This window comes from Microbacterium sp. UMB0228 (assembly GCF_002871415.1).
Lineage (GTDB): Bacteria > Actinomycetota > Actinomycetes > Actinomycetales > Microbacteriaceae > Microbacterium.
The window spans coordinates 64,259-120,062 of record NZ_PNFU01000005.1 but is presented as its reverse complement, the minus strand read 5'-3'; the positions used below and the strand labels follow the sequence as shown (position 1 = coordinate 120,062).

Here is a 55,804-nt window from a genome sequence, read left to right as displayed (position 1 = left end):
GAAGACGGTGCGGATCTCCGAGCCCATCGTCCAGCCGGTGACCGACCGGACCCGACGGGCGTCGTCGGGTCCGGTGGCCTCGGCCTCGAGCACCTCCGTGTTGAGGAACAGCGTGAGGTTGGGCTCGCGGCGCACGATGTCGAGCACCACGTCATCCCAGTACACGGGGTTGCCCTCGGGGTTGCGGAACTGGTTCTCCCGGTACATCTCGCCGATGATCCCGGTCTCCCGCGCCCACCGCTGGTTGCCGTGGGCGGTCGCTCCGCACACCCAGACCCTCACCTCCGAGGAGGAGTTGCCGCCGAGCACCGGCCGGTTGTTGATCAGCACGGTACGTCGGCCGAGGCGGGCGGCCGCGACGGCGGCGCTCACTCCGGCGAGGCCGCCGCCGACGACGATGATGTCGGCTTCGACGGTCTGGGTGCGCATGGGGATGGGTTCCTTTCGGGAGGGGGGATGATGCCGCTCAGCGCGCGGCGATCGCTTCGATCTCGTAGACGCGGGCGACGTCGGTGGCGGAGTCGGACGGGTCGGTGATGACGAGGCGCACGGCATCGGCCGTCCGCCCCTGGGCGTCGACCACGACCGTCGTCTGTGTGTTGCCGGTGACGGTGCCGACCGTGACCCAGCCGCTCGCGGTGCGCAGCTGGACGGTGAAGTCCCGCAGCACGGAGGTCTGCGGCGGGCCGACCGTGTATCCGCTGCGGACCCGGACGACGTCCAGCGGCGCGGCCTGGTCCCACTCGACCGTGATGGTTGGCTGGGTGTCGGAGGCCGCCGAGATCCACCGGCTCGCATCCGTGCAGCCGCCGTCGATCGCCTTCTCCGGGCCGGTGTCGGCGCGGAGCTGGGACGAGGCGGTCGCGGTGCCGCCGAGCGCCAGGTTCTCGCCGCCGGCGTCGCCCCGGAGGGAGGCGACGATGGCGGGGAGGGTGGTCGCCCCCGGCTGCCCGTCGCGCGGGATCTCGGCGTGCCGCAGCGTGCCGCCGCTGGGAACGGCGGGGGCGCTGAGGTAGACGATGTCGGTGCCGTCCGTGCGGGTCGCCGCGCGGAGGCGCTGCTGGCCCACGACCGGATCGCCCACGGTGTCGGCGGTCCATCCGGAGGCCCCGGCGGTCAGCAGCACCGTCTGGCTGCGGGTGATGCCGCAGTCCTGCACCGACACCACGGCGTAGACGCGGGTCTCCCCGCCGGCGGTGGTGGTGTCGAGCGCCGCGATGGTCTGCACGCCGCCACCGAGGGCGTCCGTGTCCACGAGGGTCTCGCTCGTCCAGGCGGAGCCGGTCCAGGTCGCCCACCGCACGTCGAAGGCGTTCTCGGTCTCGTCCGCGTACCGGTAGGTCACGCCCACGAGCTCGCCGTCGGCGAGGGCCATCTTCGCGGTCTGCACCGCGGGCACGGCGTCGCCGATGGCCTCGCCGGGCTCGTAGCCGCGCCACACGACGGCGCCGGGGGTGTCCGGGCGGATCGGGGTCGGCAGCGCCTGCCCGGCGACATCGCGGAAGCCGCCCGCGGCAGGGTCGTACACCGCGTAGGAGCCGAGGTGGCGGTAGGGATCGGCGGGCCACGGGCCCCACTCCCACAGCACGTGCACCTTGCCGCTGGCATCGACCTCGAGGTCGTCCGGGTAGAAGGAGTGGTTCACGGCGGCGGCGATCGTCGTCTCGCGGCTCCACGTCCCGGCCACGGGGTCGTAGTGGTACAGCACCCCGTCGCGGCGAGCCTGCGGGTCGGCGCCGATGCGCACCATGAGCCAGATGTCGCCGTCGGCTCCCTGCGCCGTGACCGGGTAGGAGACCGCGGCCCCGGCGTCGGGCATCTCCGCGCTCACGTCGACGAGCGAGGTCGCGTCGTAGGGCGCGGTGGAGCGGAAGTACTTCCACGGCTCGTGGTGCATCGAGACGAACGCGTGGATGTATCCGTCGCCGTCGATCGCGATCGACGGCTGGTTGTGGCCGTTGTCGTCCGCGTACTCGGCGCAGGCCCCGGTCGCCAGCCGCAGGCAGCCCGAGGTCCACGTGCCGTCGGCGGCGCGGACGGCGAGGTTCACCTGGTGCTTCGCGGCCACCGAGCCGGGCACGTTGTACGCGAAGTACGTCTCGTCGCCGTCGACGACGAGCGGGTTCCACCAGCCGGACTGGTTGGAGCTGTCGACCGTGACCGGGACGGTCTCGACGTCGGGGGTCGCGGCGGCGGCCGGAGCGGGCACGGCGAGGACGAGTGCGGCGAGGGCGGCGGCAGCGGTGGCGCCGACCTTCGAGCGGAGGGTCATGGCGATGCTCCTCAGCCCAGCAGCTTCTGTGCGTCGTCGCCGGCCTGCGCCATCGCGTCCTTGGCGCTCTGCTGGCCCACGAGGACGGCCTGCACGCGGTCGGCGATCACCGTCTCGATCTGGGCGTACTGCGGGTACTGCCAGAACGGGTTGGTGGTGGCGGTCGCCGTGATCTTCTCGGCGAAGCGCGAGCCGAACGCGTCGGACGCCACCTCCTTCGAGGCCTGGGCCTCTTCGGTCACGGGCGGCAGGCCGCGCAGCTCGTAGTCGCCGAGCACCGCCTTCAGGTCGCTCGTGGCCCACTGGCCGAAGTCTGCGGCCGTGCGGGTGCTGTCGCCGGAGCCACCGCCGACGATGGCGATGGCACCGCCCCAGACGAGGGCGCGCGGGGTGTCGCCCTTCTTCAGCACCGGCCGGGACTCGGGCACGAGCTTGGAGGCGAGGTCGGGATCCGGCGAGTCCTTCGTGACGGACGCGCGACCGACGGGGGCGTCGTCGTAGATGGCGGCGCGGCCCTGGGCGAACAGCGAGCGGGCGTCGAAGCGATCGACGTCGGCGGCGATGAGCCCCTGGTCGTACAGCGACTTGTACCAGGTGACCGCCTCGATGCTGGCGTCGTCGCCGATCGTGACCTTGCCGTCCTTGACGAGGTCGCTGCCGAACGTCTGCATCCAGATGAGGACGTCCTTGAGCTGGGCGGCCTTGGTCGAAGCGGCGTAGGGGATGAGGCCGCCGCCGAGGGCCTTGAGCTTCTTCAGCGCCGCCTCGAAGTCGTCGACGGTCGTCGGGAACGTGGAGATCCCCGCCTTCGTCAGCAGCTCGGAGTTCGTGATGAGGCCGATCGCGCCGATGGTCCAGGGGAAGGCGTACTGCTTCCCGTCGAGCTGCGTGGCCTCCAGGCTCGAGGCCGTGTACCCGCGCCCCTTCGTGAGCGCCGAGACGTCCTCCAGCTTCCCGAGCGCGGCCAGCGAGGCGAGCCAGGCGACGTCGACGTGCGCGGCGCCGGTGAACTGCCCGCCGCGCACCTGCAGCATGAGCTGCTTGAAGTACTCGTTGTAGGGGAAGGAGACCTCGGTGATGCCGACGTCGTTGGTCTTCTTGTAGCCGTCGAGCAGCGCGCGGGTGGCCGGGGCGGCGGCCTCCTCGGTGAGCGACCAGCTGGAGAAGGAGAAGTCGGTGGCGGTGAAGTCGCCCGCGCCGAGCCCGGCGCCGGGGGAGGAGGACGGACTGCCGCTGCCGCCGCCGCTCGGCATGCAACCGGCGAGGAGGAGGCCGGCGGCGCCGAGCCCGGCGAACTGCAGCAGCTGGCGACGGGAGACGGTGGTGTTCTCGGACATGGGATGCTCTCTCTTCTTCGAGGGACTGCGGATGAGGGGGTGGTGCGGGTCAGCCCTTGACCGCGCCGGCGGTGAGTCCGCCGACGAGGAAGCGCTGCAGGGCGATGAACGCGATGGCCACGGGGAGCGAGACCACGAGCGAAGCCGCCATGAGCTCCGGCCAGGCGGTGGACGCCTCGCCGATGAACGTGTTGACGAGGCCGGGCGGCAGGGTCTGCTTGTCGGGACCGGCGAGGGTGAGGGCGAAGATGAAGTCGTTCCAGCCCCGGACGAACGCGAACAGTCCCGCGGCGATGAGGCCGGGCGCGGCCAGCGGCAGCACGATCGAGTGGATGATGCGGAGGCGGGAGGCACCGTCGACGCGGGCGGCCTCGATGAGCTCGTCCGGGATCGTGTCGAAGAAGCCCTTCAGCATCCACACGCACAGCGGCAGCGTGAACGTCGTGAACGACAGCACGAGCGCCGTGTAGGTGTTGAGCAGGCCGTAGGCCGAGAACACCGCGTAGAGGGTGATGAGCAGCAGCGCCTGCGGGAACATCTGCGAGGCCAGGACGAAGTACATGAGGCTGCGGCGGCCGCGGTAGCGGAACTTCGAGAACGCGTAGCCCATGTACGCCGACACCAGCACCGAGAGGATCGCGGTGATGACGGAGACCACGATGCTGTTGCGGAGGTAGCCGAACAGGGCCGGGTTGTTCGCGAGCGCGGCGTAGGCCTCGAACGTGATCTCGGTGGGGAACAGCTTCGGCGGGTAGCTGAACACCTCCGTGCGCGGGGTGAGCGACGTCGCGAGCAGCCAGTACACGGGCAGCAGGGCGAACCCGCCGAAGACGACGACGGCGATCCAGGCGCTCACGGTGGAGGCGCGGCGGTCGGCGCGGTGGCGCCGACGGCGGGGCGCGGCGGGTGGGGCGGAGACGGCGGCCACCGTCTCTTCGGTCAGCACGGCGGTCATCGCTTCTCTCCCTTCTCGGACAGGCGGACGTAGACGACGACGAGCGCCATCAGCAGGATCATCCAGAGCAGGCCGATCGCCCCGGCGTGGCCGAGGTCGAAGCCGTCGAACGCGGTCTCGTAGACGGCGGTCGCGAACGTCTGGGTGGAGCCGGCGGGACCGCCGCCGGTGAGGACGTAGATGATGTCGAAGTGCTGGAAGTTCCAGATGAACTCCAGCAGGATCACGAGGCCGATGATCCCGCTCATCTGCGGGACCGTGATGGAGAAGAAGCGGCGGATGGTGCCGGCGCCGTCGATCTCGGCGGCCTCGTGCAGCTCGATCGGCACGGTCTGCAGGCCGGCGAGGAGCATGACCATCATCCAGGGGAACGACTGCCACGTCTTCGCGACGATCACGGCGATCATGGCGGTGGTGGGGTTCGCGAGCCACGCCTGCGGGGAGTCGATGAGGCCCACGGTCTCCAGGGCCGCGTTGAGCACGCCGTAGTTGGCATTGAAGATCCACATCCAGAGGAACGACACGACCACGCCGGGGATCAGCCACGGGATGAGCATGAGGCCGCGGAGCACCTTGGCGCCGCGGATGCGCGTGTTCAGGGCGAGGGCGAGGCCGAAGCCGATCACGAACGGCGCGATGGTCGTGCCGAGGGTGAAGACGAGCGTCTGCGTGAGGAGGGGGAAGAACTCGCCCGTCAGCACGTCGACGATGTTCTGGAAGCCGACGAACTCGCGGCCGGGCTCGACGAGGCTCTGCTTGTAGAACGCGGTGATGAGGGCCGTGATCAGTGGGTACACGACGACGGCGGCGAGGAGCGCGAGGCCGGGAGCCGTGAGGAGGAGCGCGAACATCCCGTCCGAGAGGCGACGGGGCCGGCGACCTGTTCCTATCTGTGAGGAAATGGTCTGTTCTGTCATCTAGGTCATCCTTGGCCTGGGGTGATGTGTCCGCACTCTCGCGGTGCGGTCTCGGGCTTCCCCAGTATTTCCGGCACATTACGGCGACGTCAACTGGAGAGCGCAATAGTCAGAAAGTGGTGGAAAGTGGTTTGTTTTGTGAACCGATTCGCCGGGAGAAGGCTCTCGACCTTCTGGAGCTGCTAGCTCCGCCGCGGTGATCCTCGCGATCAGACACACCTCGACGGCCCCGCTCGCGGCCCGGTGTAGGCCAGAATTCTGGCCGGCAAATCGGCCAAAAGTCGGGCTAGAATCTTCCTATGCAGACGATCTCCGTGAGTGAAGCGAAGGACAGGCTGTCCCAGTTGGTGGAATCGATCGACACGACGCATGATGCCGTGACGATCACCCGTCACGGCCGTCCGGCGGTCGTCATGCTCAGTGTCGACGACCTCGAAGCGCTGCAGGAGACCCTTGTCCTGCTTCATGACCCCGAACACGCTGCCGAGGTCGAGGAAGCTGACGAGGACATCGCCGAAGGGCGCACCCTGAGCCTCGCTGAGGTGCGCGAGCAGCTGGCTCGCCGGTGAGCTCGGACGCGTACGACGTTCAGGTCACACGCCCGGCGATGCGTGCTCTGCAGCGGCTGGAGCCGAAGTTCGCTGACGCGGTGCTGCGGTTTCTCTCCGGGCCGCTGGCGGAGAACCCGCTGCGAGTGACGAAGCCGCTGGGTGCGGAGCTGGAAGGACAACGTACGGGGTACGTGGGCATCGCTTACCGGCTCGTGGTGAGGGTCGACGTCGAGGCCCGGACGGTCTACGTGCTCCGCATCGCTCATCGAGCGGATGTCTACCGGCGGCGCTGAGAGCTAGCCGCATGCCGGCCGGCCCGCCCGACGGTCGGCCGCGCCGCGACGGCGTCAAGTCTGTGGTCAGCCGAAACGATCAGTATCGATCCTTGCTAGTCGATTATCGATTGGCTACGGTCGGAGCAGCCGCTCCCGCGGCGCCGCGCGCATCGCCGTGCGGGAAGCGACAGTTCGGAGACGCGATGAAGCGTGTACTGGCAAGCCTGACCCTGGCGGCGGTGTTCGGATCCGCCCTCGCTGCGGCGGTCCCGGCTGCGGCTGCGGCCGCGGACGACGACGCCCTCTACCTCGCGCCGGGAGGTGACGACACGGCCTCCGGCACGATCGACGACCCCCTCGCGACGCTGGAAGGCGCCCGCGACCGGATCCGCGCGCTGAGGGCGGATTCCGCGCTCCCGGACGACGGCCTCACGGTGTACCTCCGGGAGGGCACGTACCCCCGCTCGGCGTCGTTCGAGATCGGCGCGCAGGACTCGGGCACTGCCGACGCCCCCATCACCTACCGCTCGTACCCGGGGGAGACCGCCACCCTCACCGGCGGTCGCGAGCTGCCGCGCGACCAGTTCGCCGCGGTCGACGACGCGGCGGTGACCGACCGCATCATCGACCCGGCTGCCCGCGACCGTGTCGTCGGGATCGACCTCGCCGACCTCGGCATCACCGACTACGGTCAGCTCAGCCGCCACGGCTACTGGAAGGCCAACGACGTCAGCACCACCCCGCCCATGGAGCTGTTCATCGACGGCCAGGGCATGACCCTCGCGCGCTGGCCCAACGCCGACGCGGCCACCCCGACCGTGCAGATGGGCGACATCATCGACGCCGGGCCGGACCGCAACGACGCCGACCTGCAGGAGCGCGGCGGCACGTTCAGCTACGGCTACGACCGTCCGAAGCACTGGACCCAGGCCGAGGACGTGTGGCTGGACGGCATCTTCGGCTACAGCTGGGAGTGGTCGTACAACAAGATCGAGAGCATAGACACCGAGGCGAAGACCATCACCCTCCGCTACGGCGAGATGTCCGGGATCATGAAGAGCTGGTTCCCCGACTTCCACTTCGCGCAGAACCTGCTGGAGGAGCTCGACGCCCCCGGCGAGTACTACATCGACCGCGACGCCGGGAAGCTGTACCTCATCCCGAACGCGGCCTTCACGTCCGGCCGCGGCGCCGTGACGGTCACGACGCTCGACGAGCCGATGCTGCGCGCCGACGGGGCCTCGTACGTGAACTTCGACGACCTCGTGATGGAGTACGGACGCGCGACGGCCGCGGTCATCCTCGGGGGCTCGCACGTGACGATCTCGCACAGCGACATCCGCAACTTCACCGACGGCGGCGTGCTCATCAACTCGCCAGGGCGCTACACCTACGACGGCATCCCGGTGAACCGGGGTGGCCGCGACCACGCCGTCACCGACAGCCGGCTCACGCACGTCGGCGGCGTCGGCGTGGTGCTCCAGGGCGGTGACAAGACGACGCTCGAACCCGGCCGCAACCGGGTCGAGAACTCCGAGATCGCCGACTTCGCGTACTACCACAAGGCCTACAACCCCGGCGTGATGTTCGACGGCGTCGGCAACATCGCCAGGGACAACGAGATCCACGACGCTCCGCACCCCGGGATCATCGTGCACGGCAACGACCACCTGTTCGAACGCAACGAGGTGTACGACGTCTGCAAGCAGTTCCACGACCTCGGTGCGATCTACATGAACTCCGGCAAGACCCCGCAGCAGCGCGGTCACGTGTTCCGGGAGAACTACTTCCACGACATCGGCGTCGGCATGGCGGGCGTCGAGGGCATCTACGCCGACAACTTCACGTGGGATCTCACGATCGAGAAGAACGTGTTCGTGAACATGGGCAACGGTGCGATCAAGAGCGGCTCGGCCGACTACATCGAGGCGCGCAACAACGTCTTCGTCGACGCCTACGCCCCGTACGACAACTACGAGCAGTGGATGGGCAACCAGGAGGGCAACGTCGTCGACCGCGACTACATGCCGGCCTGGGAGAAGGTGTTCGCCGACAACAACGACTTCGTCGGCACGCCGTACCTGACGAAGTACCCCGAGCTCGCGCACTTCTTCGAGGACGACCACTACTTCCCGAACCACAGCACGTTCGCGGAGAACGTCGTGTGGAACCCGAACCGGGCCCGGATGGCCGGCGTCAACGAGCACGGCGCGAAGGACGGGAAGAACCTCCTGAACTACGAGGACAACTGGGTGGCCGACGCCGACCCCGGCTTCGTGGACGCCGCGAACGGCGACTACACGCTGAAGGCCGATGCAGCCGTGTTCGACCAGATCCCGGGCTTCGAGGCGATCGCCTTCGGCGAGATCGGGGTCGACGGCGCGATCGGGCAGACGCAGCAGCCGCAGACCATCCCGCTCGAGGACATCGCGTTCGACAGCGACACGCTCACGATCGACGCGGGGGACGAGGTGCGGGTGCGCGCCGTGCCGCTGCCCTGGAACGCCGACGACGCCGCGGTGACCTATGCCTCGGCCGACACCGCCGTCGCCTCCGTCAACGACAAGGGCGTGGTGCTCGGCATGGGCCCCGGCACGACCACGGTGACGGCGACGGCGAAAGCCGATGCCACCAAGACCGCGACCATCGAGGTGATCGTCGAGGAGGGCGACGGCGTGCTGCACTTCACCGACTTCGAGTCGGGGGCGAACGGCTGGCCGACCGACCCGAACCGCTCCATCCAGGTGGATGCGTCGGGCGACAAGGTGTACCGCATCCTCAAGGGCGCCAACAGCATCCTGCCGCGGGACTTCACGGAGTTCGTGCTCGACTTCGACGTCACGGCGCCGGCCACGACCCCCGCCAACGCGGGACTCATCGTCTACGACCGCAACGGCAAGGGTGGCGGCTACATCCGCTTCCGCCAGGCCGCGGCCGGGCCGACCTGGACGATCTTCGACGACGCCTGGAAGGTCGTCGCCGAGAAGGTCGTGCCGGCGGCACAGGGCCTGACCCCCGGCGAGACCTCGCACGTCCGTATCGCGGTGCAGGACGGGCAGATCCGGATCTCCGTCAACGGGGCGATCGCGCTGGAAGGCGCCGACCCCGGCCCCGGCACGGCCGGCCGGGTCGGGTTCTACGTGGAGAACTACGCCTCGCTCGACTTCGATGACATCGGGTTCTCGCTCTCCGGCGTGCCGGTCACGGGCGTGAGCCTGGACGCCGATGCCGTGGGACTGACCGTGGGGGAGCGGCGGTCCGTCGCGGCCACGGTCGCCCCGGAGGACGCCAGCGACGGCCGGGTCACCTGGACGACCGACGCCCCGGAGGTCGCCACGGTCTCCGGGGGACGGATCGCGGGAGTGACGGCGGGCACGGCGACGATCACCGCGACCTCGGTCGCCGATCCGAGCCTCAGCGACACGGTCACCGTGACCGTGGACGACGCCGAGTACCCGACCACCCGCCTGGACGGCCAGCTGAAGGACGGAGCGAACTGGAGCCAGTCCGACCTGATCGCGGTGGACGACACCGGTGTCGTGATCAGCGGTCAGGGCGTGCACGGCTACGAGGCCGAGCGCTTCGGCGGCACCCTGCTGCAGTTCGAGGCGGAGTTCGGCGCCTTCGACGGCGGCTGGTACGGCTTCCAGGCGCGCTCCGACCAGACCGGCCTTCCCGCCTGGCAGAACTCCAACACCGGATACCTCGCGGTGATCAAGGAGGACGTGATCGAGTTCCAGAGCTGGACCCCGGGCCAGACCATGCTCGACAGCATCCCCAACACGGTCATCGAGCCGAACTCCACGCACCGCATCGAGTTCGGGGCCGTCGCCGAGGACGGCGGCACCCGCATCGTGCTCCGGGTCGACGACGCGACCGTGTGGAACATGGTCGACGCCAGGGAGAACCTCCGCATCGGTGCGGACGGCTTCTTCAACGTCTACCACTACGGCAAGACGAACACCCTGGCCGTGCGGCCGACACCCCCTCCCGCGACGGTGACCGGCATCTGCTGGGCGCCCGAAGCCGACCCGAAGACCCGCTACGTGCGCGGCGAGGAGCTCGACGTGACCGGCATGCTGCTGGGCGTGGACTGGAGCGACGGATCCCGCACCACCCAGCAGGTGACGGCGGACATGGTCAGCGGCTTCGACAGCAGCAAGGTGCGCCCGCACCACACGCTCACCGTGACGTACGCTGGCGCGAGCGTCGAGCTCCCGATCTCGGTGCGACCGAAGCTCAAGAACGACGAACAGGACGTGCCACGATGCGGGTGACCTTCATCGGAGACTCGATCACCGACGCGGGGCGCGATCGCTCCGACCCGGAGTCCTTCGGGGACGGCTATGTGTCACTCCTCGCCCCCGAGCTGCAGGCCGCGGGGGCCACGGTCCGCAACCTCGGGATCGCGGGGGACCGTGCCCGCGACCTGGCCGCGCGGTGGGACGCGGAGCTGCTGCCCACGGCGCCGGAGCTGCTGACCGTGTACGTCGGCGTGAACGACATGTGGCGGCGGTTCGACAGCGACGACCCGACCTCGGCCGAGGAGTTCGCCGCCACGCTCGGCGACCTCCTCGGCCGCGCGGTGGCCGCGCACGCCCCGCGGCTGATCCTGATGGAGCCGTACTTCCTCCCGGTGACGGAGGAGCAGCGCACGTGGCTTGACGACCTCGACGGGAAGCGGGCGGCGGTGCGGGCTCTCGCCGCGGAGCACGGGGCGGCGTTCGTGCCCCTGCACGAGGTGTTCACGGCGGCGGCGGAGCAGTATCCGGTCGTCGAGCTCGCGCCGGACGGGGTGCACCCGACGCCCCGCGGATCCGCCCTCATCGCGGATGCCTGGCGCACGGCCGCGTCCATTAGCGATAGTCGATAATGGACGTAGACTGATGGTCATGACGGATGCTCTCGGCACGGCCGGACTGCAGCGCGGACTGCTGTCGGATCAGATCTACGCGCTCATCAAGGCGATGATCAAGGACTCGACGCTGGCCCCCGGCGAGCAGCTCGTGGAGTCGCAGCTCGCCCGGCAGATGCAGGTGAGCCAGGCGCCCGTGCGCGACGCTCTCAAGCGGCTCGCCCACGAGGGTCTCGTGTCGCACGTGCGGCATCAGGGCAACTTCGTCGCGAGCTACTCCGCGGAGGAGGCGGCGCAGGCCAAGGTCGCCCGCGTCGAGCTGGAGGGGCTGGCGGGACGGCTGGCCTGCGGGGCGCTCGACCCTGCTCGCCGCGCCGAGCTCGTCGGCCTCATCGCGCAGATGCATGAGGCGGCGGAGGCGGAAGACCTCGCCCGGTTCCGCGAACTCGACTTCACCTTCCACCGTGCGGTGATCGAGGCCAGCGGCAACGTGTACCTCCCCCGCATGTGGGACCTCCTGGAGCCGAGCCTCCGCGTCATGCACGTGCTCGGCGACCCCACCTTCACGGGGGACTGGCACGAGGTCGCGGACTGGCACAAGGGCCTGCTCGACACCCTGGAGGCCGGCGACGAAGAGGCCGCGTCCGCCCTCTTCCGCGCCCACGCCGCCGGCACCCTCCTCGACTGACCCCCGCGCGAGGTCGCAGTTTCACACCGAGGTCGCACGCATGACCGGAGTCCCTGCGGCACGGTGAGGATGTGCGACGGGGTGCGGAAGTGTCCGGGGTGGGGAGTCCCTGCTCGAGGTCGCAGTTTCACACCGAGGTCGCACAGGTGACCGGAGTCCCTGCGGCACGGTGAGGATCTGCGACGGGGGGCTACGCGGTGAAGGGGGAGAGGCGGTCGGCGGTACCGGACCAGAATGCTCGAGCCTCGGCCGGGGACAGCGGAGGAAGAGCCTGCCGGGTCGCGGCGAGCACCTCCGCGTAGGTCGTGGTCCGCGTGGACATCGGCCAGTCGCTGCCGTACATCAGCCGTTCCGCGCCGAAGAGGGCGAACGCGGAGCGCAGCAGCTCCCGCGACTCCTCCGCCCCGCGCGCCGCGAGGTCGAGCCCGGAGACCTTCGCCGACACGCCCGGAGCCGACGCGGCCTCGGCGAGGGCGGAGAGCCATGCGCCATCGGCCGTCCGGACGCCGAGGCCGAGGTGGCAGACGACGATCGCGGTGTCGGGGTGCCGTCGGGAGAGGGCGGCCGCGGCGGGCAGCTGCTCCGGGCGGATGAGCAGTTCGAGGGTGCGGGCGGTCGCGCCGAGGTGGGCGGCGAGGGCGTCGAGGCCGTCCACATCCGAGAGATCCGCGGCGAACTGCGGCACCGCGGCGCGCACGCCGACCACGGCCGGAGAGAACGCGACCGCCGTGGCGCCGGCGGCTCGTCCCGGCGCGGGGGTGTACTGCAGCACCACGCGTCGCAGGAACGGGTCGCGGGCCGCGGTCGCGGTCAGCCACTCCGCCTCCGCCACCGAGTCCGCCGCCTGCACGGCGATGGCGGAGGAGACGCCGGCGTCGGTCAGCTCCCGTCCGAGACGAGCGGCCGCGGCCTGCCGGGGGAGCCCGAGGTCGTCGCGGAACCACGGGATCGGCACGGCGTCCGCATCCCAGACGTGCACATGGGCGTCGACGATCCGCACGTCAGCTCCCGGGCCGCGCGGTCATGCAGCCTCCGCGTCGAGGGCGTCCCACAGTGCGGCGGGCAGCGCGGCGTCGATGCCGTCCACGAACGCGTCCACCTCGGCGGGGGTGCGCGCCCCGACGACCACCGCATCCGCACCCTGCCGCAGCGGGAACTGCACCGCGGCATCCGCGAGGCGCACGCCGTACGCGGCGCACACGGCCTGCAGGCGCTGTGCCCGCTCCCGGAGCTCCGGGGGTGCCGGCTTGTACTCGAAGAACGGGGAGCCGACCGGGTCGACGAGGATGCCGGAGTTGAACACCGCGGCCGCGAGCACCCCGATGCCTCGGGCCGCCGCGGTCGGCAGCAGCCGGTCCAGGGCGGTGCGGTCGAGCAGCGTGAGCCGACCGGCCTCCATCACCACGTCGAGCGGCGCCTCGGCGACGTAGCGCTCCAGGGGGTCGAGCCGTCCCAGGCCCACGCTGATCGCGCGCACGACCCCTTCGTCGCGCAGCTCGGCGAGGGCCGGAAGCGCCGTCGCGAACGCCGCCTCCACGTCTAGGGGGTCGTGCAGGTGCAGCACGTCCACGCGATCGACACCCATCCGGGCGAGGCTGCCCGCGAGGCTCCTCCGCACGCCGTCCCTGCTGAGGTCGACGACGGAGTCGTGTCCGCTCGCGGCGCCCGCGACGGGGCGGCCGTCCGCATCGACCAGCACCCGGCCGACCTTCGTCGCGATCACGTAGTCGTCCCGCGGCACGCCGCGCAGGGCGAGGCCGAGCTTCCGCTCGCTCTCGCCCGAGCCGTACAGCGGTGCGGTGTCGAAGAAACGGACGTCGCGGGCGAGCGCCGCCTGCACGGTGGCCACCGCGTCGCCGTCGGGCACAGGGGCGAAGAGGTTGCCGATCGGCGCGCACCCGAGTCCGACGTCGTCGCGGGCGGCGACCTCGGGATTCAGCGGACGGAGCTCTGGACGGAACGCCATGCCTCGTACTCCTCGCGGCTGTCGGGGGTCAACGGGTAGTAGTCGCTCAGGCGTGCGCCCTCGTCGAGACGGCGGCGGCTGAACACCTCCCACTCCTCGTGATCGCGCGCGTCGTCCACGACCCGCGGCGCCATGGCCTGCGGCACCACGACAGGGCCGTCGTCGTCTGCCACCACGAGGTCTCCCGGCATGCACAGGGCCCCGCCCACCGCGACGGGCACGTCGTACGCCCACGGCACGAGCTCCGACTGCGAGGCGTAGTGCGGGGTCGTGCCCGTCGACCACACCGGGATCCCGAGCTCGCGGATGCGGCCGGCGTCGCGGATGCGGCCGTCCACGACGATCCCCGCCCCGCCCTTGCGCGCGAAGTAGCGCGCCAGGATGTCGCCGATGCACCCGGAGAACCGGCTGCCGTACGCCTGGATCACCAGCACGTCGCCGGGCTGCACGGCCTCGAGCACGTGCCACAGGGCGGTGTGCCGCTCGGCGTACTCCTGGCCGTCGCCCGAGGCCATGTCCTCGCGCTGCGGCATGAACTGCAGGGTCAGCGCCGAGCCGACGACGCGCTGGCCGAGGCTCAGCGGCTCCGGTCCGTCGATGTAGCTGCGGCGGATCCCGAGTCCGTGCAGCTTGGCGCACGCGGTGGCGGAGGAGATCGCGTCGAAGGAGTCGACCACCTCGCGCGAGGGCCGCTGGTAGGCCCCACCCCGCACGGGCAGGGCGAAGTCGGGTCGGATCAGATCGGCGCTCATGCGTCTCCTTCAGGGAACAGGTGGCGCGGCGATCCGGTCGCACGCGCGATGGTCAGGTCGAGGTCGGCGGTGTGCGCCGGGGGCAGGGCCACCACGAGGTCGTCGTCCACGTCGAAAGTCGTGGTGACGGTCGGGGCGTCCGGAGCGGTGTACGTGCCCGAGGCGCCGGGCCAGAAGCCGGGCTCCTCGCCGGAGGCCGTGACCCGCACGATCCGGTCGAGGCCGAAGCGCCCGCCGCGCAGCCGCACGGTGCGGGTGTGCACGGCAGAGGTGTTCACGAGCTGCACGCCGATGCCGTCGTCGTCGAGACGGTGCACGAGCGCGGCGACGTCCTCCGGGAGTCCGGGCCGCGCGCGGTCGACGTCCTCGTAGCGGAGCGCCGTGAAACCGAGCCCGCCGTTGTAGAGCACCTGCGGCGCCCCGCCGACGAGCTGGGTCAGCACCTCCGTCACCACCGGGTTCACGCGCTGCCAGAAGTGCAGGTGCGCGGCGTCGGGGTCGCGGTCGTCGGCGAGCATCATCGCGGCACGACGTGCCACCTGGCCGAGCGCCATCTCCAGCGCCCGCACCGGATAGTCGGGCAGGTCGCCAGAGAGGTACGCGAACCAGCCGGCCTCGTGACCCGCCTCCTCCTTGTCGCGGAACGGCGCGACGAGGTCGGCGGAGGAGGGGAGGCCGGCGATCGCCGTCTCCAGCCGCTCCCGGTCGGACGACCGCCGCGACCACCACCACAGCCACAGGGGGAGGTCGAGCTGCAGCGGACCGTAGTCGAACCAGCCGTCCGCGCCGTGGCGGTAGGGGACCAGCAGAGCGGGCTCGGTGGCAGCGGCGCCGAGCCGGGCCATCCACCCGCCGCGCAGGCTGTACGTGGACTCCGCGACGCTGCCCGTGCGCGCCTCGGCGAGCACGGTGTCGAGCATGGTGCGCACGAGGTCGAGGGCGCCGTCGTCGCCCGTGACGAGCGCGTGGTTCAGGGCACCGATCAGAGCGCTCATGCCGACGGAGTGCAGCCCGTGCGGCCAGGCCCAGCCGTAGTGGCCGCCCCACCAGCGGCCGTCGTGGAGGGAGCCGACGGTGCCGTCCGGGCCGACGTTGTCGGGAAGCAGCCCGCCGGCCGCGCGCGCACGCCAGCCGTCGACGTACCGGCGGATCCAGGCGGCCGCCTCCTCGTCACCGTCGTAGAGCCAGCGGTTCGCGGCGAGGGAGGTCGCGGCGAGGTTCACGGCGATATCGCCGGCTGCCCGGCGCTGCATCTCCTCCGCCATCCGCTGGGCGTGGGCGGGGTCGGCGAGGTCGTCCCAGGAGGCGATGCCGTCCAGGCCGTGCAGCGGCAGACCGTAGGGGCGCATCTCGTCGCGGTCGGCGGTGTACGGCACGATCTTCTCGTCGAGACCCTCGCGGGCACCCAGAGCGCCGTTGTGCGGCGAGCGGATCATGTTGCGCTCGGCGTCGTAGTTGCCCTGTGCGGGGTCGGTGAAGAGGGCCGCGAACCGGGCGGCGCGCGCGGCGAACGCGGGGTCGGCCGGGTCGGCGGCGCAGATGCCGGCGAGGAACAGCAGCGACTCGCCCTGATGGAACCAGTCGTAGCCGTTGTCGTACTCCTCGGTGAGCATGCCCGCCTCGGCGAGCTGCACGGTCACGCCCTCCCAGTGCCGCTTGGCGTCGGCGAGCACCTCGTCGGAGCCGCCGAGCAGGTAGAACGCGGGCCAGTTGAAGAAGGGCTCGTACAGGTCGTCGACGCCGTCGCGGTCGATGAACTCGGCGACGCCGCGGAGGCGGCCGTCCGGCAGCGTGTAGCGGTCGCGGAAGAGGCGGCGGGCCTCCTCGACCTCGGCGAAGAGCCGGCGCTGCAGCACGGCCCAGGCCGGGATCGCACGCAGCGGACGGGTGAGCGGAGTCTCCGGCACGGTCATCCCTTCGTCGCTCCGGCGACCAGGCCGCCGATGATGTGGCGCTGCATCACGATGAAGAACACCATCGCGGGCAGCACGGCCAGCAGGAGGGTCGGGAACACCTGTGTGTAGTCGGTCGAGAACTGTCCGACCGCCGCGTAGACGCCGGTGGTGAGCGTGTAGATCCCGGAGCTCGGCCCGAGGATGATCTGCGGACTCACGAAGTCGTTCCACACGCCGATCGAGTTGAGCACCACGACCGTCGCGACGACGGGCTTCATGATCGGGAAGATGCACGCCCAGAACGCGCGGATGGGCCCGGCGCCGTCCAGGGACGCCGCCTCGTCGATGTCACGCGGCACGCTGCGGAGGTAGGCCGTGAACAGGAAGATCGTCACCGGCAGGGTCGCCGCCGTCTCGAAGAGGATGAACCCGGGGATCGTGTTGATGAGCCCGAGCACCCGCAGCACGAAGACCACGGGGATCAGCGTCACCTGACCGGGGATGAAGAGCCCGGAGACGAAGAGGAGCAGCAGTCCCAGGTGCCACTTCGACCGCCCGCGGGCGATGACGTAGGCGACGGGCGCGGCGAGGGCGATGCAGCACAGGTTCACGAGCACGACGAACAGCAGTGTGATGCCGTACGCGGCGATCACGTTGAACTTGCTGCTCGTGATCGCGGCCCACAGGTAGTCGAACGTGAACATCTGCGGCGTGATCAGCAGCGGGTTCTCGATGATGTCGGCCTGCGGTTTGAACGCGTTGATCAGCATCGTGTACATCGGGATCAGCATCGTGATCGCGACGACGCCGAGGACGATCCACCGGATCGTGCTGACGGCGAGGGCCGGGCGGTTGCGGGTCTGCTTCATCAGTCGGTCGCCTTCTGCTCGGCGCGGCGTCGCACCAGCGTGACGGCGAGGCCGACGACCGCGGTGACGATGAGGAGGATCATGGACTGCGCGGCGCCGAAGCCGAGGGCCGAGTTCGCGAAGGAGTCCTTGAGGATCTGGTAGACGATGGTCTGCGTCGAGCCGGCAGGTCCGCCGTCGGTGAGCGACAGCACCACGTCGTACGCCTTGAGGAGCCCGACGAGGGTGAGCACGAGGTTCACGGTGAAGACGGGCGCGATGAGAGGCAGCGTGATGGACCGGAACTGCTGCCACCGCGAGGCGCCGTCCACGGTCGCCGCCTCGTAGTACTCCGCGGGGACGGACTTGATGCCGGCGAGGAACAGGATCATGTTGAAGCCGAAGTGCGACCACACGATCGTGAAGATCACGCTCGCCTTGGCGAAGGTCGGGTCCGTGAGGAACGGCATCGCCGGGAGGCCGAGCGTGCTGAGCAGACCGTTGACGGCGCCGGTGGGGGAGAGCATCGCCGACCAGAGGAAGCCGATGATGAGGGCGCTGATCACGTACGGGTAGAAGAAGATCGTGCGCAGGATCGTGTTCGAGCGGCCGGGCCCGGAGATGAGCGCGGCGATCGCGAGTCCGATGGCGTTGCAGAGGATCGTGCCGACCACCGCGATGACGCCCGTGAAGATCGCGGCCTGCGTCGAGCGCGGGCTGCGGAACGCCTTGATGTAGTTGTCCCAGCCGATGAAGTTGAAGTTGAGGCTGTAGCCGTTCCAGTCGGTGAAGCTGAGCACCGCCGCGAGGATCATCGGGATGACGAACATCGCGAGGAAGACCGCGACGGCCGGGCCGCCCATGAGGATGCCGGGGATCCGGTTCCGCCACTGCTGCAGCGCCGTGCGGCGGCGCGGGGCGGGGGGCGAGCTCATCGGCGTCGATGGTCCTGTCGGGGTGGCGGCGGCGGCCGGAGGCGGCGCGGTCGTGGTGGGCGGAGTCATGGCGGCACTCTCGTTCTCGGTGGCGCGTTCAGGGGGAGGCGCTGGGGCAGCGCCGGGACGGCGCCCGGGACGGATGTCGCGTCCCGGGCGCCGCGAGGGTCAACCGGCGTTGGCGGCGAACCAGTCGTCCATGGCCTGCAGCACCTGGTCGGCGGGTGCGCCGCCGAGCAGGGCCTGGGCCTGGGTGTTGATCTCGCCGGAGTAGCCGTCCGGGAGCGTGCGCTCGCCGTAGCCGCCGCCGGTGGGCGTGTAGGCCTCGGCCGGGGTGTCGGCCACGATCTGCAGCAGCTCCTCGCCGAGCGGCGTCATGTCGTACTCGTAGCCGTCGCGGAAGTTGCCGTCGACCGCGAGCTGGTCGCTCACCGCGGTCTGGTCGGTGGTAAGGAACTCGATGAGCTTCGCCGCCGCGTCCTGATTCTTGCTCGCCTTGAGGATCGAGTACGGGCTGGCGATGTTGGCGCCCATCGCTGGCTGCTCGTCGGCGCTCATGGCGGGGGCGCGGAAGACGCCGATGTCCGCGGAGTCGGCGGCCTTCGCCTGCGTGCCGGCGAACCAGCTGCCCATCGAGTACACCGCCGTCTTGCCCGAGAGGAAGGCCTGCTCGGCGTCCGGGTACTTGATGCCCAGGGCGTCGCCGGGGATGTAGCCCTCGGACACCCAGTCCGCGTAGGTCTCGACCGCATCGCCGTAGGTCTCGCTGAAGGTGACGTCGCCTGCCGAGATGTCCTGGAACCACTCCGGGTCCTCGGCGATGATGGTCGGCAGTCCGAGCGCCTGCAGGGTGTGGCTCGTCATCCAGTCGCCGCCGGTCTGGACGGGCGTCCACCCCGCGTCCTTGAGCTTGCCGAGGGCCTCGGTGAGCTCGTCGACCGTGGTCGGCACCTCCGTGATCCCCGCCTCCTCGAACGCGGTCTTGTTGTAGAAGAAGAGGCTCTGCAGCTGCACGCCGATGCCGGCCATGTAGTTCTTGCCGTCGATCGAGTACTGGTCGGCGAGCGGACCGGACGACGCCCACTCGTACTGCGAGAGGTCGACGAGCTCGGGGGCGAGCTTGGTGGTGGGGGCGATGGACTGCACGACGTCGGGAGCGTCGCCGGCGGCCAGCAGGCGCGGCACGGCGGCTTCGACGCCCTCCGCACCCGGGTTCTGGATGACGACGTCGATGTTCGGGTTGGCGTCCTCGAACGGCGCGACGAGGTCGTTCCAGAACTCCTCTGTCAGGTTCGGGGTGACGTTCACGAGCATGCGCACGGTGACGTCGCCGCCGGCGTCACCGCCGTCGTCGCCGGCGGTGGTCGAGCAGCCGGCGATGGCGAGGGCGGACACCGCCGCGATGCCGGCGAGGGGGAGGACTCGGGCCTTGATCATCGTTGATCCTTTCCTGATGCATGAGGGAGGGCCGCTCGCGACATTACACTAATCGATAATCGTTTGTGAAGAGCGGGCAGCATCGAACCCGCTCGGACCGCGGTCCGGTCTGCGGCCTCCGAGCGGGGCGCGCGGCGCGGTCAGCCGGCGGCGCGGCGGGCGCGGTACGCCGCCACGGCGTTGCGATTGGCGCAGCTCGTCGAGCAGTAGCGCTTGGAGCGGTTGCGGGAGAGGTCGAGGGCGATCGCCTGGCATGTCCCGTCCGCGCAGACGGTGAGGCGAGAGCCCTCGTCCGTGCGGATGACGTCGATCAGGGCCATCGCCGTCTCCACGAGCACCCGTTCGGCGAGCGGGCGTTCGTCGGCGAGCCCGTGCAGGTGCCAGTCCAGCTCGCCGTGGCGGACGAGGCGAGGGGTCAGGCGCACCTCGGCGAGGGCGGCGTTGACATGCGCGGCCATCTCGTCGCGCGGAGCGAGCAGCATGGCGCGGAGGCGCGGCCGCAGAGCGCGGAGGTCGTCGAGCTCCACCGTGTCCCCGTCGACCCGTCCCGTGTACGGGAACACCCGAAGGAAGGCCTTCTCGTCGTCGATGTCGACCAGGGTGTCCGGGTCCTCCGCCGAGTTCGCGAGCCAGACCGCTGCGCGCAGCGCATCCTCTGTGTCATCGGTGAAGACCATGTTGACAGCTTACTCCCGCCGGCGTAGCGTCATCCCTCATGAGCACCGTGGCTGATGACACTCCGCGCACCCGGACCGGGGTGCGCCTCGGCCTGCCGCTCGCTGTCGCCGCCGCCTTCGCGTTCGGCTCCTCCGGGGCCTGGGCGCGCGGACTCATCGATGCGGGGTGGACGCCGGGGGCCGCCGTCACGGTGCGGGTCTGGGTCGCGGCGCTCGTGCTGCTCGTCCCCACGGTCCTCGCGCTTCGCGGGCGGTGGCGTGCTCTCCGGCAGAACGCGGGGATGGTCGCCGCCTACGGCCTCCTCGCCGTCGCGGCCACCCAGCTCTGCTACTTCCAGGCCGTGGCGCTGATGGACGTCGGGATCGCGCTGCTCATCGAGTACACCGCCCCGGTCGCGGTGCTCCTCTGGCTCTGGCTGCGCCGGGGCGAGCGTCCCACGCGGCGCAGCGTCCTCGGTGCCGTCATCGCCTTCGTCGGGCTCGTCCTCATGCTCGACATCGTCACCGGGGCGCAGGTGGACGTCGTCGGTGTCCTCTGGGCGCTCGGGGCGATGGTGGGGGCCGCGAGCTACTTCGTGCTGTCCGCCCGGGCCGACACCGGGATCCCGCCGATCGCCCTCGCGGGCAGTGGGCTGCTGCTCGGTGCCGTGGGTCTGAGCCTCGCCGCGCTCATCGGCGTGCTCCCGTTCGCGTGGACGACGGCCGACGTCGACTACCGGTTCGGCGCGGTGCCGTGGTTCGTGCCGGTCCTCGCGATCGGCGTGATCGCCACGGCCCTCGCGTACGTGCTCGGCATCGTCTCGACGCGGATGCTCGGCTCCCGGCTGGCCTCGTTCGTCGCGCTCGCCGAGGTCGTGGCGGCCCTGCTCTTCGGCTGGCTCCTGCTCGGCCAGCTCCCCGGCCCGCTGCAGGCCCTCGGGGGCGTGCTCGTGCTCGCCGGCGTGGTCGTGGTCAAACTGGGCGAGCCCCGTCCTGCCGCCTGAGCCCACTCGCGCGCACAACTTCGGAGATCGGAGCCGACACGCCGGCCTCCGGCCTCGCGGTGCCGCGTGTCCCGGGCGAGCTCCGAAGCTGTGCCCGGATGAGGAAGGGGGCGGGGGAGGCTATGTATACGAATGGACCGCTCGCGCCCGAGAAGTGGCCCGAGCGGGGCCGTTTATGTATACACTGGCGGAATGGTCCTCCCTGTCGAGCGCACGTCCATGGGCGATCGTGCCTATGCGGCGCTCCTCGACGGCATCCAGTCCGGGGAGCTGCCGGCCGGTTTCGTGCTCGGCGAGGTGGAGCAGGCCGAGCGCCTGGGTGTGAGCCGGACGCCGCTGCGGGAGGCTCTGCGTCGCCTGGCCGCCGACGGTCTGGTCGTGCAGCAGTCGCCCCGCGTCACCGTCGTCGCCGACCTCGACGCCGACGACATCCGGTCCCTGTTCGAGATCCGCCGCGCGCTGGAGGAGACCTCCGCCCGGCTCGCCGCCGTCCGGGGTGACGCCGACCGGTTCGCCGCGCTCGCCGCCGAGTTCGCGCACGTGGACCTCACCAGGGCCGAGGGGCGTGACGCCTACTACGCCCTGATCGCGCGATTCGATACGGCCCTCGACGACGCGGTCGCCAACGACTACATCGCTGCGGCGCTGCGCACGGTCCGCACCCACCTCGTCCGCGTGCGGCGCATGGCGCGGGACAAGCCCGCCCGGCTCGCCGCCTCCGCCGCCGAGCACCGCACGATCGCCGAGGCGCTCGCCGCCCGCGACGGCGACCTCGCCGCCCATGCCACGCACGTGCACCTGCACAACGCGCTCACCGGCATCCTCGACTCCCTCCCCGACAGCGAAGGACACTCATGACCGTCACCCACCACGTCCGCGTGCACGCCAGCTCCGAGAACCTCGCACGCGAGGACCAGCTCGCCTGGAAGATCGCCGAGGTCGCGGCCGACCAGGTCGAGGTCGAGCAGCCCGTCGTCGACATGATCGTCAACCGCATCATCGACAACGCCGCCGTCGCCGCCGCCTCTCTAGCCCGCGCGCCGATCGTCGCAGCCCGCGCGCAGGCGTTCAGCCACCCGGTCTCCGCAGGCGGCGTCGGCGCCAACCTGTTCGGAACCCCGCTCGACCGCCGCACCAGCCCGGAGTGGGCGGCCTGGGCCAACGGCGTGGCGGTGCGCGAGCTCGATTACCACGACACGTTCCTCGCCGCCGAGTACTCGCACCCGGGCGACAACATCCCGCCGATCCTCGCGGTCGCGCAGCACACCGGCAAGGACGGCCGCGCGCTCGTGCGCGGCATCGCCACCGGCTACGAGATCCAGATGGACCTCGTGCGCGCGATCTGCCTGCACAAGCACAAGATCGATCACGTCGCGCACCTCGGCCCGTCCGCCGCCGCCGGCATCGGAACGCTGCTGGGCCTCGACGTCGAGACGATCTACCAGGCGGTCGGACAGGCGCTGCACACCACGACCGCCACGCGTCAGAGCCGCAAGGGCGAGATCTCCACCTGGAAGGCGCACGCCCCGGCCTTCGCCGGGAAGATGGCCGTCGAGGCGGTCGACCGGGCGATGCGCGGACAGACGAGCCCGGCGCCGATCTACGAAGGCGAGGACGGCGTGATCGCCTGGATGCTCGACGGGAAGGACGCGGCCTACGAGGTACCGCTGCCCGCCGCCGGCGAGGCCAAGCGCGCGATCCTCGACTCGTACACGAAGGAGCACTCCGCGGAGTACCAGGCGCAGGCGTGGATCGACCTCGCCCGCAAGCTCGGCACCGCGAACCCGGCCCTCCGCGACCCCGCGAACATCGCGTCGATCGTGCTGCACACCAGCCACCACACCCACTATGTGATCGGCTCGGGCGCGAACGACCCCCAGAAGTACGACCCGACGGCATCCCGCGAGACCCTCGACCACTCCATCCCGTACATCTTCGCGGTGGCGCTGCAGGACGGCGGCTGGCACCACGTCGACTCCTACACGCCGGAGCGCGCCGGCCGCGCCGACACGGTCGCGCTGTGGCACAAGATCACCACGGCCGAGGACGCGGAATGGACCCGCCGCTACCACTCGGAGGACCCGGACGAGAAGGCCTTCGGCGGTCGCGTCGAGATCCGCCTCACCGACGGCTCGACCGTGGTCGACGAGATCGCCGTCGCCGACGCCCACCCCCTCGGCGCGCGCCCGTTCGCGCGGGAGAACTACATCGCCAAGTTCCGCCTGCTCGCGGAGCCCGTGCTCGAGCCCGCCGAGATCGAGCGGTTCCTCGAGCTCGTGCAGCGCCTGCCCGAGCTCACGGCCGCCGAGGTCGCCGAGCTCTCGACCGTCGCGAAGCCGGGTCTGCTCGACGACGCCGACGCCCCGACGGGCCTGTTCTGATGCCCTTCGACAGGCTCAGGGACCCAGGCCGCTGGGTTGCTGAGCCTGTCGAAGCATGCGAAGCCTGTCGAAGCACGATCACGAAGGAGCAACTGATGCTGTACTCCACCACGACGCCCGCCGAGAAGCGGCGGCTGTTCCGGGAGCGGCTCGCCTCGGGGGAGCTGCTGCGGTTCCCCGGCGCGTTCAACCCGCTGAGCGCCCGGCTCATCGAGGAGAAGGGGTTCGAGGGCGTCTACATCTCGGGCGCCGTGCTCTCCGCGGACCTCGGGCTGCCGGACATCGGCCTCACCACGCTCACCGAGGTCGCCGGGCGCGCGAAGCAGATCGCCCGCATGACCGAGCTGCCCGCGATCGTCGACGCCGACACCGGCTTCGGTGAGCCGATGAACGTCGCCCGCACGATCCAGGAGCTCGAAGACGCGGGCCTCGCCGGCACCCACATCGAGGACCAGATCAACCCGAAGCGCTGCGGACACCTCGACGGCAAGGCCGTGGTGGACGAGGATACCGCGATCAAGCGGATCCGCGCGGCCGCCGATGCCCGCCGTGACGAGAACTTCCTGATCATGGCGCGCACCGACATCCGCGCGATCGAGGGGCTGGACGCGGCGATCGACCGGGCCAAGGCGCTCGTCGACGCGGGGGCGGACGCGATCTTCCCCGAGGCGATGCGCACGATCGGCGAGTTCGAAGCCATGGCCGCGGCGCTGGACGTGCCGATCCTCGCGAACATGACCGAGTTCGGCAAGAGCGAGCTGTTCTCCGTCGACGCTCTCCGTGATGCGGGGGTGCGCATGGTCATCTGGCCGGTGTCGCTGCTGCGGATCGCGATGGGGGCGGCGGGCCGTGCGCTCGATACGCTGAACGACGAGGGGCACCTGACCTCGAAGCTCGGGGAGATGCAGCACCGCGCCGACCTCTACGAGCTGATCGACTACGAGTCGTACAACCGTTTCGACTCGGGCGTCTTCAACTTCACACTCGACAACACCGGTCGCTGAGCGCAGCGAAGCGGACACACGACGCGGTCGCTGAGCGAGGAGCGCAGCGACGAGTCGAAGTACACGAAGGAGTGACCATGACCGAGCCGGACATCAAGAAGGGCCTCGCGGGGGTCGTCGTCGACACGACGGCGATCTCGAAGGTCAACCCCGAGACGAACAGCCTGCTCTACCGCGGCTATCCCGTGCAGGAGCTCGCGGACACGCAGTCCTTCGAGGCCGTGGCGTACCTGCTGTGGAACGGCGAGCTGCCGACGGGTGATGAGCTCGCCGCGTTCCGGCTGGAGGAGCGGAAGCACCGCGCCCTGGCGGACAACGTCAAGGCCGCCATCGACCTCGTGCCCCTCGAGGCGCACCCGATGGACGAGGTGCGCACCGCGGTGAGCCTGATCGGCGCATCCGACCCCGAGGCCGGCGGTTCCGTGCTCGACGCCGGTGGCAGCCCCGAGCAGAACCTGGCGCGCAGCATCCGCCTGTTCGCCGCGCTGCCGGCCATCGTCGCCTACGGCCAGCGTCGCCGTCGCGGCCAGGAGCTCATCGCTCCGCGCGACGACCTCGACTACTCGGCGAACTTCCTCTGGATGACCTTCGGGGAGGAGGCCGACGATGTCGTGGTCGACGCGTTCAACCGATCGATGATCCTCTATGCCGAGCACTCCTTCAACGCCTCGACCTTCACCGCCCGGGTCATCACCTCGACCCTCAGCGACATCTACTCGGCGGTCGTCGGCGCCATCGGCGCGCTCAAGGGCCCGCTGCACGGCGGGGCGAACGAGGCGGTGCTGCACATCTTCACGGAGATCGGCTCGGCGGACGCCGTCGAGGCCTGGCTCGACAAGGCCCTCGCGGAGAAGCGCAAGATCATGGGCTTCGGGCACCGCGTCTACAAGAACGGCGACTCCCGCGTGCCGACGATGAAGGCCGCGCTGGACACCCTCGTCGCGCACTACGGCCGGGAGGACGTCGCCGCGCTGTACGACGCGCTGGAGTCGCAGTTCGTCGAGCGCAAGGGGATCCACCCGAACCTCGACTACCCGTCCGGTCCCGCATACAGCCTCATCGGCTTCGACACCCTCACCTTCACGCCGCTGTTCGTCGCGGCGCGGGTGACGGGCTGGACCGCCCACGTCATCGAGCAGGCCGGCGCGAACGCCCTGATCCGTCCGCTCTCGCACTACGACGGCCCCGACGAGCGGCACGTCGCCCGCTGACGGCGTTCAGAGCGTGCGGAGCCAGCGGCGCAGCCGGCTCCGTGCGTTCGCGTACGGCGACGAGGTGTTGAGCGAGATCATGCGTCCGAGCGTCCACCGCCGGTACCAGGGGGCGCCGTAGAGCTCCTCTTCCGAGCGGTCGCGGACGAGCTCCACGATCCGGCGTTCGGCATCGTCGAGGCGGGCGCGGAGGTCGTCCCAGGACTCGTGCTCGTGCTCGCGGTAGAAGCGGAGCGCGAGTGGCCCGAGGTCGTTCCACGCCGCACCGGGCGCCGGGAACTCGTCGGGGAGGCCGGCGGCGCGGCGCTCGTTCCAGACGAGGACCTGCTCGTTCCAGCCGATGAGGTAGGCCACGAGATCGGCGGGGCTCATCGAGGTGCCGGCCGCGTGCCCCGGGAGCACCTTCTTACGGACGTGGGTCGCGGGTACCCGGTCGAGGTCGTCGGACAGCCGGGCATAGGACGTCTCGATGGCGGCGAGCAGCTGATCCTTCGTCGCGGGGACGCCGGGCATCCCCCCCACCTCCGTTCGAATCGCCTGATTGGCTCCATTCTCGCCCGGGATGGGGCCATTCGCGCGATTCGAAGCGGTAGCGTGCCGACGGCCCCGGGTCAAGCGGATGCGGCGGATTTCCGGGAGGAGTAAACCGGATCCGGGACGACAGCGTGTCCCGCGAGAAGGAGGCCCCCATGTCCGCGTCCGACGTCACCGTCAAGGAGGTCCGGTCGCTCGTCCCCGCGCGCATGGACCGGCTCCCCTGGTCGCGCTTCCACTGGATGATCGTCGTCGGACTCGGGTTCTCCTGGATCCTCGACGGCCTCGAGGTGCAGATCGTCGCGGCCAACGGCTACGCGCAGACGCTGGGGATGGGCCCGGCCGAGGTCGGCCTCGCCGGCACCTGCTACCTGCTGGGCCAGGTGTTCGGCGCCCTCGTGTTCGGCCGTCTCGCCGACCGCCTCGGCCGCAAGAACCTCTTCCTGCTCTCGCTCGGGGTGTACCTCGTCGGCTCGGCCGTCGCCGGCCTCGCGTTCGCCCCCTGGTTCTTCTACATCTGGCGCTTCGTCGCCGGGGCGGGCATCGGCGGCGAGTACGCGGCCATCAACTCGGCCATCGACGAGATCATCCCCGCGAGGTACCGCGGCCGGGTCGACATCGCCATCAACGGCACCTACTGGGGCGGTGCGGCCCTCGGCGCCGTCGCCAACATGTTCTTCCTCAACACCGACATCCTGCCCGCCGACATCGGCTGGCGGCTGAGCTTCTTCCTCGGCCCGATCCTCGGCCTCCTCATCATCTGGCTGCGACGGCACATCCCGGAGAGCCCGCGCTGGCAGATGACGCACGGCCGCGAGGAGGAGGCGGAACGCAACGTCGACGAGATCGAGGAGCGCATCCGCAAGGAGGGCAAGACGATCGAGCCCGTCGACGAGAGCAAGGCCATCACGGTCAAGGAATACGGCAGCGTCCCGTTCCTCGTGATCGCGAAGGTGCTGTTCAAGAAGTACCCGCGGCGCACGCTCGTCGGCATCACGATGATGGTCACGCAGTCCTTCCTCTACAACGCGATCTTCTTCACGTACGCGCTCGTGCTGGAGAACTTCTACGACACCCCGCCGGCATCCGCGTCGCAGTACTTCATCGTCTTCGCGGTGGGCAACCTCGCCGGCGCCCTCATCCTCGGCCACTTCTTCGACACGTGGGGTCGTCGGCGGATGCTGTTCGGCACCTACGTGCTCGCGGGACTGATCCTGCTCGTCAGCGCCTTCCTCTTCAACGCGGGCGTGTTGAACGCGGGCACGCACACGGCGTTCTGGTGTGCATCGTTCTTCTTCGCCTCGGCCGGGGCCTCCGCCGCGTATCTGACGGTGAGCGAGATCTTCCCGCTCGAACTGCGCAGCCAGGTGATCTCCTACGTCTTCTCGATCGGGCAGCTCGTCGGCGCGGTCGCCCCAGTCCTCTACGGCGCGCTGATCGGTGCGAGCGCGGAGTCCGGCGACCGTGGTCCGCTGTTCTGGGGCTACGTGCTCGGTGCGGCCATCATGATGTTCGGCGGTGTCGTGTGCGGCGTCTTCGGCGTCAGTGCCGCCGGGAAGTCGCTGGAGGACATCGCCGATCCGCTCTCGCTCGTGGAACCGGCGAAGAAGGGTGTCACCCCGGGCGCGGAGGCCGGCTCCTGAGGGGCGGCGCTAGCGGGCGAGCCAGTTCCGCAGGGAGCGCGTGACGAACGGAAGCACCCAGTACGTCATGATCGGCGTGAGCACGAGGGTGGTGATGAGCACGCGGAGCCACAGCGGCACGGCGTCCCATCCCGGCACCGGGCTCATGGCGTAGGTGAACGCGAGGTTCACGGGGAAGAAGCCGAGCCAGATCGAGACGGCCTGCTTCCACCGCGGCGGCGCGGGGGCGACGGTCACGGTGCTGGTCGTGCCATCCGGGTCGACGACGGGGATGGAGCCCGTGGACGGCTCGTCGAACCACCCCTCGATGCCGGAGCGGCGCTTGGACCGCTCGCTGCGGACGAAGCCCTGGCCCATCGACAGCCACCACGCGCGTTCCGCGGACTGCTCCCACGCGGTGAGCGCGTCCTCGCTCGCGAACCGGTAGAGCATGTGCCAGACCTGGGAGTCCTCGCCGGCACGGACCCAGCCGGAGCCGAGGAATCCCGGGTACTTCGTCGCGAGGTTCACCCCGGTCTGCACCCACGCGGTGGCCTCGGCGATGCGCTCCGGGTCGACCTCGCGGCGGATGGAGACGGTGACGGGTTCGGAGACGGGCGCGGATGCGGACATGGTGCGGTCCTCGGGGGTGAACGGCGTCGGGGTGCGGACGCGGGGTGGCGGCGCCAGGGTCGCGGCGCCTGGTCGATTCTAGTTCCCGTTCGAGTCGCGCGATTGGCTGTAAATCCGGGCCGGATGCCGCCATTCGCGCGATTCGAACGCGGGGTCACCGCCCCAGCGCCGACGCCACACGGCGGATCAGTTCCTCGGGTCTGTGGAGGAGGGGTGCGGTGACCTCGATCACCGTCCACCCGGCAGCCCGCAGCGCCGCGACCCGCTCGACATCCCGTGCCCACTGCGCGCCGTGCACCATGCCGTGGTACTCCGCCGCGACGCGTTCGGCCTCCCAGACCATGTCAACGCAGGCCAGGAAGCGGCCCCGGTCGTCGAACACGTCCACGTTGAGCTGGGGCTCCGGGATTCCGGCCGCGACCAGGAGGCACCGCAGCCGGCTCTCCCGCGGCGACCACGAGTCCTCCCGCACCAGCTCGACCGCCTCCCGCAACCGTGCCGCCCCGCGCCTCCGCCCTGCCGCCAGCATCTCCCGCAGCTCGTCGACCGTCGCCCACGGCTGCCTCCCGAGGTCCGGCCGCCCGACGCCCGGTCTCCAGCGCCGGCAGAAGTAGTCGCCGAGGGCCACGAGGTCCACCAGCGGCAGCGTGCCGAGGGAGACCCAGGTCGCGGCGGGGGAGGTCACCCGGAGGCCGTCCCGATAGCGGATCGAGGTGAGGCTGGACAGTGTGCGGTGTCCGGTCACGCCGCGGGCGCGGGGGAACGGGATCCCGCCGGACGCACTGACGTGGAGGGCGAGGTCGTCCGCCGTCGCGATGCCTCCGTGATCGTCGAAGGCGAGCGGCAGGGGGCCTCCCCAGATCGACACGGCGGTCTCGTGACTGAAGAAGTGTCCGGTGTGCAGGATCGGGGCGTAGGACTGTGCTCGCGCCACCCGCGCGTGCCGCTGCCGCTCGTACGGGTCTGCGATGTCCAGCCCGGGAGCCGGGCGGGGGTGCACGCGGACCCCGTGGAACGGAGCCTCGAGGTCGGACCCGCGCAGCCGTCCGCGACTCACGCCGTGCAGTCGCGCCGTCCGGACCGCGAAGTCCACCTCGAAGCGGGTCGGAAGCTGCTGTCGTCGTCCCATGCCCCCACGCTCCCACCCCCGGCGGCCGCGCCGGGGTCGGTCTCCACAGCCCGGTTCGAATCGCGCACTGTGCTCCATCCCCGGCCGAAATGGAGCAAAGCAAGCGATTCGAAGGAAGAGAAGACCCCCGCCGACCCGATTCGGCGGGGGTCTCGGGAGCGAGAGTGCTCACCGTGTGCACGGGAGACGCGACTACCCGATCCGGTCTGAGTCTGTGCCGTGCATCTGCAGTTGTAATCGGCCCGGATGTCCGGCGGGTGAACGGCCGGAGAACGGGCGACGGCGGCATCCGAACGCACGGCGACGAGAGATACAAGGACGTCCTCGTATTTTCACGGTCGTCGGAGTAAACTCGCCGATGTGCCAAAGAGGGCACGGAGGGATGTCGCACAATGACCCGTACTATCCCGCACTTCGTGGGCGGAACGCATGTCACCCCGGAAGACGGCCGCTTCGCCGACGTCTTCGACCCGAGCACCGGAGCCGTGCAGGCCCGGGTGCCGCTCGCGTCCGCGGAGGAGGTGCGCCGCGTCATCGCGAACGCCGAGCAGGCTCATGCCGCGTGGGCGGCGACCAACCCGCAGAAGCGCGCCCGCGTCCTCCTGCGGTTCCTCGACCTCGTGCAGCAGGAGATGGCCTCGCTCGCCGAACTCCTCGCGAGCGAGCACGGCAAGACCGTCGACGACGCCAGGGGCGACATCCAGCGAGGGCTCGAGGTGATCGAGTTCTCCGCCGGGGCCCCGCACCTGCTCAAGGGCGAGTACTCCACCGGGGCCGGGGCGGGCATCGACGTGTACTCGATGCGGCAGCCGCTCGGGGTCGTCGCGGCGATCACGCCGTTCAACTTCCCCGCCATGATCCCGCTGTGGAAGGCGGGTCCCGCGCTCGCCGCCGGCAACGTGGTGGTGCTCAAGCCCAGTGAGCGCGACCCCTCGGTGCCGGTGCGCCTCGCCGAGCTCTTCCTCGAAGCGGGGCTGCCGGCCGGCGTCCTCAACGTGGTGCACGGTGACAAGGAGGCGGTCGACACGCTGCTCACCGACGACCGGATCCGCGCGGTCGGCTTCGTCGGCTCCACGCCCATCGCCGAGTACATCTACGCCACCGCGGCCGCCCACGGCAAGCGCGCGCAGTGCTTCGGCGGCGCGAAGAACCACATGATCGTGATGCCCGACGCCGACCTCGACCAGGCCGTCGACGCCCTCATCGGCGCCGGCTACGGCTCCGCAGGGGAGCGGTGCATGGCCATCTCGGTCGCCGTGCCGGTCGGCGAGGAGACGGCAGACGCCCTCGCGGCCAAGCTCACCGAACGCGTCGCGCAGCTGCGGGTCGGACCGTCCCTCGCAGCAGACGTCGACTACGGACCCCTGGTCACCCGCGCAGCGGTCGAGCGGGTCGAGGGCTACATCCAGCAGGGGATCGACGAGGGCGCGACGCTGCTCGCCGACGGCCGCGGCTTCACGGTCGACGGGCACGAGGAGGGCTTCTACCTCGGACCGACCCTGTTCGATCACGTCACGACCGACATGGCGATCTACCGCGAGGAGATCTTCGGCCCGGTGCTCGTGATCGCCCGCGCCGCCGACTACGAGGAGGCGCTGCGCATGGCCTCCGAGCACGAGTACGGCAACGGCGTCGCCATCTTCACGCGCGACGGTGACGCCGCCCGCGACTTCGCCGCTCGGGTGGAGGTCGGGATGGTGGGCGTGAACGTGCCCATCCCGGTGCCGATCGCCTACTACACGTTCGGCGGCTGGAAGCGCAGCGGCTTCGGCGACCTGAACCAGCACGGCGCCGACGCCTTCCGCTTCTACACGAAGACCAAGACCGTGACGAGCCGCTGGCCGTCGGGGATCCGCGAGGGCGCCAGCTTCGTCATCCCCACCATGCATTGACCCTTCGACAGGCTCAGGGACCCAGATCTAGAGGACACGCGATGACCATGACCACCGTCACCACCACCGATGAGGAGCGCGAGGCGATCCTCGATGCCGTGCGGGAATTCGCCGACGCGGAGCTCGCCCCGTTCGCGGCCGAACGCGACGAGAAGCACCTGTTCCCGCGGGAGTCGCTGCAGCGCGGCGGCGAGCTCGGCCTCGGCGGGATCTACGTGAGCGAGGAGTTCGGCGGCACGGGCCTCACCCGCGTCGACACCGTCGCCATCTTCGAGGAGCTCGCCAAGGCCGACCCCGCGGTGGCCGCCTACATCTCCATCCACAACATGGTGGTCTGGATGATCGACACCTACGGCGACGACGAGCAGCGGTCGCGCTGGCTGCCGTCGCTGACCGCCATGCAGGAGTTCGGCGGCTACTGCCTCACCGAGCCGGGGGCCGGATCCGACGCGGCGAACATCGCGACCAGTGCCGTCCGCGAGGGCGACGAGTACGTGCTGACCGGGGTGAAGCAGTTCATCTCCGGAGCCGGTGAGGCCGCGGTGTACGTCGTCATGGCGCGGACCGGCGAGCCGGGAGCCCGCGGGATCAGCGCCTTCCTGGTCCCCGGCGACGCGGAGAACCTGAGCTTCGGTGCTCCGGAGAAGAAGATGGGGTGGCACGCGCAGCCCACCCGGCCCGTGATCATGGACGGCGTGCGGGTGCCGGCGGCCGCGATGCTCGGCGACGAGGGGCGCGGCTTTGCGATCGCGATGTCGGCGCTCAACGGCGGACGCCTCAACATCGCGGCGTGCTCTCTCGGGGGAGCGCAGGCCGCGCTCGACAAGGCCGTGCAGTACGTGCATGAGCGCGTCGCGTTCGGGGAGCCGCTGGCGGAGAAGCAGTCGATCCTCTTCGCGATCGCCGACATGCGCACCGACCTGCAGGCCGCGCGGCTGATGGTGCGCGACGGCGCGGAGGCCGTCGACGGGAAGGCTCCGGATGCGACGATGCGCTGCGCGATGGCCAAGCGCTTCGCGACCGACGCCGGCTTCGAGGTGGCCAACCGCGCCCTCCAGCTGCACGGCGGCTACGGCTACCTGCAGGACTACGGCATCGAGAAGATCGTCCGCGACCTCCGGGTGCACCAGATCCTCGAGGGGACGAACGAGATCATGCGCCTGATCGTCGGCCGGGAGATGCTGCGACCCGCGGGGTCGACGTCGATGCGGAGCGCATCATGACCCGCGTCGCCTTCCTCGGGCTCGGACACATGGGGTTGCCGATGGCGAAGAACCTCGTCGCCGCCGGACACGAGGTGCACGGCTTCGACCTCGTGCCCGCGGCCATCGAGGCGGCGCGGGCGGCCGGGATCCCCGTGGCGGCGAGCGGCGCGGAAGCGGTGGCGAACGCGGAGGTCGTGGTGACGATGTTCCCGGCGGGAAAGCACGTCATCGAGGCCTACCGCACGGAGCTGCTGGCGGCCGCGCGCCCCGGGACGCTGTTCATCGAATCGTCGACCATCGCGGTGGACGAGGCGCGGGCCGCCCATGCGCTCGCGCTCGCCGCCGGCCACCGGCACATCGACGCTCCGGTCTCCGGAGGTGTGGTCGGGGCGGAGGCCGGGACCCTGGCGTTCATGGTCGGGGGTTCCGACGACGACTTCGCGGCGGCGCTGCCGCTGCTGGAGATCATGGGGAAGCGCATCGTGCACTGCGGCGGACCGGGGCTCGGACAGGCGGCGAAGGTCTGCAACAACATGGTGCTCGCGGTGTCGCAGATCGCCGTCGCCGAGGCCTTCGTGCTGGGCGAGCGGTTGGGACTCGAGCATCAGGCCCTGTTCGACGTGGTGTCCCAGGCGTCGGGGCAGTGCTGGGCGCTCACCACGAACTGCCCCGTGCCCGGTCCGGTGCCCACCAGCCCCGCGAACCGGGACTACCAGCCGGGGTTCGCGGGAGCCCTCATGGCGAAGGACCTCGGTCTCGCGCTGCAGGCCATCGAGCAGACCTCGACGGACGCACGGATGGGCCGTCTGGCGCAGGAGCTGTACGCCGCCTATGCCGCCGGCGACGGCGCCGCCCGCGACTTCTCCGGCATCATCACGGAGATCCGCGGCTGACCTCCCGCTTTCGAATCGCCTGAATGGTCGCAAATCCGGCCGAAATGCAGCAAATCGGGCGATTCGAAGGGGAGGGTGGATGACGACAGGAAGGCGGGAGCGATGACCGAGTACGAGACGATCCTGGTGGAGCAGCGCGGACGCGTGGGCTGGATCACCCTCCACCGTCCGGAGGCGCTCAACGCGCTGAACAGCCGGCTCGCCGAGGAGGTCACCGCCGCCGCGCAGGCCTTCGATGCGGATGATGGTGTCGGAGCCATCGTCGTGACCGGCTCCGAGAAGGCCTTCGCGGCCGGCGCCGACATCAAGGAGATGGAGGGCATGTCCGCGGTGGAGATGCTCGAGACCGACCACTTCGGCGTCTGGCACGACTTCGCGGCCGTGCGCACCCCGGTCATCGCGGCGGTCTCCGGGTTCGCGCTCGGCGGCGGCTGCGAGCTGGCGATGATGTGCGACATCATCCTCGCCGCGGACACCGCGAAGTTCGGACAGCCCGAGATCAACCTCGGAGTGATCCCGGGCATGGGCGGCACCCAGCGGCTCATCCGCGCGGTGGGGTACTACAAGGCGGCGGAGCTCGTGCTGTCCGGCCGCTTCATGGGCGCCGAGGAGGCCGAGCGCTCCGGACTCGTGTCCCGTGTCGTCCCCGCGGGGGATCTCCTGTCCGAGGCGACCACCCTTGCCGAGACGATCGCGTCGAAGTCGCTGCCGTCGGTCTACGCCGCCAAGGCCGCGCTCGATGCCGCCATGGAGACGGCGCTGTCCGAGGGCCTCGCCCACGAGAAGCAGGCGTTCGCGGCGCTGTTCGACACGCACGATCAGAAGGAGGGGATGGCGGCCTTCCGCGAGAAGCGCACGCCGGACTTCCAGAACCGCTGACCGCGGGGGACAGGTCAGCCGCGCAGGGACTCCACGATCTTCGCGATCCGGCGCTCGCGCGTCGCCTCCTGCTTGGCCTCGGCGACCGCCCTGGCGTGCTCCTTGCGCGCCGACGGGGAGAGGGCGTCGAAGGCCGCGCGCACGGCCGGATCGGCGTCGAGGGCGGCGGCCAGCGCCGGCGGCACCTCGACCGTGCGTTCCGCGGTGTCGAGCCGGATCACGGCGTCCACCTCCTGATCGATCTCGACCCCGAGGTCTGCGCGGGCGGCCTTGCTGAGACCGATCATGTTCTCGCCGCCCATGCGGGCCAGGCGCAGGCGCGCGGTGCGCCCGCCGATCGTGACCGCGACCGGGAAGGCCTTGCCGGCGTCGAAGGACGCCACCTGCTCGTCGGTGAGGAGGATCGCCGCGGCGGGGCCGCGACCGGTGAGGACGGTGTGCACGCGCAGTTCGCTCATGCAGGAAGAGTACGCCCGCCGTCCTCGATCGCGGCGACGAGAGCGGAGTTGCGTTCGGCGATCAGCCGTTCCATGTAGCGGCCGAGCACGAGGGCGTCGACGACGCGGCCGAGGGGCCCGAAGGGTGACCGGAACACGATCGTGTCGCGCATGAGTGTGCCGCGCGGGTGCTCCTCGAACACATGCTCGTGCCGCAGCTCGCGGAACGGCCCGGCGATCTGTCGGTCGGTGAACCGATGCGGCGCGACGATGTCGAACACCACCGAACGCAGGCGGAACGGGATGCCGAAGTGCCGCGCGCGCCAGGTGACCGTGGACCCCTCGGTGAACGCACCGCCCGCGGGCTCCTCGATCATCGTCTCGTCGTAGCGCGCCATGGACTGCAGATGCAGCTCCGGGTCCAGTGCCGCGGCGAAGACGACGGAGCGGGGTGCCGCGATCACGGTCTCGAGCTCGAACCGGGGCATCAGAGCGGTTCGGGGAGGGGGCGCGGGTCGATGAAGTCGCCGGCGTCGCGGCGCAGACGGGCGACGATGGCGACGAGCTCGGCGGCGTCGGCCTCGCTCATGCCGGGGTCGGCGAAGACGTCGGCGTTAAGGGCGGTCGTGGCGCGCTCGACGAGATCGCGGCCGGCCGCGGTGAGGGCGAGCATCGCGGCGCGCCCGTCGTGCGGGTGCGGTTCGCGGACGACGAGGCCGTCGCGCATGAGCCGCTCGGCGGTGCTCGTGATGGTGGTGGCGTGGACCTGCAGGCGCGCGACGACGCTCGACAACGGCAGGCGTCCGGCACGGCTGAAAGCGAGCAGACGCAGCACCTCGTAGCGGGCGAAGCTCAGGGCGAAGGGCTTGAGGGCCGCGTCGACGCGGGCCAGGAGGAGCTGCTGAGCGCGCATCACCGAGGTGACCACGGTCATGCCGTCCGCGGCCTCGGTCCAGCCGTGCGCGATCCACTGCCGCTTCGCCTCGGCGAGCGGGTCGACGGGAAGCGGGCGGGGTCGGACCACGTCTCTACGGTACCGGGGGAGTCCGCCCCCGGCCGTCAGCGGCGAGCCGCGGGGCCCGACTGTCGACTATGTATACATTGGCGGCCGAAATCGGGGGTACCACCTGCGGATCCCTCCGCCTTTGGCTACATAGAAGAGCGTGCGGATAGACTCAGCGTGTCGTGAGGAGCATTCGATGAAGATCTTCGTCCTGGTCAAAGAGGTACCGGACACCTATGGCGATCGCACGTTGAATCTCGAGACCGGACTCGCCGAACGCGGGGCCGGGGATGTGGTCCTCGACGAGATCACGGAGCGGGCCCTCGAGGTCGCCCTGGCCCACGCCGACAAGAACGAGGGCACCGAGGTCGTGGCCCTCACGATGGCGCCCGAGAGCGCGACCGCATCCGTGCGGCGGGCCCTCGCGATCGGTGCCGCCTCTGCGATCCACATCGTCGACGAGCAGCTCGTCGGCGCCGACCTGGGCCTCACCGCCGAGGTGCTCGCCGCCGCGATCCGCCGCGGCGCCCCCGACCTCGTCATCACCGGCAACCTGTCCACCGACGGCGCCGGCGGCGTCCTCCCCGCGATGCTCGCCGAACACCTCGGCTGGGCGCAGGCCACCGCCCTCACCGCGGTCGAGATCACGGCCGAGGGAGTCTCCGGCACCCGCGGCGCCGACGCGGGCAACCAGCAGGTGACCGCGCCGCTCCCCGCCGTGATCTCCATCACCGAGGCGCTCCCGGACGCCCGGTTCCCGAACTTCAAGGGCATCATGGCGGCGAAGAAGAAGCCGCTGGAGGTGCTGTCCCTCGCCGACCTCGACGTGTCGGCCGACCCGGCACTCGCTCCGCGCACCATCATGACCGCGGTCTCCGAGAAGCCTCCGCGGGCGGCCGGGGTCAAGATCACCGACGAGGGCGATGCCGCCGAGAAGCTCGTCGAGTTCCTCGTGCAGAACAGGCTGGTGTGACATGGCGTACCCCGAGAACCCGATCCTCGTGCTCCTCGACGTCGACCCGTCCGGTGCACTCGCCAGCAGCACCGCCGGACTCCTCGGCGCGGCGGCAGGCATCGGCACACCGGTCGCGGTGATCGTCGGCGGTTCCGAGGCGGCGGTCGCCACGGCCGCGGAGGCCGGAGCCGCGATCGTGCTCACGGCCGACGGCGACCGGTCCGCGCTGACCGTCCCGATCGTCGACGCGCTGCAGGCCGCCGCCGCGCAGGTGCAGCCCGCGGCCGTCCTCATCTCGAACTCGATCTCCGGACGCGATGTCGCCGGCCGGTTCGCGGTGCGGACGAAGAGCGCGCTCGCCGTGGACGCGGTCGGGGTCTCCCGCGACGACGAGGGCATCGTCGCCCACCACTCGGTCTATGGCGGGGCGTATCTCGTCGACGCCGCGGCGACGTACGGCACGCTCGTCGTCACGCTGCGCCAGGGCGCGGTGGACGCCAGGGCCGAGGCGGTCGCCTCCCCGCAGGTCGAGCAGCTCGCGGTCACTCCGTCCGGAGCGGTCGCCGCGACGGCGGGCCCCGTCGAGACGGTCGAGGCCACCTCTTCCCGGCCCGAGCTGCGCGGAGCGACCCGCGTCGTGTCGGGCGGCCGGGGTCTCGCCTCGAAGGAGAAGTTCGTGCTCGTGGAGGAGCTCGCCGACGCCCTCGGGGCCGCGGTCGGCGCCTCGCGTGCCGCCGTCGACGCGGGCTACATCCCGCAGTCCCACCAGGTCGGGCAGACCGGGGTCTCGGTGTCGCCGCAGCTCTACGTCGCGCTCGGGATCTCCGGCGCGATCCAGCACCGCGCCGGCATGCAGACGTCGAAGAACATCGTGGCGATCAACAAGGACCCGGAGGCGCCGATCTTCGACGTCGCCGACTTCGGCATCGTCGGCGATGTGTTCACGATCGTGCCGCAGGTGATCGCCGCGCTCGAGGCGCGGAAGAAGTAGCCATGGCGACGCGGGTGCTGCGCCGCGGGCTTCCGCGGGTGCCGGGCGGCGAGCCGTGGCCGCCCGCCGAGGTGACGGTCGAGACCGTCGATGCGGTCGAGGTCGCCGAGGTGGCCGCCGTCGAGGCTCCGGTGTCGGCGCCGGCGGAGCGCGTCGAGCGCGGGGCCCCCGAGGTCGAGACCGCTGTCGCAACCCCCTCTCTGCCGGAGGACGCCGCCCCGCGCCTGACTCTCCGTCGCGGCCTCCCGCGCGTCCCGGGCGGCGAGCCGTGGCCGCCGGCCGAGGCCGCGACGGCGGTGTCGGCCGTCGCCGCGGTGCCGGCCGAGACGTCACATGTTGCGGTCACGGCGTCCGACGCTCCCGCTGCCGAGCCGGCTGCCGCCGCCACGTCCGCTGCCGCGACGCCCGCTGCCGCGACGCCCGCTGCCGCGACCCCCGCTGCCGCGACGCCCGCCGGAGCCCCCAGCATCCGCCGCGGACTGCCGCGTGTCCCGGGCGGCGAGCCCTGGCCGCCCGCCGGGACCGTGCCCGCTCGTGCGACCACCGACACCTCCTCGGCCGCAGCGGCGGACGCCCCCGCGATCGCGGAGACTCCGGCTCCGGCCGCGGCACCCGCGGCGGCGGAGCCCGCGGTCCCCGGCACCGCGCTCGCCCCGGCCGCCGACATCAGCACGCCGCTGCCCTGGACCCGCACGGTCTGGAACGGTCGTGCCCCCCGACACCTTCCGGCCGCCGCCTCGACCACCCCGACCGCTCGCCGGCGTCCGACCTGGACCCAGGCGATCGCGGCGCTGTTCGGCGCCGCCGCTCTCGGTGTGCTCGCGGCCGCGGCCGTGGCCCTCGTCCGCACGCTGCTGAGCCTCCCCTTCATGCAGGACTTCCTGGCCGCCTTCCCGGGCGAGTACGAGCCGCCGATCCCGGTCGAGCCCGGCTTCGCGCCGTGGGTCAACTGGGCGCACTTCTTCAACATGTTCCTGATCGTGCTGATCATCCGCTCGGGGCTGCAGGTGCGCACGGAGAAGCGTCCGAGCGTGTTCTGGACGCCGCAGAACAACCCGAAGGGCAAGATCAGCCTGAACCTCTGGTTCCATCAGGCGCTCGACATCCTGTGGCTGCTGAACGGCGTGATCTTCGTGGTGCTGCTGTTCGCCACGGGGCACTGGGTGCGGATCGTGCCGACGAGCTGGGAGGTCTTCCCGAACGCGCTGTCGGCGGCGCTGCAGTACATCTCGTTCGACTGGCCGCACGAGAACGGCTGGAACAACTACAACAGCCTGCAGCAGCTCGCCTACTTCGTCACCGTCTTCCTCGCGGCACCGCTCGCCGCCGTCACCGGGTTCCGCATGTCGGGGCTCTGGCCCAAGAAGGCGGAGCGCCTGTCGAAGGCGTACCCGGTGGAATGGGCGCGCGCCCTGCACTTCCCGGTGATGCTCTACTTCGTGGCGTTCATCATCGCGCACGTCGCGCTCGTGATGCTGACCGGCTTCCTGCGCAACCTCAATCACATGTTCGCCGCGCAGGATGCCGCGACGTGGACGGGGTTCTGGGTGTTCATCGCCTCGCTCGTCGTGATCGCGATCGCGTGGGTCGCGGCGCGGCCGCTCGTGCTCGCGCCGATCGCGAAGGTCTTCGGCAAGGTCTCGGGGCGCTGATCCATGACCGACCGCACCGCCATCGAGGAGTACTGGCGCGACGCCCGCATCGCGCTGCCGCACCTGCCCGAGGCCCTTCCCGAGGCGTGGGGTTTCGGTGCGACGCCGGAGCACGCCGACGAGCTCCTGGAGCTCGTGCTCCGCGGCATCAAGGTGGGCACCGCGTCCTCCGTCTGGGACTACGAGGAGACGGGGGATCCGCTGCCGACCGTCGGCGAACTCAGCATCATCCTCGACGGAACCGGCGCCCCGCGCGCCGTGATCGAGACCACGGCGATCGACATCGTGCCGTTCGACGAGGTCGACGAGGCGCACGCCTTCGCCGAGGGGGAGGGGGATCGCACGCTCACACACTGGCGCGAGGTGCACGAGCGCTACTGGCGCACCCACTCCGAGAACCCGCGCGGCTATGAACCCGACATGCCCGTGCTGTGCGAACGCTTCCGGCTGCTCCTGCCGGCCGGCACGGAGGACTGAGAAGAGGGAGATCATGGCAGAGGCCTACATCGTCGACGCGGTCCGTTCGCCGGTCGGACGCCGTGGCGGCGCTCTCGCGGAGATCCACCCCGCCGACCTCGGCGCGCACAGTCTGCGGGCCCTCGTCGACCGGACCGGCATCGACCCCGGCGCCGTGGACGACGTGATCCTCGGAGCCATCGATGCGATCGGCGGGCAGGCCGGGAACGTCGCGCGCACCGCGCTGCTCGTCGCCGGCTTCCCGGAGCACGTGCCCGGCGTGACGATCGACCGCCAGTGCGGATCCAGTCAGCAGGCCGTGCACTTCGCCGCGCAGGCGGTGCTCAGCGGCACCGGCGACCTCGTGATCGCCGGCGGGCTGCAGAACATGTCGCGGATCCCGCTCACGGCCGCCGCGACCGTCGGCCGGGAGTACGGCTTCACGACGCCGTACGCCGAGTCGCCCGGATGGCAGGAGCGGTACGGCGACCAGGAGATCTCGCAGTTCCGGGGCGCGGAGCTCATCGCCGAGCGGTGGGACATCTCGCGGGAGGAGATGGAGCGGTACGCGCTGGAGAGCCACCGCCGGGCGGCCGTGGCCCAGGACGAGGGGCGGTTCGCGGCGGAGATCGCGCCGCTCGCCGGGCTCGGCCATGACGAGGGCGTGCGCCGGGACACCACCCTCGAACGCATGGCCGGCTTGCCGCCGCTCGCGCCCGGCGGACGGATCACCGCCGCGGTCGCGTCGCAGATCAGCGATGCATCGAGTGCCGTGCTCATCGCCAGTGCGCGGGCGGTGCAGGAGCACGGCCTCACCCCGCGCGCTCGCATCCACCACGTCTCCGTCCGCGGCGACGACCCCGTACTCATGCTCACCGCGCCGATCCCGGCGACCCGGCACGCGCTGGAGCGCACCGGGCTCCGGATCGAGGACATCGACCTGTTCGAGGTCAACGAGGCGTTCGCCTCGGTCGTGCTCGCCTGGATGCGCGAGACCGGTGCGCCGCACGAGAAGGTCAACGTCAACGGCGGCGGCATCGCGCTGGGGCACCCGATCGGCGCGACCGGCACCCGCATCCTCGCGACCCTGCTCAACGAGCTGGAGCGCACCGGCGGCCGGTACGGCCTGCAGACGATGTGCGAGGGCGGCGGCGTCGCGAACGTCACGATCATCGAACGCCTCTGAGTGCAGACGAAAGGGCCGCCTCGCGGGGCGGCCCTTTCGGTGAAGACGAGGGTCAGGGGCGCACGAAGCGGACCTCGGTGAGCGTCTCGCCGAGGAACGGCTCGGTGTGCGCGGCGCCGTCGAGGTGGAATCCGTTGCGCGTGTAGAAGCGGTGCGCGCGGGGGTTGTCCTCGGCGACCCAGAGGTAGAGCGGCTCGTCCTTCTCGACGGCCGCATCGAAGAGCTTCTGCCCGATGCCGGTCGAGTGGTACGCGTCGAGCAGGTAGATGAAGTACAGCTCGCGGAACGCCGGGGCGTCCTTGTCGCGGGCCGGCCCCGAGCCGACGAAGCCGACGATCTCGCCGTCGACGAGCGCCGCGTTCATCTTGAAGTCGGGACCCTGCGCCGCCCAGTGCGTCCAGAGCTCGGCCATCCGGCGGGGGGAGACCTTCTCCAGCGCCGCCTTGCTGATGAGGTGATCGTAGGTCTCGTGCCAGCACTGCGCATGCACGCGACCGAGGGCTTCCGCATCCACATCACGGACCGGACGGACGATGACTTCGGGCTGGGCTTCGGCGCTCATGCGGTGACTCTACGGCGGGTCCGCGGAAATCGGAAATCGGGACGACGGCCCCCGAGAGGCACTCCGACGGCATGGAGGAATCGGACAACGAAGTTCGACCGTCGTGCGCGGATGGCTACGATCAGTCCTCGTGAATGTGATCTGGCGGACCCTCCTCGTGATCCTCGGTGCGCGTCGCCGCGTGCGGCAGGGGAAGACCCTCGACCCCACCGCCGTCGGCACCGTCACCGTGACCACCCTGCCGACCGACCTCGACATCCTCCGCCACATGAACAACGGCCGCTATCTGTCGCTGTTCGACCTCGGTCGCTGGGACCACCTCATCCGCACGGGGTTGTTCGATGTGATGAAGGACCAGGGCTGGTACGCGGTCGTGTCGAGCGAGACGATCACGTTCCGCAAGTCGCTCCAGCTCTGGCAGCGGTTCGAGGTGCAGTCCCGGTTCATCGGGCACGACGAGAAGGCCCTCTTCCTGGAGCATCGCGCCGTGGTCGGCGGCGAGGTCTACGCCCGGGCCATCGTGCGGGCCCGCGTGCTGCGACGCTCCGGCGGCACGGTCAGCAACGAGGAGCTCTTCGCCGCGGTGGGCAAGCCCGACGGGGTTCCCGAGATCGACGCGTGGGTGCACGACTGGGCGGCCGCGTCCGCCCTGCCTCCCGTACGTACCCCCGCCCCCAGCATCTGGAACTGACCCGACTCCGGCCCGCACGGTCGGGCACCCCGGGATTCCGCGACCCGAGACCTAGGGTGGTCACATGGCAGAGTCGTCGTCATCCTCCGCGGAGGCGGGGGCATCCGCATCCCTCGCCGATCAGGCCGTCGAACTCGCGCGCCGCTGGGTGATCGAGGCGGCCGCGGCCGACGTCGACCCCGCCGCGGAACGCCTCGCCGGGGTCCTGCGCGACGCCAACGGTCTGCCGTTCACCCTCGGTTTCGTCGACGGCGTGATGCGCCCGGAGAGCCTGACCGCCGCGGCCGCCCAGCTGCGCCGGATCGCGCCCATCGTGCCGGAGTTCCTGCCGTGGTACCTGCGCTCCGCCGTGCGGCTCGGCGGCGGCGTCGCCCCGGTGCTGCCGACACCGGTCGTCCCCCTCGCGCGGCGGGCGCTGCGCGAGATGGTGGGGCACCTCGTGGTGGACGCGCGGCCCGCGAAGCTCGGACCCGCGATCGAGAAGCTGCGGGAGTCGGGGTCGCGTCTGAACCTCAACCTCCTCGGGGAGGCGGTGCTGGGCGAGGCGGAGGCGCAGCGGCGGCTCGACGGCATCCACGAGCTCATCCGGCGTCCGGACGTCGACTACGTGTCGGTCAAGGTCTCCGCGATCGTCAGCCGCATCTCGATGTGGGGCTTCGACGAGGTCGTCGAACGGGTCGTGGAGCGGCTGCTCCCGCTGTACGTGACGGCGGCAGCGGACGGCACCTTCATCAACCTCGACATGGAGGAGTATCGCGACCTCGACCTCACGATCGCCGTCTTCACACGGCTCCTGGAGGATCCGCGGCTGATCGGGCTCGAGGCCGGGATCGTGCTGCAGGCCTATCTGCCCGACGCGCTCCCGGCCCTCCAGGAGCTCACCGCCTGGGCGCAGGACCGCGTGATCCACGGGGGAGCCCGCATCAAGGTGCGCCTCGTGAAGGGTGCGAACCTCGCGATGGAGCACGTCGAGGCGACGCTGCACGGGTGGACGCCCGCGCCGTACGACACCAAGCTCGACACCGACGCGAACTACCTGCGCTGCCTCGACTGGGCGCTGCGGCCCGAGCACACGTCGGCCGTGCGGATCGGCGTGGCCGGCCACAACCTCTTCGGCATCGCCCACGCGTGGCTGCGGGCCGGGGAGCGGGGCGTCCGCGACGCGGTCGAGTTCGAGATGCTGCTCGGCATGGCTCAGGGGCAGGTGCAGGCGGTGTCCCGCGAAGTGGGTCCGGTGCTGCTGTACGTGCCGGTCGTGGCGCCCGCGGAGTTCGACGTGGCCATCAGCTACCTCGTGCGGCGGCTGGAGGAGAACGCGTCGTCCGAGAACTTCCTCTCCGCGGCGTTCCACCTGCACGACGACGAGACGCTCTTCGCCCGGGAAGCCGACCGCTTCCTCGACGCGCTCGACCGGGCGGCCGACCCCGCCCTCGCCCTCGGCCCGCGGCGCGCGCAGGACCGCCTCGCGCCCGTGCACGAGTCCGTGCGGCCGGCGCCGGTCAGCCCAGTCGCGGAGGCCGATCTCACCAAGGCCGTCCTCGGCATCGTGCGCGGCTCGGACGACGCCGACACCGGCGCCTTCCTCGAGACCGCCGTGTATGCGGCGCGCGAGCGCGGGGAGGACACCGGGGGTGCCCCGGGCTTCGCGAACACGGCCGATACGGATCTCGCCCTCCCCGCCAACCGCGAGTGGGCGGCGGGGATCCGCGCACGGCTCGCGGACTCGACGGTCGGGACGGAGGTCCTGGACGCGGCCCGCGTCGACGACGCCGACGACCTCGGCCGCATCGTGCGCGGTGTGCAGGGTGCGGCGGCGGCCTGGGGTGCGCGCCCTGCAGCCGAACGGGCCGAGGTGCTGCTGCGCGCGGCGGCGGCGCTCGAGTCCCGGCGTGCGGAGCTGATCGAGGTCGCGGCCGCGGAGACCGGCAAGGTCTTCGCCGAAGCCGACGTGGAGGTGAGCGAGGCCGTCGACTTCGCCCGGTACTACGCCGCGACCTGCCGTGAGCTCGACGCGATCTCCGGCGCCGTGTTCGTCCCCGCCCGCGTGACCGTCGTCGCGCCGCCGTGGAACTTCCCCCTCGCGATCCCCGCGGGTGGCGTGCTGGCGGCGCTCGCCGCGGGCTCCGGCGTGGTCCTGAAGCCCGCCCCGCAGGCGCGGCGGTGTGCGGCGGTGCTCGTGGAGGCACTGTGGGACGGCGGCGTGCCCCGTGATGCTCTCGCTCTCGTCGACATCGAGGAAGGCGACCTCGGCCGTGCCCTCATCACGGACGAGGCGGTGGACCGGGTGATCCTCACCGGGTCGTGGGAGACCGCGGCGCTGTTCCGCTCCTGGCGTCCCGACCTGCCCCTGCTCGCGGAGACCAGCGGCAAGAACGCCATGATCATCACACCCTCGGCCGACCTCGACCTCGCCGTGGCCGACCTCGTGAAGAGCGCCTTCGGGCATGCGGGGCAGAAGTGCTCCGCGGCGTCGCTCGCGATCCTCGTCGGGCCGGTGGGGCGCTCGCAGCGTTTCGCCCGTCAGCTCGCCGACGCGGTCCGCTCGCTGCGCGTCGGCTGGCCCTCGGATCCGCTCGCCGAGGTGGGCCCGGTCATCGAGAAGCCCGAGGGGAAGCTCGCCTGGGCCCTCTCCGAGCTGGAGGGCGACGAGCGGTGGCTCATCGAACCCGCCCTCGACCCCGCTGACGACGGCAGCGGCCGGCTCTGGCGCCCGGGCGTGCGGGTCGGCGTGCAGTCCGGTTCCCGCTTCCACACCGAGGAGTTCTTCGGGCCGGTCCTCGGGGTCATGCACGCGCCGACCCTCGCGAAGGCCGTCGACCTGCAGAACGCCGTCGCCTACGGTCTCACCGCGGGGCTGCACACACAGGACCCGGACGACCTCTCCTTCTGGCTCGACCGCGTGCAGGCCGGGAACCTCTACGTCAACCGCGGCACCACCGGGGCGATCGTGCAGCGGCAGCCGTTCGGCGGGTGGAAGCGCTCCTCCGTCGGCGCCGGCGCCAAGCCGGGCGGGCCGAACCACCTCATCGGACTCGGGTCGTGGCGCGCCCAGCACGGGGCCCCGGCGTCGAGCACCCTCCATCTGCGGGGGCTCGACTCCCGGATCACGGGGCTCATCGAGGCGGCGCAGCCCTCCCTCCCGTTCGAGTCGTTCGAGTGGCTCCGGCGGTCCGCCCTGTCGGACGCGTTGGCCTGGGACCGGGAGTTCGGTCGGGTGCGGGACGTCTCGCGGCTGGAGATCGAGCGCAACCTCTTCCGGTACCGGCCTGTGCCGGTGGAGATCCGCGCCATCGAGGACGCCGCCCTGCACGACCTGCTGCGGGTCGTGATCGCGGGAGTGCGCGCGGGGGCAGGCTTCGTCGTGTCCACTCCGGTCGGGCTTCCGGCGGGCGTGCGGCATGCTCTGGGTGACCTCGACGCCGTGGTGTTCCTGGAGACGGAGGACGAGTGGCTCCAGCGGATGCAGCTGGCCGAGGAGTCCGGGGCCTCGGGAGATGCGGGTGTTCCGGTACTTCCGCGGCATGGGCGCGTGCGGCTCGTGGGCGGACGGGAGTCGGTGGCGGCGCTGCGCTCCGCGCTGGCGGTGGCCACCGGCGGTGACCCGGACCTCGCGGTGTACGACGCGGAGGTGACGGCGGCGGCCCGCATCGAGCTCCTCCCGTTCGTGCACGAGCAGTCCGTCTCGATCACCGCCCACCGCTACGGAAACCCCGACCCCTGGAGCGCCTCCGTCATCTGACCCCCGCCCGTTTCGGTGCGGAGGCAATAACGCGCCGCTCGGGCCCGCCAGGGGTCCGTTTCTGATCCCGCTCGCCGGGCACGCCTCGACTGTTTCGCTGCGGGTGCGAAAAGGTGCCTCGCCGCGCCATCTGGGGTGCGTTTCTGATCCCACCCGACCGGGGCCGGCGCGCCGCTTTCGGTGCGGGTGCGAAAGAGGGCCGCCTCGGTGCTGCTCGGGTGCGATTCTGATCCCACCTCGGGGCGTACGCGTCTCCACGACACGGGTGCAAAAATGTGCCGCTCCGGGGCGACGGGGGTGCGTTTTCGATCCCGCCTTCCGGGAATGGCCGGGCTCCGCTTCGGTACGGGTGCGAAAAGGTGCTCCTCCGGATCGATGGGGGTGCGTTTTCGATCCCGCCTGCGAGGGTGTGCCGGACTCGGCGGGGTGCTGCGGGGAGGGGACGGGAGGTTCCGGGGACGCGGGATCGAAACGGCGCCGTCGTGGGTCTGCGGAGGGGCGTTGTTGATCCCGCGGCGCGGGGTGTGGGGGAGTGGGCGGCGTGCGGGATCGGAAACGGGCGGGAGAGGCGGTGCGGGGGTGCGATTGTGATCCCGGGAGAGACTGCGGAGAGGGGACAGGGACAAGAGGCGGGACGGGTGTAAAAGATTCTTGACACGGGCGACGGGCAGACGTAGTCTCGTGTCAAGAATTTTTGACACGAGGAGATTCGCATGGTCTACGAGGAGCGCAACGTCTGGGCCGGGCTCATCGTCAGCCCGATCGTCGCGGTCGTCTACGTCGTGCTGCTGCTGCAGCAGGCCGGCGGCGGACCGCTCACCGCCACGGACTGGTTCCCGCTGATGCTGTGGACGATCGGCGGGGGCATCGTCGGGACGATCGTGCTCAGCGTCCTCTGGGGCATCGTCGCCGGGATGTCCGATCCGGACGGCGTCGGCCGCTCCGACATCCGCGACCGGGACATCGGCCGGATGGGAGCCCGGGTGGAGCAGGCCTTCGTCACCATCGCCGGCCTCGGGGTCATCGTCCTCTGCGGTCTCGGCGCCGACGTGTTCTGGATCGCGAACACCATGTTCGCCGGGTTCCTCGTGGCGGCCGTCGTCGGCGGTGTCGCCCGGGCGATCGCGTACCGCCGGGGGCTCCGCTGATGGTCAAGCCCACCCTCGTCTCCAACACCATCCGCGCCCATCGCGAGCGCGCCGGACTCACGCAGGCCGAGCTCGCCCGCACGATCGGGGTCACCAGGCAGACCCTCATCGCGATCGAACAGCAGAAGTACTCGCCGACACTCGAGCTCGCGTTCCAGATCGCCCGGGCGTTCGGGGTCGGGATCGACGACCTGTTCGCGTATCCGACCGACCCCGGAGGTGCCGCATGACCGAGACGATGCCCGCCTGGACCCGCGAGACGTACGGCCCGGCCGCCGGGACAACACGGACCCGGCAGCCCGTCCCCCAGCCGCATCGGGGCGAGGTCGTGCTGCGCGTGCAGGCCACCGCCCTCAACGCCGGCGACGTGCGGCTGCTCCTCGGCGACCCGCTGCTGGTCCGGCCGTTCTTCGGGCTCACCCGACCGAAGAACCCGGTGCGGGGGCTCGACGTCGCCGGCACCGTCGTGGCGGTCGGCGCGGACGTGGTGAACGCCGAGCTCGGCGAACTCGTGGTGGGGGAGCTGCAGGGCGGTGGCGGCCTCGCCTCCCACGCACGCATCGCGGCCGACCGCGTCGTGCCCGTCCCGCCCGACGTGACACCCGAGGCGGCGGCCTGCCTGCCGATCGCCGGAGGCACCGCGTGGCAGGCGCTCGATGCCGCCGGAGTGGGGCTGCGGCACCGCGCGCAGCGGGTCCTCGTGATCGGGGCGTCCGGCGGCGTGGGCACCTTCGCCGTGCAACTCGCGGCGCTCCGCGCGGCCGAGGTATGGGCGACGTGCGGCGCGCACAACGCCCTGCTGCTGGAACGCCTCGGAGCCGTGCGGACGCTCGACCACCGCACATCTCCGCTCACGCATCTGCCCTCCTCCCGGTTCGACGCCGTCATCGACGTGGCGGGAGGTGTGCCGATCCGCGAGTTGCAGCGGCTCGTCCGCCCGGGCGGTCGCGTGGTGCTGGTGACCGGAGACGGCGGACGAGTGCTCGGTCCGGTGCCGCGGATGATCCGCGCCGCCGTGCTCTCGCTCCGCGGACCCCGGGTGGTGTCTCTCGCGGCCACCTCGCGCCCGGAGATCCTCACGAAGCTGCTCGAGCTCGTGGAGGAGGGGCACCTCGTCCCCGTGATCGAGCGCGCGTATCCGTTCGACGAGGCCGTGTCGGCGCTGGCACACGTCGAGGCCGGGCACACGGTCGGCAAGGTCGTGGTGACGCAGCGCGAGGGCTGAGCGCGACACGGGACGGATGCTGGTGGCGCCCAGGGTCCGGTGGCACAATGGTCACCGGCGTGCCCGAGTCGCATCTTCCCCTCCGCCTCTTCCGAGCAGGGGGTCGAAGGACCGCCGGGCCCCTGGACAGCGTCCGCCGCGCCCGTTCACACGAGGAGCATCCATGTCGACGCCGGAGACCGCCGTCACCACCGCCCCCACGCGCACCGCGCACCGCCGCCACTACCTGATGTGCCGTCCCGAGCACTTCACGGTGAACTACTCCATCAATCCGTGGATGGAGCCGTCGCGGCCGACCGATACCGCCAACGCGGTCGCCCAGTGGCAGAAGCTGTATGACCTGTACGTCGAGCTCGGCCACGAGGTCGAGCTCATCGATCCGCTCCCCGGCTACCCGGACATGGTCTACACGGCCAACGGCGGGTTCCTCATCGATGGCCGCGCCTATGTGCCGGAGTTCCGGTTCGTCGAGCGCCAGGGCGAGGCTCCGGCCTTCGCCGACTGGTTCCGCGCCGCGGGCTACGACACGGTGATGCCGAAGGAGGTCAACGAGGGCGAGGGCGACTTCCTGCTCGTGGGCGATGTGATCCTGGCCGGCACGGGCTTCCGCTCCACGGGTGACAGCCACCGCGAGGTCGGAGAGGTCTTCGGCCGCGAGGTCGTGTCGCTGAACCTCACCGACCCCCGCTTCTACCACCTCGACACCGCGATCGCGGTGCTCGACCCCGTGCAGGGCGTGGAGAACGGCGGCCCCGAGCGGGCGAACATCGCCTACCTCCCCGGGGCCTTCGACGACGCCAGCCGTGCCGAGCTGGAGAAGCGCTTCCCGGACGCGATCCTCGTCTCGGACGAGGACGGCGCGGTGTTCGGCCTGAACTCCTCGAGCGACGGCTACAACGTCATCATCTCGCCGCGGGCGAAGGGCTTCGAGCAGCAGCTCCGCGAGCGCGGCTACAACCCGATCACCGTCGACCTGTCCGAGCTCCTGCTCGGCGGCGGCGGCATCAAGTGCTGCACGCTCGAGCTGCGGGGTGCGAAGTGACGATCGAGCAGACGGCGGACGCTTCGACGAGCTCAGCGACCCAGGCGGCGGACGCAGCGACCCAGGGAACGGACGCAGCGACCCAGGGAACGGACGCAGCGACCCAGGGAACGGACGCAGCGACCCTTCGACAGGCTCAGGGACCCAGCGCGGTCGCCGAGCCGCACGTCGCGCACAACTACCATCCGCTGCCGGTGATGATCGCGCGCGGCGAGGGGGTGTGGGTCACCGATGTCGAGGGCAAGCGGTACCTCGACCTGCTCGCGGCGTACTCCGCGGTCAACTTCGGGCACCGGCACCCCGCGCTCGTCGCGGCACTGACCGAGCAGCTCGGTCGGGTCACGCTCGTCAGCCGGGCGTTCCAGAGCGACACCCTGGAGCCGTTCGCCGCGGCGCTCGCCGAGCTCTGCGGCAAGGAGCTCGTGCTGCCGATGAACACGGGCGCCGAGGCCGTCGAGACCGGCATCAAAGTCGCCAGGGCCTGGGGTTACCGCGTGAAGGGCATCCCCGAGGGGAAGGCGCGGATCGTCGTGGCGAAGGGCAACTTCCACGGGCGCACGACGACGATCGTGAGCTTCAGCGACGACGAGACCGCGCACGACGACTTCGGCCCGTACACGCCGGGCTTCGACCGTGTGCCGTTCGGCGACCCGGAGGCGATCGCCGCGGCCATCACGGAGGACACGGCGGGCGTGCTCGTGGAGCCGATCCAGGGCGAGGCTGGGGTCGTGATCCCGCCGGAGGGGTACCTCCGCCGCATCCGCGAGATCTGCGACGAGAAGAACGTGCTGTTCATCGCCGACGAGATCCAGGCCGGGCTCGGTCGGGTCGGCGAGACGTTCGCGTGCGACCGTGAGGGCGTCGTTCCGGACCTGTACCTGCTGGGCAAGGCGCTCGGCGGCGGCATCCTGCCGGTCTCGGCCGTGGTGGGGAACACGGATGTGCTCGGCGTGATCCGCCCCGGCGAGCACGGCTCCACGTTCGGCGGCAACCCGCTCGCGGCGGCCGTCGGTCTCCGCGTGGTGGAGATGCTGCAGACGGGCGAGTTCCAGGAGCGAGCGCGGGCGCTCGGCGCGCACCTCGAGCAGGCGCTGCAGCCGCTGATCGGCCACGGTGTCACGGGCGTGCGCATCGCCGGGCTGTGGGCGGGCGTCGACATCGACCCCGCCATCGGCACCGGCCGCGAGATCGCGGAGAAGCTGCTCGACCGCGGTGTGCTCGTGAAGGACACGCACGGGCAGACCATCCGCATCGCCCCGCCGCTCGTCATCCGGGCCGCCGAGCTCGACTGGGCCGTCGAGCAGCTCACGGTGGTACTCGACGCCTGACCGCGGCCGACCCACCCCCTTCTGCACGAGCCACCCCCTTGCGAACGTTCGCAAGGGGGTGGCTCGTCTCGAAAGGGGTGGGTCGGCGGCTCAAGCCGGCGGGGAGTCCGGGTCGAGCGTGCGGAGGGTGTCCTCCTCGGCGGCGTTGTCGGCCGCGAGCTCGTCCTCGGTGTTCTCGTCGCCGCCCAGCGGAGCGTCGTGGCCGGGGCCGGAACTGCCCTGGATGGCGCCGCCGGTCGACTCGCCGCGAGAGCTGTCGCCCTGGATCGCGCCGCCGGTGCCGTCGCCCTGGCCGGAGTTCTCGTCAGGGACGTCGACGCCGGGAGCGCCTTCGGCCGGATCCTGCGGGTGCGGGGTGCTCATGTTCTCGTCCATGACCCGACGCTACGACCGTCGGGCCGCGATGAGGAAGGCGTTGACAAACGCCTTCGCAGCTCACTCGCCGTCGCGTCGCGGCAGCCGGATGGGCGTGGTCGCCGCCGCCTTCTCCGTGTAGTCGACCGGCTCGACCGCCTGCACGACCCGCAGCGGCCGGGTCTCGTCGAGCGTCAGCCGGAAGCGGCTGCTCTCCTCACGGCGCAGACGCCCGGACGTGAGCACCCAGGTCACCCCGATCGCGCACGCGATGAAACCGGCGGTCCCGCCGAGCATGATGGCGGCACGAGGACCGAACGCGTCGGCGACCCAGCCGGCGATCGGCGCCCCGACCGGAGTCGACCCCATGATGACGGCCATGTAGAGGGCGAGCACGCGGCCGCGCAGTGCCGGGTCCGTCGTGATCTGCACGTAGCCGTTGGCCGTCGTCAGCAGCGTCACGATCATGAAGCCGGTGAACGTGAGCGTGACTGCATAGGAGAGGTAGGTGGGCATCGCGGCCGAGACGAAGGCCGCGATCCCGAAGCCGCCCGCCGCGAGGATCACCACGCGCACCCTCGCCCGGTCGCGACGCGCGGCGAGGAGGGCGCCGATCAGGGACCCGATCGCGAGCACCGAGCTCAGCACCCCGTACCCGTCAGCGCCGGCTCCGAACTCCAGCGCCATGGTCGAGGCGAAGATCGGGAAGTTCATGCCGAACGCGCCGATGAGAAACACCGTCACGAACACGACCTTGAGGTCGCTGCGCGCCCAGACGTACAGGAATCCCTCGGCGAGGCCGCCGCGGTTGCGGTTCTTGGGCCGCGGTGCGAGCAGGTGCGTGCGCATGAGCAGCAGCGCGACGATCATGGCGAGGAACGTCGCGGCGTTGACGATGAACACCCAGCCGGAGCCGATCGCGACGATGAGCAGACCGCCGACCGCGGGGCCGATCATGCGGGCGAGGTTGAAGGAGGCGGAGTTGAGCGCCACGGCGTTGGAGGTCTCCGTGGCGGACACCATGTCCGACACGAAGGCCTGCCGCGCGGGGGCGTCGAAGGCGTTGACGATGCCGAAGCCGAGGGCGAAGGTGAGCATCATCGGCAGGGTCATCACCCCGGCGAGCAGCAGGGAGCCCACGGCGATCGCGAGGGCGAGGAGCGCGGTCTGCGTGGTCAGGAGGATCTTCCGCCGGTCGAAGCGATCCGCGACCCAGCCGGTCAGGCTCACGAGCACCAGGGGAGGGCCGAACTGCAGCGCCATGGTGACGCCCATCGCCGTCGCGTCGTTGTCGGTGAGCTCGGTCAGCACGACCCAGTCCTGCGCGGTGGCCTGCATCCACCCGCCGACGTTCGACACGAGGGCTCCGGCGAACCAGATCCGGTAGTTGATGTTCGCGAAGGAACGGAACATGGCGCTCATCGCTCCACCACCCTCCGCATCAGGGCGCTCGCTTCTCGCAGCGTCGCCAGCTCCGCCTCGGTGTAGTCGACCTCGCGGAGCATGTCGGCCAGCAGCACGTCGCGGCGGCGGATGGTCTCGACGACGATCTCGAGGCCGGCGGGGGTGATGTCCACCTGCACGCGGCGGCGGTCGTCCTCGTCGGGGGTGCGGGCGACATAGCCCTGCTCCTCCAGGCCGTTCACGATGCTCGTCATCGAGGGCGCGGCCACGCGCTCGCGCTCGGCGAGGGTGGAGATCGTGCGCCGACCGTTCATGCGGAGGTCGGCGAGGACGGCGAGCTGGGTGTCGCTCATCATGTCGGCGGCACGGGCGCAGCGGAGCCGGCGGGCGAGCCGGAACGTGGCCATGCGGAGGTCTGTGGCGGTGAGGTGCAGGGAATCATCGGACGCAGACATACTTAGTTAGTCTATCTAATATTTCTGCCCCGGGGGCCGGGGGAGCCGAGGCCAGCGGGCACAATGGAGGGGTGACCCGAACGATCGCTCTCGAAATCGCCGTCCAGGATCCCGCCGGAGTGCGCATCGCCGCCGAGGTCGGCGCCGCTCGCGTCGAACTCGCCACGGCCCTCGCGCTGGGTGGGCTCACCCCGTCGCCGGCCACCCTGGAGCTCGCGCTCGAAGCCGCGGGGGCGAACGGCCCCGAGGTGCACGTCCTCATCCGTCCGCGCGCCGGCGGCTTCCACTACAGCGCCGACGAGCTGGCCGTCGCCGAACGCGACGTGCGGCACGCGGTCGCAGCGGGGGCCGTGGGAGTGGTGATCGGCGCGCTCGACGTCGAAGGCCGACTGGATCGCGACGCCATGGCCCGGCTGCGGGATGCGGCCGGGGGAGCTCCGGCGACCCTGCACCGCGCGATCGACGTGACCGCCGACCCGGTGGCGACCCTGCGGGCCGCGAGGGAGCTCGGACTCCGGCGCGTGCTCACCTCCGGAGGGGCATCCGCCGCGATCGATGGCATCGACACCCTGCGCGCGCTCGTCGCCGCCGCCGAGGGGCAGATCGAGGTGATGGCCGGCAGCGGCGTCGACGTCGCGAGCGCTCCGGTGCTCGCCCGGGCCGGGGTGGACGCCCTCCACTTCTCCGCGAAGCGAGCCGTGACCGAGGACGGCGGCGTGCGCATGGGCTCCGCCTCCGACGGGGTCGGCGGCTACGAGGTGACGGATCGCGACATCGCCTTCGCCATCCGCGACGCCATCCGCGACGCGCTCGCGGAGACCGACCGGTAAGGCAGGATCATGACCGAGACCCGCGAGTACACCGACGGCCACGGCATCGCCATCGTCTACGACGTCCACCCGGCGGAGGGGACGCCCCGGGGCGTCGTCCAGCTCCTGCACGGGGTGGGCGAGCACGCGGGACGGTATCCGGCGCTGATCGCCGCGCTCACCGGAGCCGGGTTCACCGTCTACGCCGACGACCACCGCGGGCACGGGCGCACCGGGATGCGTCAGCACGGCGACCCCGCCCGGCTCGGACGGCTCGGTCCGGGGGGTCTCCGGGCGGCCAAGGATGCGGTCTGGCAGTTGACCGGCATCATCCGTGACGAGAACCCCGACCTCCCGCTCGTGCTCCTCGGACACTCCTGGGGGTCGTTCCTCGCGCAGATGCTGGTGAACGAGCACGCGGAGGCCTTCGATGCGGTCATCCTGTCCGGCTCAGCGCTGCGCACGCCCCGCTCCCTGAACCCGGCGCCGCTGAACGCCGCGTGGGCCGCCGACGACGCGACCGGATACGAGTGGCTGAGCCGGGACCCCGCGGTGTGGAAGGCCTTCGAGGAGGATCCGCTCACGACGGGAGTGCCGCTGCTCAAGCTCTTCGGCCTGCTCGACGCGGCGCGGCTGTACGGGCGTCCGGCGAAGCACCTCGCGCGCGACATTCCGGTGCTGCTCCTCGTCGGCCGTGACGATCCGGTCGGCGGTCCCCGCAGCGTCCACAAGCTCGCCGACGCCTACCGCCGGCGCTCCGGGCTCACCGACGTCACGACCCTCGTCTACCCCGACGCCCGGCACGAGATCTTCCAGGAGCTCCAGCAGGACGAGGTGCGCGCCGATGTCCTCGCGTGGCTCGACGCCCACATCCCCACCCGCTGACCCCCGCCGCCCCGGCCGACCCGTTCCGTCCGGCCCCGGTTCGGTTCCGGTTCGGTCCCGGCCAGGTCCGTCCGGGATCACTTTCGCCCCTCCCGTCCGCCACGCGAGATCACTTTGGTGCCCGGAACACGTCCCAGAGGCGCGTTCTTGCGCTCGCGACGAGTGTGGGGCGTCGACGAGGCGGCGTCCGCGGCGACGTGTTGGGATCACGTTCGCGCCGCCGGCCATCCCGCGGGATCACTTTCGCGCCTGGGGCGGGCTGCGAAAGAGCGTTTTCGAACACGCGCGGTGAGCGGGTGCGTTGGCGCTCGCGCTCATCGTCGGGATCACGGGCGCCTCACCCCCTCCGGGAGTACGCTCGTGCCTTCCTCCGGCCCCGCGGGATCACTTTCGGACCCGGGGTGGGCGGCGGGAGAGCGTTTTCGAACACACGCGGTGAGCGGGTACGCCGGTGGCCGCGCCGCTGATCGGGGCGGTGGTGGTGACTTCGGAGCGTGCGCGTGCCGGAGGACCGCACGGTGGCGGGATCAGAAACGGGCTCTGGGGCGAGATGGCGGGATCACAAACGGGCTGGGGGACGGGATGGCGGGTGCGGTTTCGATCCCGAGGGAGGTGTGTGGTGGGGGTGCCCGGGTGCGGGATCAGGAAGGGGCGTGGAGCGCGGTGTCAGGGGACGGTTTTGATCCTGCGCGGGAGGTGTGCGGCGGGCGTGCCCGGGTGGCGGGACCAGGAACGGGCGCGGGATGGGGTGGCGGG

General features: G+C 71.0%; 52 protein-coding genes (1 of these 52 only partly in view). 29 read left to right on the top strand and 23 right to left on the bottom strand.

Annotated features, from left to right (window positions below; translation table 11 throughout):
* The 5 genes in view from CJ226_RS12800 to CJ226_RS12780 are tightly spaced (at most 49 nt apart) and all read right to left on the bottom strand, a layout consistent with a single transcriptional unit that may run on beyond the window.
* Positions 1-429: the 5' portion of an FAD-dependent oxidoreductase gene (locus CJ226_RS12800; protein ID WP_102209403.1), read on the bottom strand. 1,833 nt of this gene lie to the left of the window's left edge; the window shows 429 of its 2,262 coding nt (coding positions 1-429); the start codon lies at positions 427-429; its stop codon lies beyond the left edge, outside the window.
* Positions 430-466: 37 nt separating this feature from the next.
* Positions 467-2,272: a BNR-4 repeat-containing protein gene (locus tag CJ226_RS12795; RefSeq protein ID WP_062637049.1), complete on the bottom strand. Its 1,806-nt coding sequence runs from the start codon at positions 2,270-2,272 to the stop codon at positions 467-469.
* 11 nt (positions 2,273-2,283) lie between these two features.
* Positions 2,284-3,609 carry an extracellular solute-binding protein gene (locus CJ226_RS12790; RefSeq protein ID WP_062637048.1) on the bottom strand — a complete coding sequence of 442 codons (1,326 nt, stop codon included), beginning with the start codon at positions 3,607-3,609 and terminating at the stop codon, positions 2,284-2,286.
* 49 nt (positions 3,610-3,658) lie between these two features.
* A complete protein-coding gene (locus tag CJ226_RS12785; protein ID WP_025105392.1) occupies positions 3,659-4,564 on the bottom strand; it encodes a carbohydrate ABC transporter permease in 906 nt (301 codons plus the stop codon).
* On the bottom strand, positions 4,561-5,415 hold the full coding sequence (locus CJ226_RS12780; protein WP_174235390.1) for a carbohydrate ABC transporter permease: 855 nt from the start codon (positions 5,413-5,415) through the stop codon (positions 4,561-4,563). Before CJ226_RS12780 ends, CJ226_RS12785 begins: the two co-directional genes overlap by 4 nt.
* Positions 5,416-5,780: 365 nt before the next feature.
* Between CJ226_RS12780 and CJ226_RS12775 the strand changes: the two genes are divergently transcribed.
* The 5 genes from CJ226_RS12775 to CJ226_RS12755 all read left to right on the top strand — a co-directional run bounded on the left by CJ226_RS12775 (position 5,781) and on the right by CJ226_RS12755 (position 11,850).
* Complete coding sequence (locus CJ226_RS12775) at positions 5,781-6,050, top strand: type II toxin-antitoxin system Phd/YefM family antitoxin (RefSeq protein WP_102209402.1); 270 nt, start codon at positions 5,781-5,783, stop codon at positions 6,048-6,050.
* Entirely contained in the window at positions 6,047-6,325 is a 279-nt protein-coding gene (locus CJ226_RS12770) for a type II toxin-antitoxin system RelE/ParE family toxin (protein WP_102209401.1), read from the top strand. Before CJ226_RS12775 ends, CJ226_RS12770 begins: the two co-directional genes overlap by 4 nt.
* A gap of 185 nt (positions 6,326-6,510) precedes the next feature.
* On the top strand, positions 6,511-10,584 hold the full coding sequence (locus CJ226_RS12765; protein WP_102209400.1) for an Ig-like domain-containing protein: 4,074 nt from the start codon (positions 6,511-6,513) through the stop codon (positions 10,582-10,584).
* The gene (locus CJ226_RS12760) at positions 10,575-11,180 is read left to right on the top strand and encodes an SGNH/GDSL hydrolase family protein (protein ID WP_102209399.1); all 606 of its coding nucleotides are present in this window, start codon (positions 10,575-10,577) and stop codon (positions 11,178-11,180) included. The genes CJ226_RS12765 and CJ226_RS12760 overlap by 10 nt, the downstream gene beginning before the upstream one ends.
* Before the next feature lie 19 nt (positions 11,181-11,199).
* The gene (locus CJ226_RS12755; RefSeq protein ID WP_060922931.1) at positions 11,200-11,850 is read left to right on the top strand and encodes a GntR family transcriptional regulator; all 651 of its coding nucleotides are present in this window, start codon (positions 11,200-11,202) and stop codon (positions 11,848-11,850) included.
* 190 nt (positions 11,851-12,040) lie between these two features.
* Here CJ226_RS12755 and CJ226_RS12750 read toward each other — a convergent pair whose 3' ends face one another.
* The 8 genes from CJ226_RS12750 to CJ226_RS12715 all read right to left on the bottom strand — a co-directional run bounded on the left by CJ226_RS12750 (position 12,041) and on the right by CJ226_RS12715 (position 20,360).
* Positions 12,041-12,850 (bottom strand): amidohydrolase, encoded by an 810-nt coding sequence (locus tag CJ226_RS12750; RefSeq protein WP_102209398.1) that lies wholly within the window; start codon positions 12,848-12,850, stop codon positions 12,041-12,043.
* A gap of 21 nt (positions 12,851-12,871) precedes the next feature.
* Positions 12,872-13,816, bottom strand: a complete 945-nt coding sequence (locus tag CJ226_RS12745) for an aldo/keto reductase (protein WP_102209397.1) — start codon at positions 13,814-13,816, stop codon at positions 12,872-12,874.
* Complete coding sequence (locus CJ226_RS12740) at positions 13,786-14,568, bottom strand: dimethylmenaquinone methyltransferase (protein ID WP_062637033.1); 783 nt, start codon at positions 14,566-14,568, stop codon at positions 13,786-13,788. Before CJ226_RS12740 ends, CJ226_RS12745 begins: the two co-directional genes overlap by 31 nt.
* On the bottom strand, positions 14,565-16,481 hold the full coding sequence (locus CJ226_RS12735; protein WP_102209396.1) for a hypothetical protein: 1,917 nt from the start codon (positions 16,479-16,481) through the stop codon (positions 14,565-14,567). Before CJ226_RS12735 ends, CJ226_RS12740 begins: the two co-directional genes overlap by 4 nt.
* Positions 16,478-17,332: a carbohydrate ABC transporter permease gene (locus tag CJ226_RS12730; RefSeq protein WP_102209395.1), complete on the bottom strand. Its 855-nt coding sequence runs from the start codon at positions 17,330-17,332 to the stop codon at positions 16,478-16,480. The genes CJ226_RS12735 and CJ226_RS12730 overlap by 4 nt, the downstream gene beginning before the upstream one ends.
* Entirely contained in the window at positions 17,332-18,315 is a 984-nt protein-coding gene (locus CJ226_RS12725; RefSeq protein ID WP_231868278.1) for a carbohydrate ABC transporter permease, read from the bottom strand. The genes CJ226_RS12730 and CJ226_RS12725 overlap by 1 nt, the downstream gene beginning before the upstream one ends.
* Positions 18,316-18,414: 99 nt before the next feature.
* Positions 18,415-19,683: an ABC transporter substrate-binding protein gene (locus CJ226_RS12720; RefSeq protein WP_062637025.1), complete on the bottom strand. Its 1,269-nt coding sequence runs from the start codon at positions 19,681-19,683 to the stop codon at positions 18,415-18,417.
* Between the two features lie 140 nt (positions 19,684-19,823).
* Positions 19,824-20,360, bottom strand: a complete 537-nt coding sequence (locus tag CJ226_RS12715; RefSeq protein WP_062637024.1) for a CGNR zinc finger domain-containing protein — start codon at positions 20,358-20,360, stop codon at positions 19,824-19,826.
* A 38-nt stretch (positions 20,361-20,398) separates the two neighbouring features.
* On the opposite strand from CJ226_RS12715, the gene CJ226_RS12710 reads away from it, so the two are divergent.
* The 5 genes from CJ226_RS12710 (at position 20,399) to CJ226_RS12690 (ending at position 25,939) form a co-directional block, all read left to right on the top strand.
* On the top strand, positions 20,399-21,343 hold the full coding sequence (locus CJ226_RS12710; protein WP_180964594.1) for a DMT family transporter: 945 nt from the start codon (positions 20,399-20,401) through the stop codon (positions 21,341-21,343).
* 192 nt (positions 21,344-21,535) lie between these two features.
* Entirely contained in the window at positions 21,536-22,201 is a 666-nt protein-coding gene (locus CJ226_RS12705) for a GntR family transcriptional regulator (protein ID WP_082802973.1), read from the top strand.
* Positions 22,198-23,724: an MmgE/PrpD family protein gene (locus CJ226_RS12700; protein ID WP_102209394.1), complete on the top strand. Its 1,527-nt coding sequence runs from the start codon at positions 22,198-22,200 to the stop codon at positions 23,722-23,724. Before CJ226_RS12705 ends, CJ226_RS12700 begins: the two co-directional genes overlap by 4 nt.
* A gap of 95 nt (positions 23,725-23,819) precedes the next feature.
* Complete coding sequence (gene prpB, locus CJ226_RS12695) at positions 23,820-24,728, top strand: methylisocitrate lyase (protein WP_062637018.1); 909 nt, start codon at positions 23,820-23,822, stop codon at positions 24,726-24,728.
* Positions 24,729-24,805: 77 nt separating this feature from the next.
* Positions 24,806-25,939, top strand: coding sequence for a bifunctional 2-methylcitrate synthase/citrate synthase (locus CJ226_RS12690; RefSeq protein ID WP_102209393.1), 1,134 nt, complete (start codon positions 24,806-24,808; stop codon positions 25,937-25,939).
* 6 nt (positions 25,940-25,945) lie between these two features.
* Here CJ226_RS12690 and CJ226_RS12685 read toward each other — a convergent pair whose 3' ends face one another.
* Positions 25,946-26,452 (bottom strand): ClbS/DfsB family four-helix bundle protein, encoded by a 507-nt coding sequence (locus CJ226_RS12685; protein WP_102209392.1) that lies wholly within the window; start codon positions 26,450-26,452, stop codon positions 25,946-25,948.
* Positions 26,453-26,628: 176 nt separating this feature from the next.
* Here CJ226_RS12685 and CJ226_RS12680 point away from each other — a divergent pair, with 176 nt between their 5' ends.
* The gene (locus tag CJ226_RS12680) at positions 26,629-28,116 is read left to right on the top strand and encodes an MFS transporter (RefSeq protein ID WP_062637011.1); all 1,488 of its coding nucleotides are present in this window, start codon (positions 26,629-26,631) and stop codon (positions 28,114-28,116) included.
* Between the two features lie 9 nt (positions 28,117-28,125).
* Here the strand turns inward: CJ226_RS12680 and CJ226_RS12675 are convergent, their stop codons facing one another.
* The gene (locus tag CJ226_RS12675) at positions 28,126-28,728 is read right to left on the bottom strand and encodes an antibiotic biosynthesis monooxygenase (RefSeq protein WP_102209391.1); all 603 of its coding nucleotides are present in this window, start codon (positions 28,726-28,728) and stop codon (positions 28,126-28,128) included.
* A 154-nt stretch (positions 28,729-28,882) separates the two neighbouring features.
* A complete protein-coding gene (locus CJ226_RS12670) occupies positions 28,883-29,857 on the bottom strand; it encodes a hypothetical protein (RefSeq protein ID WP_102209390.1) in 975 nt (324 codons plus the stop codon).
* 392 nt (positions 29,858-30,249) lie between these two features.
* Between CJ226_RS12670 and CJ226_RS12665 the strand changes: the two genes are divergently transcribed.
* The 4 genes from CJ226_RS12665 (at position 30,250) to CJ226_RS12650 (ending at position 34,726) form a co-directional block, all read left to right on the top strand.
* Complete coding sequence (locus CJ226_RS12665) at positions 30,250-31,749, top strand: CoA-acylating methylmalonate-semialdehyde dehydrogenase (protein ID WP_102209389.1); 1,500 nt, start codon at positions 30,250-30,252, stop codon at positions 31,747-31,749.
* A 41-nt stretch (positions 31,750-31,790) separates the two neighbouring features.
* Entirely contained in the window at positions 31,791-32,972 is a 1,182-nt protein-coding gene (locus CJ226_RS12660) for an acyl-CoA dehydrogenase family protein (RefSeq protein ID WP_102209388.1), read from the top strand.
* A complete protein-coding gene (gene mmsB, locus CJ226_RS12655) occupies positions 32,969-33,847 on the top strand; it encodes a 3-hydroxyisobutyrate dehydrogenase (protein ID WP_102209387.1) in 879 nt (292 codons plus the stop codon). The genes CJ226_RS12660 and mmsB overlap by 4 nt, the downstream gene beginning before the upstream one ends.
* A 102-nt stretch (positions 33,848-33,949) precedes the next feature.
* The gene (locus CJ226_RS12650) at positions 33,950-34,726 is read left to right on the top strand and encodes an enoyl-CoA hydratase (protein WP_102209386.1); all 777 of its coding nucleotides are present in this window, start codon (positions 33,950-33,952) and stop codon (positions 34,724-34,726) included.
* Between the two features lie 14 nt (positions 34,727-34,740).
* On the opposite strand, the gene CJ226_RS12645 is transcribed toward CJ226_RS12650, so the two are convergent.
* The 3 genes from CJ226_RS12645 to CJ226_RS12635 are packed head-to-tail and all read right to left on the bottom strand — an operon-like array spanning position 34,741 to position 36,187.
* Positions 34,741-35,184: a YdeI/OmpD-associated family protein gene (locus CJ226_RS12645; RefSeq protein WP_102209385.1), complete on the bottom strand. Its 444-nt coding sequence runs from the start codon at positions 35,182-35,184 to the stop codon at positions 34,741-34,743.
* Positions 35,181-35,651 (bottom strand): SRPBCC family protein, encoded by a 471-nt coding sequence (locus tag CJ226_RS12640; RefSeq protein WP_102209384.1) that lies wholly within the window; start codon positions 35,649-35,651, stop codon positions 35,181-35,183. The genes CJ226_RS12645 and CJ226_RS12640 overlap by 4 nt, the downstream gene beginning before the upstream one ends.
* Positions 35,651-36,187 carry a MarR family winged helix-turn-helix transcriptional regulator gene (locus tag CJ226_RS12635; protein ID WP_102209383.1) on the bottom strand — a complete coding sequence of 179 codons (537 nt, stop codon included), beginning with the start codon at positions 36,185-36,187 and terminating at the stop codon, positions 35,651-35,653. Before CJ226_RS12635 ends, CJ226_RS12640 begins: the two co-directional genes overlap by 1 nt.
* Positions 36,188-36,362: 175 nt before the next feature.
* Between CJ226_RS12635 and CJ226_RS12630 the strand changes: the two genes are divergently transcribed.
* Genes CJ226_RS12630 through CJ226_RS12610 form a run of 5 tightly spaced genes read left to right on the top strand, consistent with a single transcriptional unit; the run spans position 36,363 to position 41,406 of the window.
* Positions 36,363-37,139, top strand: a complete 777-nt coding sequence (locus tag CJ226_RS12630; protein WP_102209382.1) for an electron transfer flavoprotein subunit beta/FixA family protein — start codon at positions 36,363-36,365, stop codon at positions 37,137-37,139.
* 1 nt (position 37,140) lies between these two features.
* Positions 37,141-38,112 carry an electron transfer flavoprotein subunit alpha/FixB family protein gene (locus CJ226_RS12625; protein ID WP_102209381.1) on the top strand — a complete coding sequence of 324 codons (972 nt, stop codon included), beginning with the start codon at positions 37,141-37,143 and terminating at the stop codon, positions 38,110-38,112.
* A 2-nt stretch (positions 38,113-38,114) separates the two neighbouring features.
* Positions 38,115-39,764, top strand: coding sequence for a cytochrome b/b6 domain-containing protein (locus CJ226_RS12620; RefSeq protein ID WP_102209380.1), 1,650 nt, complete (start codon positions 38,115-38,117; stop codon positions 39,762-39,764).
* A gap of 3 nt (positions 39,765-39,767) precedes the next feature.
* Complete coding sequence (locus CJ226_RS12615) at positions 39,768-40,241, top strand: ASCH domain-containing protein (protein WP_102209379.1); 474 nt, start codon at positions 39,768-39,770, stop codon at positions 40,239-40,241.
* Between the two features lie 13 nt (positions 40,242-40,254).
* On the top strand, positions 40,255-41,406 hold the full coding sequence (locus tag CJ226_RS12610) for an acetyl-CoA C-acetyltransferase (protein ID WP_062636984.1): 1,152 nt from the start codon (positions 40,255-40,257) through the stop codon (positions 41,404-41,406).
* Between the two features lie 52 nt (positions 41,407-41,458).
* Here the strand turns inward: CJ226_RS12610 and CJ226_RS12605 are convergent, their stop codons facing one another.
* The gene (locus CJ226_RS12605; protein WP_025105423.1) at positions 41,459-41,968 is read right to left on the bottom strand and encodes a GNAT family N-acetyltransferase; all 510 of its coding nucleotides are present in this window, start codon (positions 41,966-41,968) and stop codon (positions 41,459-41,461) included.
* Between the two features lie 130 nt (positions 41,969-42,098).
* On the opposite strand from CJ226_RS12605, the gene CJ226_RS12600 reads away from it, so the two are divergent.
* The 7 genes from CJ226_RS12600 to rocD all read left to right on the top strand — a co-directional run bounded on the left by CJ226_RS12600 (position 42,099) and on the right by rocD (position 51,141).
* Positions 42,099-42,659: an acyl-CoA thioesterase gene (locus CJ226_RS12600; RefSeq protein ID WP_102209378.1), complete on the top strand. Its 561-nt coding sequence runs from the start codon at positions 42,099-42,101 to the stop codon at positions 42,657-42,659.
* 64 nt (positions 42,660-42,723) lie between these two features.
* Positions 42,724-46,398 carry a bifunctional proline dehydrogenase/L-glutamate gamma-semialdehyde dehydrogenase gene (locus CJ226_RS12595; RefSeq protein ID WP_102209377.1) on the top strand — a complete coding sequence of 1,225 codons (3,675 nt, stop codon included), beginning with the start codon at positions 42,724-42,726 and terminating at the stop codon, positions 46,396-46,398.
* Positions 46,399-47,111: 713 nt separating this feature from the next.
* The gene (locus tag CJ226_RS12590) at positions 47,112-47,546 is read left to right on the top strand and encodes a hypothetical protein (protein WP_062636978.1); all 435 of its coding nucleotides are present in this window, start codon (positions 47,112-47,114) and stop codon (positions 47,544-47,546) included.
* Complete coding sequence (locus CJ226_RS12585) at positions 47,546-47,776, top strand: helix-turn-helix transcriptional regulator (RefSeq protein WP_060922632.1); 231 nt, start codon at positions 47,546-47,548, stop codon at positions 47,774-47,776. The genes CJ226_RS12590 and CJ226_RS12585 overlap by 1 nt, the downstream gene beginning before the upstream one ends.
* On the top strand, positions 47,773-48,771 hold the full coding sequence (locus tag CJ226_RS12580) for an NAD(P)-dependent alcohol dehydrogenase (RefSeq protein ID WP_102209376.1): 999 nt from the start codon (positions 47,773-47,775) through the stop codon (positions 48,769-48,771). The genes CJ226_RS12585 and CJ226_RS12580 overlap by 4 nt, the downstream gene beginning before the upstream one ends.
* A gap of 163 nt (positions 48,772-48,934) precedes the next feature.
* Positions 48,935-49,813, top strand: a complete 879-nt coding sequence (gene ddaH / locus CJ226_RS12575; protein WP_060922634.1) for a dimethylargininase — start codon at positions 48,935-48,937, stop codon at positions 49,811-49,813.
* Positions 49,810-51,141 (top strand): ornithine--oxo-acid transaminase, encoded by a 1,332-nt coding sequence (gene rocD / locus CJ226_RS12570; protein WP_102209375.1) that lies wholly within the window; start codon positions 49,810-49,812, stop codon positions 51,139-51,141. The genes ddaH and rocD overlap by 4 nt, the downstream gene beginning before the upstream one ends.
* Before the next feature lie 90 nt (positions 51,142-51,231).
* Here the strand turns inward: rocD and CJ226_RS12565 are convergent, their stop codons facing one another.
* The 3 genes from CJ226_RS12565 to CJ226_RS12555 are packed head-to-tail and all read right to left on the bottom strand — an operon-like array spanning position 51,232 to position 53,354.
* Positions 51,232-51,516: a hypothetical protein gene (locus CJ226_RS12565; RefSeq protein ID WP_025105431.1), complete on the bottom strand. Its 285-nt coding sequence runs from the start codon at positions 51,514-51,516 to the stop codon at positions 51,232-51,234.
* A 60-nt stretch (positions 51,517-51,576) separates the two neighbouring features.
* Positions 51,577-52,908, bottom strand: a complete 1,332-nt coding sequence (locus tag CJ226_RS12560; RefSeq protein ID WP_102209515.1) for an MFS transporter — start codon at positions 52,906-52,908, stop codon at positions 51,577-51,579.
* Positions 52,909-52,913: 5 nt separating this feature from the next.
* Positions 52,914-53,354: a MarR family winged helix-turn-helix transcriptional regulator gene (locus tag CJ226_RS12555; protein ID WP_102209374.1), complete on the bottom strand. Its 441-nt coding sequence runs from the start codon at positions 53,352-53,354 to the stop codon at positions 52,914-52,916.
* 71 nt (positions 53,355-53,425) lie between these two features.
* On the opposite strand from CJ226_RS12555, the gene CJ226_RS12550 reads away from it, so the two are divergent.
* Together CJ226_RS12550 and CJ226_RS12545 are read left to right on the top strand one after the other, a co-directional pair.
* Entirely contained in the window at positions 53,426-54,184 is a 759-nt protein-coding gene (locus CJ226_RS12550; RefSeq protein ID WP_102209373.1) for a copper homeostasis protein CutC, read from the top strand.
* 9 nt (positions 54,185-54,193) lie between these two features.
* Complete coding sequence (locus CJ226_RS12545) at positions 54,194-55,048, top strand: alpha/beta fold hydrolase (RefSeq protein ID WP_102209372.1); 855 nt, start codon at positions 54,194-54,196, stop codon at positions 55,046-55,048.
* Positions 55,049-55,804 lie beyond the last annotated feature (756 nt).

Bases quoted from the DNA above. Each gene is read 5' to 3' on its own strand.
- CJ226_RS12650 (WP_102209386.1), top strand. From the start codon at position 33,950: ATGACCGAGTACGAGACGATCCTGGTGGAGCAGCGCGGACGCGTGGGC.
- CJ226_RS12685 (WP_102209392.1), bottom strand. From the start codon at position 26,452: ATGCCCGGCGTCCCCGCGACGAAGGATCAGCTGCTCGCCGCCATCGAG.
- CJ226_RS12595 (WP_102209377.1), top strand. From the start codon at position 42,724: ATGGCAGAGTCGTCGTCATCCTCCGCGGAGGCGGGGGCATCCGCATCC.
- CJ226_RS12605 (WP_025105423.1), bottom strand. From the start codon at position 41,968: ATGAGCGCCGAAGCCCAGCCCGAAGTCATCGTCCGTCCGGTCCGTGAT.
- CJ226_RS12715 (WP_062637024.1), bottom strand. From the start codon at position 20,360: ATGGTCTTCACCGATGACACAGAGGATGCGCTGCGCGCAGCGGTCTGG.
- CJ226_RS12755 (WP_060922931.1), top strand. From the start codon at position 11,200: ATGACGGATGCTCTCGGCACGGCCGGACTGCAGCGCGGACTGCTGTCG.
- CJ226_RS12775 (WP_102209402.1), top strand. From the start codon at position 5,781: ATGCAGACGATCTCCGTGAGTGAAGCGAAGGACAGGCTGTCCCAGTTG.
- CJ226_RS12740 (WP_062637033.1), bottom strand. From the start codon at position 14,568: ATGAGCGCCGATCTGATCCGACCCGACTTCGCCCTGCCCGTGCGGGGT.
- CJ226_RS12665 (WP_102209389.1), top strand. From the start codon at position 30,250: ATGACCCGTACTATCCCGCACTTCGTGGGCGGAACGCATGTCACCCCG.
- CJ226_RS12660 (WP_102209388.1), top strand. From the start codon at position 31,791: ATGACCATGACCACCGTCACCACCACCGATGAGGAGCGCGAGGCGATC.
- CJ226_RS12645 (WP_102209385.1), bottom strand. From the start codon at position 35,184: ATGAGCGAACTGCGCGTGCACACCGTCCTCACCGGTCGCGGCCCCGCC.
- CJ226_RS12610 (WP_062636984.1), top strand. From the start codon at position 40,255: ATGGCAGAGGCCTACATCGTCGACGCGGTCCGTTCGCCGGTCGGACGC.
- CJ226_RS12555 (WP_102209374.1), bottom strand. From the start codon at position 53,354: ATGTCTGCGTCCGATGATTCCCTGCACCTCACCGCCACAGACCTCCGC.
- prpB (WP_062637018.1), top strand. From the start codon at position 23,820: ATGCTGTACTCCACCACGACGCCCGCCGAGAAGCGGCGGCTGTTCCGG.
- CJ226_RS12680 (WP_062637011.1), top strand. From the start codon at position 26,629: ATGTCCGCGTCCGACGTCACCGTCAAGGAGGTCCGGTCGCTCGTCCCC.
- CJ226_RS12620 (WP_102209380.1), top strand. From the start codon at position 38,115: ATGGCGACGCGGGTGCTGCGCCGCGGGCTTCCGCGGGTGCCGGGCGGC.
- CJ226_RS12730 (WP_102209395.1), bottom strand. From the start codon at position 17,332: ATGAAGCAGACCCGCAACCGCCCGGCCCTCGCCGTCAGCACGATCCGG.
- CJ226_RS12615 (WP_102209379.1), top strand. From the start codon at position 39,768: ATGACCGACCGCACCGCCATCGAGGAGTACTGGCGCGACGCCCGCATC.
- CJ226_RS12580 (WP_102209376.1), top strand. From the start codon at position 47,773: ATGACCGAGACGATGCCCGCCTGGACCCGCGAGACGTACGGCCCGGCC.
- CJ226_RS12795 (WP_062637049.1), bottom strand. From the start codon at position 2,272: ATGACCCTCCGCTCGAAGGTCGGCGCCACCGCTGCCGCCGCCCTCGCC.
- CJ226_RS12710 (WP_180964594.1), top strand. From the start codon at position 20,399: ATGAGCACCGTGGCTGATGACACTCCGCGCACCCGGACCGGGGTGCGC.
- CJ226_RS12705 (WP_082802973.1), top strand. From the start codon at position 21,536: ATGGTCCTCCCTGTCGAGCGCACGTCCATGGGCGATCGTGCCTATGCG.
- CJ226_RS12735 (WP_102209396.1), bottom strand. From the start codon at position 16,481: ATGACCGTGCCGGAGACTCCGCTCACCCGTCCGCTGCGTGCGATCCCG.
- CJ226_RS12785 (WP_025105392.1), bottom strand. From the start codon at position 4,564: ATGACCGCCGTGCTGACCGAAGAGACGGTGGCCGCCGTCTCCGCCCCA.
- CJ226_RS12545 (WP_102209372.1), top strand. From the start codon at position 54,194: ATGACCGAGACCCGCGAGTACACCGACGGCCACGGCATCGCCATCGTC.
- CJ226_RS12690 (WP_102209393.1), top strand. From the start codon at position 24,806: ATGACCGAGCCGGACATCAAGAAGGGCCTCGCGGGGGTCGTCGTCGAC.
- CJ226_RS12700 (WP_102209394.1), top strand. From the start codon at position 22,198: ATGACCGTCACCCACCACGTCCGCGTGCACGCCAGCTCCGAGAACCTC.
- CJ226_RS12765 (WP_102209400.1), top strand. From the start codon at position 6,511: ATGAAGCGTGTACTGGCAAGCCTGACCCTGGCGGCGGTGTTCGGATCC.
- CJ226_RS12725 (WP_231868278.1), bottom strand. From the start codon at position 18,315: ATGACTCCGCCCACCACGACCGCGCCGCCTCCGGCCGCCGCCGCCACC.
- CJ226_RS12720 (WP_062637025.1), bottom strand. From the start codon at position 19,683: ATGATCAAGGCCCGAGTCCTCCCCCTCGCCGGCATCGCGGCGGTGTCC.
- CJ226_RS12790 (WP_062637048.1), bottom strand. From the start codon at position 3,609: ATGTCCGAGAACACCACCGTCTCCCGTCGCCAGCTGCTGCAGTTCGCC.
- ddaH (WP_060922634.1), top strand. From the start codon at position 48,935: ATGTCGACGCCGGAGACCGCCGTCACCACCGCCCCCACGCGCACCGCG.
- CJ226_RS12625 (WP_102209381.1), top strand. From the start codon at position 37,141: ATGGCGTACCCCGAGAACCCGATCCTCGTGCTCCTCGACGTCGACCCG.
- CJ226_RS12675 (WP_102209391.1), bottom strand. From the start codon at position 28,728: ATGTCCGCATCCGCGCCCGTCTCCGAACCCGTCACCGTCTCCATCCGC.
- CJ226_RS12760 (WP_102209399.1), top strand. From the start codon at position 10,575: ATGCGGGTGACCTTCATCGGAGACTCGATCACCGACGCGGGGCGCGAT.
- CJ226_RS12590 (WP_062636978.1), top strand. From the start codon at position 47,112: ATGGTCTACGAGGAGCGCAACGTCTGGGCCGGGCTCATCGTCAGCCCG.
- CJ226_RS12560 (WP_102209515.1), bottom strand. From the start codon at position 52,908: ATGTTCCGTTCCTTCGCGAACATCAACTACCGGATCTGGTTCGCCGGA.
- CJ226_RS12565 (WP_025105431.1), bottom strand. From the start codon at position 51,516: ATGGACGAGAACATGAGCACCCCGCACCCGCAGGATCCGGCCGAAGGC.
- CJ226_RS12745 (WP_102209397.1), bottom strand. From the start codon at position 13,816: ATGGCGTTCCGTCCAGAGCTCCGTCCGCTGAATCCCGAGGTCGCCGCC.
- CJ226_RS12670 (WP_102209390.1), bottom strand. From the start codon at position 29,857: ATGGGACGACGACAGCAGCTTCCGACCCGCTTCGAGGTGGACTTCGCG.
- CJ226_RS12630 (WP_102209382.1), top strand. From the start codon at position 36,363: ATGAAGATCTTCGTCCTGGTCAAAGAGGTACCGGACACCTATGGCGAT.
- CJ226_RS12640 (WP_102209384.1), bottom strand. From the start codon at position 35,651: ATGCCCCGGTTCGAGCTCGAGACCGTGATCGCGGCACCCCGCTCCGTC.
- CJ226_RS12585 (WP_060922632.1), top strand. From the start codon at position 47,546: ATGGTCAAGCCCACCCTCGTCTCCAACACCATCCGCGCCCATCGCGAG.
- mmsB (WP_102209387.1), top strand. From the start codon at position 32,969: ATGACCCGCGTCGCCTTCCTCGGGCTCGGACACATGGGGTTGCCGATG.
- CJ226_RS12780 (WP_174235390.1), bottom strand. From the start codon at position 5,415: ATGTTCGCGCTCCTCCTCACGGCTCCCGGCCTCGCGCTCCTCGCCGCC.